Source organism: Pseudomonas sp. LRF_L74 (assembly GCF_965644255.1).
Classification (GTDB): Bacteria; Pseudomonadota; Gammaproteobacteria; order Pseudomonadales; family Pseudomonadaceae; genus Aquipseudomonas.
Map to the genome: position 1 here is coordinate 112,208 of NZ_CBFFRH010000008.1, position 57,671 is coordinate 169,878.

The following is a 57,671-nucleotide window of genomic DNA, read 5'->3' on the forward strand; positions in this document are numbered from 1 at the left end:
CTGGCGATTGCGAGGACTACGCCATCGCCAAGTACTTCAGCCTGCGCGAACTGGGCATACCCAGCGAGAAGCTGCGCATCACTTACGTCAAGGCCCTGCGCCTGAACCAGGCGCACATGGTGCTGACCTATTACCCCAGCCCGTCGGCGGTGCCGTTGGTCCTGGATAACCTGATCGATACCATCGAGCCCGCCAGCGAGCGTACCGACCTGATGCCGGTCTATGCCTTCAATGCCGAAGGCCTCTGGTTGCCAGGCAGCGGTGGTAACAAGCAGGTCGGCGACAGCAAGCGCCTGTCGCGCTGGCAGGACCTGCTACAAAAAATGCGAGCCGAAGGCTTCGATCTGTAGGGAGATCGTTCATGTCACTGTTCAAGCAGCTATTGATCGCCATCTGCGTGCTGATGCTGGTCAATTTCTCCGGCAGCTTCCTGGTCAGCCTGGAGAGCTCACGCGGTCAGCAGGTCGCGCAGTTGCGGGCCCATGCCCAGGATGCGGCAACGGCCCTGGGCCTGTCGTTGAGCCCGCATGTGGGGGACGTGGCGACGGTCGAACTGATGATCAGCTCGATCTTCGACAGCGGTTATTTCCAGAGCATCCGGGTGATCGACCTGGAGAGCGACAAGGTCCTGGCTGAACGTAGCGGCGCCCCGGTCAGCCCCATCGCGCCGGACTGGTTCGCTCGCCTGGTCGACCTGGAGCCGGCCAGCGGCGATGCCATTGTCAGTGATGGCTGGCGCCAGGCCGCGCGGGTCGAGGTAGTGAGTCATCCGTTGTTCGCCATTGGCCGTCTCTGGCAGAGCGCCCTGGGCATGCTGCTCTGGCTGGCCCTCAGCAGTGTGTTGTGCATTTGCCTGGGCGTACTGCTGATCAAGCGCCAGTTGCGCCCGTTGGATTATCTGGTGGAGCAGGCCACGGCCATCTCCCGCCGGGAGTTCCTCAGTGTGCCGAAGATGCCGCGCACGCCGGAGTTCCGGCGTGTGGTCAACGCGATGAACCAGATGGTGGAAAAGCTCAAGGCACTGTTCGCCGAAGAGGCGGCCCGTAGCGAGAAACTGCGCGAGGAGGCCTATTACGACAGCCTGACCGGGCTGTTCAATCGTCGCTATTTCGACCTGCAATTGCAGGCCCGGCTGAGTGGTGAAAATGCCAGCAGTGGCTATTTCCTGTTGATCCGGGTCAACGACCTGGCCGGTTTGAACCAGCGCTTCGGAGGGCAGCATACCGATCGCATTCTCCTGGCGGTGGCCGAGCAACTGAAGCGTTTTGACCGCCAGCATCTGCTGGCGCGCAACCGTGGCGGCGAGTTCGCCATGCTGGTGTTCGGCATCGCCCGCGATGAGGCCGAACAACTGGCCACCGCGCTCGACCAGGCCTTGGCCACGTTGCAGCAGACCGGACTGGTCGAACACCTGCCGGTCGCTCATATCGGCCTCACGGTTTTCACGCCGGGTAATGAGGTTGGCTTGTTGTACCAGGCCCTTGATCAGGCGCTGGCGCAGGCACTGCTCCAGAGTGACCGTAACTGGGCGTTCCACGAACCGAGTGGCGCACCGCTGACGGTCGACGAGCGACAGACCTGGCATCGCTTGCTCGATGGGGCCTTGAGCGAAGGGCGCCTGCAGTTGTACATCCAGCCCGTGGTCGATGCCAGCCAGCCGCAGCGGGTACTGCATCACAAGGTCCTGGCGCGGCTGCTGGACGAGCAAGGGCATTTGCTTCCGGCCGGGCGCTTCCTGCCCTGGGTCGAGCGTTTTGGCTGGGCCGCCCGGCTGGACCTGAGCATGCTTGATAGCGTGTTGCAGCGCCTTGCCACGTTTCCCGGCCAAGTTGCCTTGAGCCTTTCCGGCAGCACCCTGCGCGATTCACAGGCCCTGGCCGCGCTTTACGACAAGTTGCGCCAGTTCCCTGAGTTCGGCCCGCGCCTGGTTCTTGAACTGGAAGAAAATCAGTTGCCAGGCGCCGACGACCTGCAGGTCCTGGCCTCACGCCTCAAAGGCCTGGGCTTCAGCATGGCTTTGCAGCATTTCGGTGGGCGTTTCAGCATGATCGGCAACCTTGCCCGGCTTGGTCTGGCCTACATCAAGGTCGATGGCAGCCATATCCGCGCCATCGACCAGGAAAACGACAAGCGCCTGTTCATCGAGGCCATGCAGCGTGCGGCCAATAGCATCGATGTGCCGTTGATCGCCGAGCGGGTGGAAACCCAGGGTGAGCTGGAGGTGTTGCAGGCCCTGGGTATTCAAGGTGTGAAAGGGCAACTGTTCGGTAGCCCGGAGCCGTGGCAGTGAGCTAGGGGCTGTTGCCGTTTCGGCGCTACCGCGCTGAAACGGCAACAGCCCCTAGCTTGCCGCTAAATCAGATCACTCCACGCTCTTCGATATTGATCAGCCGGTTCAGGCCGCCCAGTGCTTCCCGCGCCTGTGTGCGGTTGAGCAGCTTGGCCTGGGCCGCCGCTGGCAGGTCGGTGATGCGGATGATGCCCTTGGCCATCAATACGGTGATCAGGTCGTCGATGACCCGGATCATTTCCAGGTCGCTCTGCTTGAGCTGCATCAGGCCGTTCTCGACGTTCTGGTTCGAGTACCAGGCCAGCGCCTCCTGGTCATCGGCGGCCAGGGTGCCGTTCATGCCCTCGAACTCGGCCGCTTCCACGCGCAGCAACTGGCCTTGGTCATCTCGTTGGATGTACAGCATTGCGTAACCCTCGTTACGGTGAATGAACTGCGCCCGGATTGCACGAAGCGATCCGGGCGCGCATGGCGACAGTAAAGCGCCTGCGCGGTCGTTTGGCGACCCCGCAGGCATCCGCTATCAGCTGTGGTCGACCTTGACCAGCGGATCGGCGCCGGCGATCAGCGAGTTGACGATCTGCGAGGAGGTCGAGCCGAAGCCGGACAGGTCCACCGCATGGCCGTTGTTTTCCAGCTTGATCGTGACATCGGCGTTGCTGGCATCTGCGTTCAGTGCCCCGGTCGTGCTGATCTGCAAGGTGGAGGAGGCGACATCGACATGGATGTAGTTGAGGATGTTGCCGTCGTTCTCGCCTTGCAGCAGATCACTGAGGTCGATGCGGTCGCCGTTGCCGTTGCTCGGATTGGTCCCGCTGGAGCCCACCACGAAATCGGTGATGGTCGCCGAGCCCGTATCGCCACTCTTCCAGATGAACAGGTTGTTGCCCGCGCCACCGGTCAGGGTGTCGTTGCCTGATCCGCCGATCAGGATGTCGTTGCCATCGCCGCCATTGAGGATGTCGTTGCCCGCGCCACCGATGAGGATGTCATCGCCCTTATCGCCGTTGAGTGTGTCGTTACCAGCGCCGCCTACCAGGTAATCGTTGCCGTCTCCGCCGTTGAGCACGTCGTTGCCGGTACCGCCATCCAGATAGTCGTCGCCGTCCCCTCCATTGAGGACATCGTCACCGGCACCGCCTTCGAGTCGATCATTGCCCGCATCGCCATTGAGGGTATCGTTGCCGCCGTTTCCTTGCAGGACGTCGTTGCCATCGCCACCCGACATGGTGTTGTCCGAGCTGTTGCCGATCATCAAGTCGTCGCCGCTGCCTCCAGAGCGACTGGTGGAGTTATTCACATTGATGAGATCGTCACCGGTGCCGCCGTTGTTGTTAGTGAACGAATTCGTGGTGTAGTCGGCATAGAGCGTCACATTACGGCTCACGGAGCTGGTGCTGCCATTGCTCTCCGTGGACGTAGCCGTAACGGTGATGACGTCGGTGGTATCCAGGCCTGCCGGCACGATGACCTGCAGGTTCTGCAGATTCCAGTTCGAAACGTCCTTGCTGGTCGTGCTGTTGTTTGCAGTGAATGTATTCGTGCCGTCGCTCAGGGTGACCCCGGACAGCAGGCTCGATACCACCACCGTCAGGATCTCCGAACCATCGCCCAGCGAGGCCAGGATAGGCATCGCGACGGTTCGGTAAACCACGTCACTGTTACCGCCACTGGCGACCACGCTGATCGCGTTCGGTGCAACCAGTCTCGGCGCATCGGCAACCGGGGTCACGTTGACGGGCAGGGTGGCGACGCTGCTGGCTTTGGAGCCATTGGCTTCGGTCGCGGTTGTCGTCACGGTCAGGTTCAGCGTACCGCTGAAGTCGCTGGTCGGTAGCAATTTCAGGTTGTTCAGGTTCCAGGTGGTGACGTTCACCGAGGTTCCCGAACTGGTCGACAGGAAGCTGTTGGTTCCATCGCTCAGGGTCGCGCCAGCCGGAATCGCCGAGATCACGATGGACAGCGTTTCGGAGCCGTCGCTGTCGTTGAGCGTCGCGGAAATCTTACCCAGCGAGATGTAGCTGTCCTCTGCGCCGGCGGCCTGGGCCGGGTAGTAGCCACCGTCGCCATTGGTCACCAGGGCACCGATCACGGTACCGTTCGCGGTGATGCTCGAGGTGCCGGTGTAGAGGTGGAAGTTGGTCGTGTTCAGATCGACGGCGGTCTTGCCGTCGACCGACATGTTCAGGTCCAGGGAGCCGATACCGTCGCCGTTGTAGGCGATCACTTCGAGGGTGTAATACCCCGTGGTGGTGACGTTCAGGGTCGTGCCGCTCATGCTGCCGTAGTTGTTGTAACCAACGGCATAGACCGACGTGCCCCCCAGCTTGACCAGCAGGGTGTCGTCGCGGTATCCGCTCACGGTGTAGGAGTGACCTGCTTCCAGATAAACCAGGCCGGTGTAGCGGTAGGCATCATCTTCAGTGATCGAGCTGATCGATACGTCGTTGGCCGTAGTGGTTCTGGTCGCCGTGGTTCCCTCCACGCCGGTCTCCACGGTATTGATGTTGTTGGCGTTGTTCTTGTCCAGGGCCTGGATATGCTCGTAGTACTGCAGCGTCAGGCCTGTGCTCGCCGGCAGCGGGTTGCTGCTTGTGGTACTGCCGGTGATGGTTTGCGAGCTGGTCACCAGCGTTGGCGCATCTGCCACGGCATCCACTTTCAGGGTGATGGTGTCCACATCCGTGCTCTGGCCGTCGCTGGTGGTCACCGTGATGGCTGCCGCACCGCTGTAGTTATTGCTCGGGGTGAAACTGGTGCCGTTCAGGGCGGTATTGATCGCACTCTGGGTGCCGGTCAGGGTCACCGATGCGCTGCCGTTGCCCGTTACGCTGACGCCGCTGACCGAGCCCAGGTTGAGAATGCCGTGGGTGGCGCTCAGGGTCACGCTCAAGGAGCCGTTGCCGATGTCCACGTCGCTGACGGTGATGGCGTTGCCCTTGGCTGTGGAGAACACCAGTGCGGTGTCTTCGTTGGTTGGCTGCTCGGCGCTTGGTATCGAGTTTACGGGCGCATCGTTGGTACCGGTGACGCTGATGGTCAGGGTCGCGGTATCGCTGCCGCCCTTGCCGTCGGAGACGGTGTAGGTGAATACGTCCTGGGCGACGACATCCTTGGCCAGGGCATTGGCATTGCTGGCTACGTAGGTATAGGAGCCATCGGCCCGGAGGGTCAGGGTGCCGTAAGTGCCAGCGAGGGCGCTGCCGACAGTGCCCGAGGTAGTGCCGGTCGCGCTGCTCTCAGGGCCGGTGCGTACCGCGCTGACCGTGAGGCTGTCGCCATCGACGTCGGTGTCCTTGCCGGTGCCGAGGATCACGCCATTGGCTGCGCTGACGGTGAGGGTGGCGTCTTCATTGACGCTGCCTGTGTCATTGGCCGCAACCGGTGCGTCGTTGGTACCGGTGACGTTGATGGTCAGGGTCGCGGTATCGCTGCCACCCTTGCCGTCGGAGACGGTGTAGGTGAACACGTCCTGGGCGACGACATCCTTGGCCAGGGCCTTGGCATTGCTGGCTACGTAGGTATAGGAGCCATCGGCCCGGAGGGTCAGGGTGCCGTAAGTGCCGGCGAGGGTGCTGCCGACGGTGCCCGAGGTAGTGCCGGTAGCACTGCTTTCAGGGCCGGTGCGGACCGCGCTGACCGTGAGGCTGTCGCCATCGACATCGGTGTCCTTGCCGGTGCCGAGGATCACGCCATTGGCTGCGCTGACGGTGATCGTCGCGTCCTGACTCACGTTGCCGGTATCGTTGGCTGCGACCGGCGCATCGTTCACCGCATTGACGTTGACCGTCACGGTCGCGCTGCTGGTTCCTCCGTGACCATCGGAAATGGTGTAGGTGAAGGTGGCCGGGCCGTAGTAGTTCGCCTCCGGTGTGAACAGCACGTTGTTTCCTTGCAGTTGAACCGTACCGTGGGTCGGGTTGCCCACTGCGGTGATGCTCAACTGGTCGCCGTCGGCATCGCTGTCATTGGCCAGCAGTGTCGTGGTCTTGATGGTCAGCGTGGTGTCTTCCTTGGTCACCAGCGCGCTGTTCTCCTGGGTCGGGGAGAAGGCGCCAAGTGTTTGCGCGGTGCCGCCGTTGAAGCTCAAGGTCGGCTGGAATACGGCCTGGCCGCCCTGATCCCAGTAGATGATCTCGATGCTGTGCGCGCCGGACTCCGTAATGGTGAAAGAGCCATTATTGGTGCTGGGGGACTGGATGCCGTCGAACTTGGCGACGATCACGCCGTCGATGGCGATGCTGTAGCCGTCGTCGGCACGCACGGTGAATTGGTAGTCGCCCGCATTCAGTTGCAGCGTACCGGCCAGGCGGACGATGGCATCGCTGCTGTTCTCCGGGGTGGTATTCAACGAACTGGCATCGCTGCCGAGGAATGTGCGCAGGTTATTGTTGCCGCCCAGGTCGCCGTCGTTCAGCGAATAGCTGAGGTTCTTGGCGATGAAGGTCGCATCCGGGGCGTTGTTGGCGATGAAGGTGTTGACCTGACTCAGTGAGGTCAGGTTGGCACCGTCGTTGGCGACCGTCGAGGTGCCGGTCTCGTGGTAGGCATAGTACTGCCCGCTGAGCCCCGTGCCGGTGCCCGGGTCGTTGAGCGCTACCGGATTATGGTTGGCGGTGATGGTGACCACCTGGCTGGCCTGGTTGCCCTGGTTGCCCGCGTCGTCGACCACGCGGACTTGATAGGTGTGTTCGCCAAGGGACAGGGTGCGGCCGTCGACGTAGCTCCAGGTGCCGTTGCTGACGCTGAGTTCGCTCCAGGTGGCGCCGTTGTCGATGCTGATCTGCGCGTGTTCGCTGGAACTCAGCGTGCCAACGGAGCCGCTGACGGTCAGCGTCTGGTCGCGGGTGATGAAATCGCCTGGCGTGCCGGTGTCTTCGGAGATCGCCGTGATGGCGATGGCCGTGGTCGGTGCCTTGGTATCGATGCTATAGCCGGTGCTGGCACCGCTGCCCAGGTTGCCGGCCAGGTCGGTGTAGGTGTTGTCGGCGATGGTAATGGTATTGCTGGTGTTCTCGATATTGCTGGCTGGGGTGAAGGTGCCGGTCCAGGTCTTGCCGCCATCGTTGCTGCTCAGTGTACTGAGGGTGCCATTCTGCACGGTGACATCGCTGTTATCGAAGCGGGTGACCGGCTCGGAGAAGGTGATGGTGACCAGCGAGGTCTCGCCGATCTTCAGGGCGGTATCGGCCATGACGATGGTCGCGGTCGGGGCCTTGGTGTCGATGCTGTAGTTGCTGCCGCTGGCACCTGAGCCCAGGTTACCGACTGTGTCGGTATAGGACTTGTCGACGACCTTGATCAGGTTCTGCGCGCTTTCGACATTGGTATTGGGTGTGAAGAGCGCGGTCCAGGTCTTGCCGCCGTCAACGCTGTTCAAGGTGCCGAGCGTGCCGTTCTGCACGGTGACATCGTTGTTGTCGAAGCCCGTGACCTTCTCCGAGAAGGTGATGGACACTGTCGCGGTTTCACCCGCCTGCAAGGCGCTGTCGGAGAGGGTGATGCCGGTAACGGTCGGCGCCACGGCATCCTTGAGGGTCATGGTGTAGCTGTTGGCGGAGAATGCGCTGGACTGGTCCTGCACCGAGAATTTGAACGAACTGTCGCCACCGCTGCCCGCTGCCGGGGTGAAGGTCAGATTGCCGAGGCTGGCAGCCGGGATCAGCGCCCCCGTTGCCACGGGGGTGCCGTTCAGGGTCAGGCTGCCACCGCTTGGCAGGCTATCGATGCGCACGGCCTTGAGCGAGTCGCCGCTGTCCACGTCAGAGAAGGCGAAGTCGGAGGCGGCGAAGGTCTTGCCGCCGACCCCGACCGAGACGCTATTGTCCTGGCTGGTTGGCGCGTCGTTGACCGGGTTGACCTGGATCTGCACGGTAGCGGGCTGGCTGACCGCGCCGCTGGGGTCTTTCACGGTGTAGGTGAAGGAGGCCGTGCCGTTGAAGTTTTCCGTGGGCGTGAACAGCACATTGCCGTTCACCAGCGTGACCGTTCCGCCCACGCCATTGCTGACGCTGTTGATGGTCAGGGGATCGCCGTCGGCATCGCTGTCATTGACCAGCAGGGTCTTGGCCGCGATGGTCAGGCTGGTGTCTTCGTTGGTGACCAGGTCACCGTTGCTGAAGGCGAGGGCGCTGCCGCCCAGGACGCTATAGGTATTGCCGCCGTCGCTACTGATCTCGACCTTGAGCTGGGCCTGGCCGCCCTGGTCCCAGTAGATGATCTCGATGCTGTGGACGCCGCTCTCGCTGATGGTGAACGTGTCAGAAGTGCGCGTGGTCGGACTCTGGTTGGCGTTGTACTCGGCGACCACCTTGCCGTCGATGAGGATGCTGTAGCCGTCATCAGCGGTGACTTTCAGCTTGTAGCTGGTGCCTTGATCGAGCTTGACCTCGCCCTTTAGCTGGATGATCGCATCGGAGGTCGTACCCAGGCCCAGCGAGCTGGCCTTGATCGATGCCGCGTCGGTGCTGCCGAGGAATTTCGCCAGGTTGCCGCTGGTCCCCAGGTTGTTGCTGATGGCGTTGCCGTAGTTCAGCGAGGTGGCGGTGAAGGTTGCGTTCGGGTTGTGCGTGGCAATGAACTCACGCACCCCGGCCAGGTCGCTCAGGTTGTTGCCATCGAGGGCCGCGCCTTCCTTGTAGCCGTAGTAGTTGCCCTGCAGGCCCGTGATGATGGGACCATCGTTGACCGCGACTGGCGCGTCGTTGACCGGCGTGACGCTAATGGTGACCTTGCCGGTGCTGGTCGCGTTGCTGGCACCGCTGCTGTCGGTGACGGTGTAGGTGAAGTCGCCGACTTTCTGCCCGGCGATATAGTCGGTCGGCGCCTTGTACTGCAGGCCGGTGAGCTGGGCCACGGTCAGGGTCTGGCCATTGCTGACCACCGTGCCGTTGGCGAGCAACACCGTGCCCAGGGTCGGCAGGCCGCTGACCTTGATGGTCAGGGTGTCGGCGATGTCGACGTCGGTTGGGGCGCTGAGCCCCAGGCTGACCAGCGTGCTCGATTGCTCGGTGGCGGTGATGCTGTTGCTGCTGACGACTGGCGCATCGTTGGTGCCGACCAGGGTGATGGTGACATTCTGGCTAGTGGTGCCGCCCTTGCCATCGTCGATCTTGACGGCATAGACCTGGGTAACGGTCTGCCCCGCGGCCAGGTAATCGAGACTGGCGGCGGCTACGCTGAAGTTCCAGGCGACACTGCCATTGCCGGCGGACTCGCTCAGGCTGTACGTCAGGTTGCCCAGCGCGGTGTTGCTGGCGCCGGTCTTCGAGTCGGTGGCCGAGACCAGGCTGATACTGACGCTATGGCTGTCGATGCGGTCGGCGTCGGAGAAACCGATGGTTCCGCTGGTGGTCAGGTTGCCGACGTTCTCGTTGCTCGAGCCGTCGGTGCGTTCGGTCAGGGCGCCGGTTACCTGGTTGCCGCTGCTGGCTATGACCGGGGCGTCGTTGGTGCCGACCAGGGTGATCGTGACGTTCTGAGTGACGCTACCGTTCTTGTTGTCGGCAATGGTGACCTCGTAGACCTGGGTTATGGTCTGGCCGGCTGCCAGATAGTCCAGGGCTCCGGCGGCGACCGTGTAGCTCCAGGCCACCGTTCCGCTGCCGTTGGCCTCGACCAGGGTCGGCGTAAAGCTACCCAGCGCGGTGGTGCTGGCATGGGTGCTGGAATCGGTGGCCGAAACCAGGCGGAAGGTGGCGGTGTGGCTGTCCGTGAGGTCGACGTCACTGAAACGGAGGGTGCCGCTGGCACTCAGGTCGCCGTCATTTTCACCGGTAACGCCATCTGTACGCTCGGTGATCTGGCCGCTGAGGGTCGAAGTGGCGGTGTTGATCACCGGGGCGTCGTTGGTGCCGGTGATGGTGACACTGATGGTTTTCGCGGTGCCATCGACGCTGGTGACGGTGAATGCCTCCACCCGGGTCTGGCCGGCCGCCAGGTATTGCACGGCGCTGTTGTCGACGGCGTAGCTCCAGTGGCCCTCGGCATCGATGCTCAGGTTGCCGAGGTTGGTGCTGATCGGCGTGCCGTTGCCGGCGGTGAAGGCGGATTGCCCCTGGTCGGCATCGCTGACGGTCAGGGTGCCGCTGCTGGTCAGCTGGCCCGCCTGATTGACGCTGCGGTCCTCGGTGACCGCGCCGGTGCTGGTGCCGCTGATCTGCGCCGCGTCGTTGGTGCCGTTGATCGTGATGCTGATGGTCTTTTCCGTACCGTCGAGGCTCTTGACGGTGAATTGCTCGACGCGCTGCTGGCCATCGCCGAGGTATTGGACCTTGGCGTTGTCGACGGAATAGCTCCAGTTGCCGTTGGCATCGATGCTCAGGCTGCCGAGTACGGTGCCGACCGGTGCGCCGTTGCCGGGGCTGAAGGCGGACTCGCCATCGTCGACATCGGCGACCTCCAGCTTGCCGGTGGTGGTGAGCTGGCCGCTGGCGGCATCGTTGTCCTGGGTCACTGCGCCGGTGCTGACACCGCTGATCTGAGCGACATCATTGGTGCCGGTGAGGGTGACGCTGATGTTCTGGGTGGCCGTGCCGTTGTTGCCATCGGAAAGGGTGACCGCATAGATCTGGGTAACGGTCTGCCCGGCGGCCAGATGATCCAGGGCGCCGGCGGCGACGGTGAAGGTCCAGGTGACGACGCCCTGGCTGCTTACGGTCGGGGTGAAGGTGCCGATGTCGCTGACCGCGCCGTTGCGCGAGTCGTTGGCGGAAACCAGGCGGACGGTGGCGGTGTGGCTGTCCGCGAGATCGACGTCACTGAAGCGGAGGGTGCCGCTGGCACTCAGGTCGCCGTCATTTTCACCGGTAACGCCATCTGTACGCTCGGTGATCTGGCCGCTGAGGGTCGAAGTGGCGGTGTTGATCACCGGGGCGTCGTTGGTGCCGGTGATGGTGACACTGATGGTTTTCGCGGTGCCATCGACGCTGGTGACGGTGAATGCCTCCACCCGGGTCTGGCCGGCCGCCAGGTATTGCACGGCGCTGTTGTCGACGGCGTAGCTCCAGTGGCCCTCGGCATCGATGCTCAGGTTGCCGAGGTTGGTGCTGATCGGCGTGCCGTTGCCGGCGGTGAAGGCGGATTGCCCCTGGTCGGCATCGCTGACGGTCAGGGTGCCGCTGCTGGTCAGCTGGCCCGCCTGATTGACGCTGCGGTCCTCGGTGACCGCGCCGGTGCTGGTGCCGCTGATCTGCGCCGCGTCGTTGGTGCCGTTGATCGTGATGCTGATGGTCTTTTCCGTACCGTCGAGGCTCTTGACGGTGAATTGCTCGACGCGCTGCTGGCCATCGCCGAGGTATTGGACCTTGGCGTTGTCGACCGTATAGGTCCAGGCACCGGCTGAATCGATGCTCAGGCTGCCCAGGGTATTGCCTTGCGCTGTCGCCGCTCCGGCGATGAACGCGGATTCGCCGTCGTCGACATCGTCAACCGTCAGTGTGCCACTGGCGCTGAGCACGCTGTCGTTGCTGTCTTCAGTGACCTGGGCGCTGCTGGCGCCACCGATGATGGCGACATCATTGGTGCCGGTCAGGGTCAGGGTGACATTCTTGCTGGTGCTCGCAACGCCGTCGGAGACACTGACCTGATAGACCAGGGTGATGGTTTGCCCGGCCGCGAGGTGGTCCAGCGCACCGGCGGCGACGCTGTAGGTCCAGGTGATCACGCCCTTGCCATCGGTATCACTGCTGATGACCGGCGTCAGCGTGCCGATGCCGGTGACGGCGCCGTTTTTCGAGTCGGTCGCCGAGAGCAGGGTGGAACTGGTGGTGTGCGTGTCGCTCAGGTCGGCATCGGAAAAACCGATCATGCCGCTGGTGGTCAGCTCGCCGGTATTTTCATTGGCGCTGCCATCGGCACGTTCGGTGATGCCATTGGGCGCCATCATGACCGCGTTCGGCAGCGATATCTGGAGCTGATAGGTCGCGCCAGCGGGGACGATGTTCTGGGTGAAGTTGGTGACGACGATGTAGTAGGTGCCCGCGTCGGGGAAGGTATAGACGAGGCGGGAGTCGGTGCCGCTCACGCTGCCAGGATCTCTAGCGGGATTGTCGTCGTTGTAGGCGATGATCTTGCCGGTTGCATCGACCAGGGTGAGTACGGAGTCGAAGCCGCCTTCGTTGGCATAATCGATGTCGAAAACTACCCGGGTATCGCTTTGGGTGACGGTAAAGGCGTAGTAGTCCGCGGCTCCCGCACCCGTGGCATGGACCGATACAAAGGGCGTACCGGCGGCGTCCTGGACGTCTGGATTGGTGCCCGTCACGAAGGTGCCATCCAGGTTGATGGCTGACGGGATGCTGTGGTTGGGCAGGGCCTGGCCTTTCAGTGCCACGCCGTCACTCTCCATCACCGGGGCGTCGTTACGGCCAGCGATGGTCAGGGTCGCGGTGTTGCGGGTCACACCGCCGTTGCCATCGGTGATGTCATAGCTGTACCGCAGCGTGACGCTTTCGCCCCGGCCGAGGTAGTTGTAGGCCGATGGGTCGACGTAGAGGTTGTTGCCGGCTGGGATGAAGACCACGCCACGGGCATCGCCGCTCACCTGCAGGTTGCTGACGCTCAGGCTGTCGCCGTCTACATCGTTGGCGGTGGACAGCAGGTTGACGAAGAAGGCACTGGCGTCCTCGTTGGTCGACTCGATGATCGGTGTGGCCGTCGGTGCGTCGTTGACCGCATCGATATGGATGCTGGCGGTTGCCGTGTTATCGGAAATTGCGCCCTGGTCATCGATGGCCTTGAATTGGAAGCCGGTATTGCCATTCCAGTCGGCGTCCGGAACGAAGTAGACCGGCCCTGATACCGTGGCGCCGACAAGCAGCGCGACACCGCCGGAGGCATTGGCATAGAGAGTGCCATGGGCAGGCAGGGATTCGATGCGGTAGCCGCTCACGCTGCCGTCTACGTCGCTGCCGGCCAAGGTGACCTGAATGCGTTGCGCCGGGTCTTCGCTGCCGCTGGCGCTCACGTTTTCGGCCTTCGGCGCATCGTTCAGCGGTGTCACGCCAAGGCTGACCCGGCCTTCGACCTGGGTGGTGCCGTCGTTGACGGTGTAGGTGAACTCACCCACCGGATCGCCAGGCTTATAGTCGGCCGGGCCGTCATATTTCAAGCCTTGCAGTTGTTCCAGGGTCAGGCTCTGGCCGTTGCTGACCAGCGTGCCATCAGCCAGGGTGACAGTGCCGACAGTGGGCAGGCCGCTGACGTTGATGAGCAGCGTGTCGTGAATGTCGACGTCGGTCGGTGCGGCGATGTTCAGCGGTGTACCGTGGCTGTCCTCGGCGACGGTGACCTGCTTGTCGGTCACCACCGGCGCGTCGTTGCGACCCTCGATGACGATGATTGCGCTGGTCGAGGTGACGCCGCCTTTGCCGTCGCTGATGTCATAGGTGAATTTCAGCTCGACCTGCTCGCCACTGGACAGGTAGTTGTAGTGCGACGGGTCGATCTGCAGCGTGTTGCCACTGAGGCTGACGCCACCGCTGTCCTGCTTGCCGGTTTCCTGGAGGTTTTCGACTTTCAGTACATCGCCCCGGTCGGGATCGCTGGCGTTGCTCAGCAGGTCGAGCACCTGGCGCGGTGCGTCTTCATGGGTGCTGAAATCGATAGCGGCGCTGACCACCGGGCGGTCGTTGACGCCGGTGATGGTCAGGGTCAGGGTGCTGCTCGCCGAGAGGCTGCCATCGCTGACGCTGAACGGAATGCTGATGACCTGCTGGGCGCCCTGGCCGAGGGCCTGGTAGGCGGCAACGCTCGGGTCGAAGGTCCAACTGCCATCGGGCTTCAGGCTGAAACCCGGCGGCGTTGCGCCGCTGAGGCTGAAGGTCAGGCTGTCGCCGTCGATATCGCTGGCGATCAGGTTGCCGCCGATTGCCGGGGCGTCCTCGCTGGTATGCGCTTCGCTCGGGCTTGCCTGGGGCGCGTCGTTTACCGGATTGATGGTCAGGGCGATGCTGTCGCGGTCGCTCAGGGTACCGTCGGTGGTCTCGATGGTCAGTTGGTCCTGGCCGTTGTAGTTGGCTGCGGGCACGTATTTCAGGCCCTGCAGGGCCAGGTTGATGGCGGCCTGGCTGCCTGAGAGGGTGATGCTGGAGCTGCCATTGCCACTGAACGTCACCCCCTGGGTGTTGGGGCCAAGGTTCAGCGCGCCATGCTGCACCGATAGGGTGGTGCTCAGGCGGTCGCCGTCCACGTCGCTGACGGCAATGCTGTTGCCGTTCAGCAGGCTGAAGGTCTTGCTGCCATCCTCGTTCAGGGATTGGCCGCCGGGGACCTGGTTGACCGGGGCATCGTTGACCGGCCGGATGGAGAAATCGAGCGTGCTGGTTGCGCTGAGGTTGCCATCGCTGAGGGTGTAGGTGATCGATGGCACCGGGCCGGCATAGTTGGCGGCCGGTTCGAATACATAGTCGCCGTTGGCCTGGATGGTCAGTTTGCCGGCGAGCAGATTCAGGGTTTCTCCGGCCCTGGCGCTCAACTGCGCAAGCCCCGTGACGTTGAACTGGGTGACACTGAGGGTGTTGCTATCGACGTCGTGGTCGTTGCCCAGCACGTTGCCACGGGCGACGCTGTCTTCGTCCAGGCTGACACGGTCGGCAACACCTACAGGCGCATCGTTGCTGCCGTTGATGGTGACGCTGACGCTGGTTTCGGTACCGTCGGCACTGGTTACCTTGAAGGACTCGCTGAGCGTGTCGCCGACGTTCAGTTCGTTGTAGGCGGAATTGGCGGTGTAGGTCCAGTTGCCGGCCGCATCGATGTTGAAGGTGCCGTACTGGCCGGCAACGTTATTCTGCGCGACGAAGGTGGCTGGGCTGTCGATGTCGCTGATGCTCAAGGTGCCACGGGTGGTCAGCGGTGCGTTGCTTTCGGTCAACTGCACGTCGGCGCTGCCGAGAATCGCCGGGTCGTTAACCCCGGTCACGGTAATGGTCAGGCTACTGCTGGCCTGGGCGCCATGTTCGTCGGTGACCAGGTAGTTGATGGTCAGCGTGGTGGTCTGGTTCTGGGCGAGCGCCTGGTAGGTGCTGCCACTGGCGTCGAGGCTCCAGGTACCGTCAGCCGCCAGGGTGAATCCATCGGGCGCCTTGCCATCGACGGTGTAGGTCAATACGGCGCCGTTGTCCGCATCGCTGCCGGACAGGGCGCCATTGATACGCTGGTCTTCGTTGACGGCAGCGGTACTCGCACTGGCGGTTGGCGTGTCGTTGGCGCCCACCAGGTTGATGGTAATGACCTGGCTGTCACTGGCGCCGGAGGGGTCGCGCACGGTCACCACGAAGTTTTCGCTGGCCTGTTCGCCATCGGCCAGTGCATTGACCGCCGTGGCGTCGACTACATAGCTGTAGCTGCCATCCGGATTGACGGTCAGCTCCCCATAGGCGCCTTTGTTGCTGCCGCTCCAGGTCAGCTCGGTGTCATCGACATCAGTCGCCGTGAGCTGGCCGGTGATCGGCTGGTAGCTATCGTTGGCGCTGGTATCGAGCAGATCGACCGGTGTCACGGTATTGGCTACCGGCGCATCGTTGACCGGCGTGACGCCGACATTGACGACGAGCTGGGAAGACGCGCCGCGACTGTCTGTCACCGTGACCTGGAAGCTGTCCTGGCCGTTGTAGTCCTGGTTGGGGGTGTAGACCCAAGTGCCATCCGGATTGAGCACCAGGGTGCCGTTGCCCGGGTTGGTAGTGACGCTGTAGGTGATCGTGTCTCCGTTGGCGTCGCGCGTGGCAAGGCTGCCTTGGTAGCTCTCGTCTTCGTCTGTGGTGACGTTCAACGAACTGATCGTGTTGCCATTGCCATCGATGAAGCGAGGTGCGGCATTGCTCGCCAACGGGTCGCGGTTTTCTTCCAGGGCGGCGCCGTCGAAGGCCAGCCCCTGGGTCGCGTAGCCAATCTGGGGATCGACGCGCTCGGCTGTGGCGTCGAGCATGACGAACGAACGGCTGCCACCGGCGGCGCCAGTGCCGCCGGTGGCGTCACCGCCAGCCGCCGGCGCTTCGAAGGCCTGGGTCGGGTCCAGGCCGGCGGCGATGGCTTTTTGCAGCTCAGCGGTGCTCGGTGCCTGGGCGGCTTGTTCGGTGCCTTCCGGCTGGGCCACTGCCGCGGTATTCCAGTGCGTATCGCGCCCCAGGTCGACCAGGCGGCCGTCGCTCAACTGCAGCGTAATCATGCCGGCCGCGCCAGTTTCCACCTGATCGCCCTGATAGATCCGATCACCCTCTACCAGCACACGACGGCTACCTTCAGGAGAAACAGCGACGACTTGACCTATTACGCTTTTGACGACTGCGATGACGCTGCTCATCGGTGTTTCTCCTGAGGCTATACGTCCTGGCCGATTCGGGGGCAAGGACAGGCATGGTTAAAAAAGTAGACGCTTCTTATCGGAGGGTGAGATGCCAATTTATTGGCTTTATGCTCGTGAGAGAATTAAAGAGCCAGGCGATTGACAGGGCGAATGACACATTTAACAATTCATGGGTGATGGCAGATTGATATTTGCTCAGCGGCGTGCTTTTTTCAAATTAGTCTTATGCAGCGAATTTGATTAGTTCGTCGGTTAGATTGACGCCATTTCAATGACATGTATTTCCTGCCTTATCTGTCTGATCAATCGGTCCTTTCGGGAGCCATTACCATGCGTCTGCGCTTTGCCTTGTCCCTGCCTTTAGCCCTGGTCGTTTCATCTCATCTGCATGCCCAGACCCTTACCGAAGCCATGCAGAAAGCTCTGGAAAATCATCCGGAAGTTCAAGCGGGTGTAAATGGCCGTCTGGCGGCTGACTATCAACTCAAAGCGGCCAGGGGCGGCTATTTGCCACGCGTCGACGTGCTGGCTGGCTATGGCCGTGAAGGCACCGACAACACGACGAGCCGAGCGGCAGGCTATGACTGGCGTACCCTCGACCGTGGCGAGTCGAGCATTCGGCTGCGCCAGATGATCTTCGATGGCTTCGCCACCTCCAGCGAGGTTGGGCGCCAGCAGGCCACGGTCAACTCCCGCGCCTATTCTCTGCTCGGGACTTCAGAGCGCACGGCACTGACCGTTGCCCAGGTCTACATCGCCTTGGTGCGCGAGCAGGAACTGGTGCGCCTGGCCGAGGAAAACCTCAAGAGCCACGAGCGCATCTACGACCAGATCAGCCTGCGCAGCCAGCGCGGCGTCGGGCGCCTGGCCGACCAGGACCAGGCCGAGGCGCGTCTGGCCCAGGCTCGCAATAATCTGATTACCGAGCAGACCAACCTGGCCGATGCCCGCACCAACTTCTACAGCGCCGTCGGGGTCGATCCCGCCGATCTGGTCGAACCGGCCGGCCTCGCTGGCCAGTTGCCGGAGAGCCTGGAACAGGCCCGCCAGGATCTGCTGGCCAACAGTCCGGTGCTGCGTTCGGCCGAGTCCGACGTGGCCGCGGCCGAGAAACAGTACGATGCAGCCAAGTCCACCTTCTATCCGCGTTTCGATGCCGAGTTGTCGCGCAATGCCGACAACGATCTCGATGGCGAGAATGGCCACTCCAATGAATGGCAGGCCATGGTGCGCATGCAGTACAACCTGTTCTCCGGCGGCAGCGACAAGGCGACCCTGGAAGCCCGTTCCTACGAGGCTGGCCAGGCCCTGGACATTCGCAACAACGCGCTGCGCCAGCTCAACGAGGAGCTTGGCCTGGCCTGGAACGCGCTGAACAATGCCCGGGCCCAATTGCCCATCGCCCAGCAATATGTCGACTACAGTTCTCGTGTGCGCGAGTCGTACCAGAAGCAATTCAGCATCGGTGAGCGTACCCTGCTGGACCTGCTGGACAGCGAGAACGAGCAGTTCACTGCGGCCCGGCGTCTGGCCGATATCCGTTACACCGAGTTGTTCACCCAGTACCGCCTCAAGGCGACCCTGGGCGAGTTGCTCAAGAGCCAGGGCGTGGTGGCGCCGATGGCGGCGGTGGTGCAGTCCGAATTGAAGCCGAGGATAGCGCTGCCGGGTTTGAACTGACTTCCCTGCAACGTGCAAGCAAGAGTGTGACGCGTGGATCAAGAATCGAAGATTGCCAACACCCCTGATGATCCACGCGGTCATCTCGATGACCCGCTGCTGGACAGCCTCCTGGCGCTATGCGTCCACCACCAGAAACCGGCCAGCCGAGCCATGCTCACCAGTGGCCTGCCCTTACCGGGGCAGCGTCTGACTCCCGAGTTGTTGCCGCGCGCGGCGGCGCGGGCAGGGTTGCAGGGGCGCATTCTGCAACGCCGTCTGGAGCAGATCCCCGCCATTGCCATGCCCGCGCTGTTGTTGCTCAAGGAAGGGCGCTGCGCGGTATTGCTCGGTTGGGATGAAAATGGCGGCGCGCGCCTGCTGCTCAGCGAGAGCGACGGTGGCGAGGTGCGGGTCGGTCGTGAGTTGCTGGCCGAGGACTACACGGGCCAGGTGTTCTTCGCCCAGCCTCAGCACAAGTTCGACTTGAGCCACGGCGAGCTCATTCCCCGGGTCAAGCACTGGTTCCGCGACACCCTGCGTCGCTCACGCTGGCTGTACATCGATGCGGTGGCGGCCAGCCTGTTGATCAACCTGATCGGTCTCGGCGCGCCGCTGTTCGTCATGAACGTGTATGACCGCGTGGTGCCGAACCAGGCGGAATCGACCCTGTGGGTCCTGGCGATCGGCATTTCCGGCGCCTATCTGTTCGATCTGTTGCTCAAGACCATGCGTGGCCTGTGCCTCGATCTGGCGGGCAAGAAGACCGACCTGATCATCTCCGCGACGCTGTTCGAACGCATCGTCGGCATGACCATGAAACACCGACCGGCACGCGTCGGCAGCTTCGCCCAGAACATCCATGAGTTCCAGACACTGCGCGATTTCCTCGCCTCGTTGACGATGACCAGCGTCATCGACCTGCCGTTCACCGTGCTCATCCTGCTGGTGATCGGCCTGCTTGGCGGTCATCTGGTCTGGATTCCGGTGTTCGCTTTCATCCTCGCCGCGAGCCTCGGCTGGCTGTTGCAGAAACCACTGGTGGAAACCATGGACCGGACCATGGCGCTGGCCGCCGAGCGCCAGTCCAGCCTGATCGAAACCCTGTCCGGCCTCGATGCGGTCAAGGTCAACAACGCCGAGAGCGAGCGCCAGTACCTGTGGGAGCAGACCATCGGTACCCTCAGTCGCCTCGAGTTGCGGGTGAAAATGCTGTCGAGCCTGTCGCTGAACCTGACCATGGCCATCCAGGCCCTGGCCGGGGTGGTGGTGATCGTCGCCGGGGTGTACCTGATCATCGATGGCAAGCTGAGCATGGGGGGGCTGATCGCCTGCTACATGCTCAACGGTCGCGCGCTTGGTCCGCTGGCCCAGTTGTCCGGGCTGATCACCCGTTATCAGCAGGCGCGCCTGACCATGCATTCGGTCAATCACATGATGGGTTTGCCCCAGGAGCGCGACATCGGCGAGCGACCGCTGTCGCGACGCACCCTGCAAGGCGCGATCGAGATGCGCCAGTTGCATTTCACCTACCCGACCCAGCAGTCGCCCGCGCTCAAGGGCATCAACCTGGTGATCCGGCCCGGTGAAAAAGTCGGCATCGTCGGTCGCAGCGGCTCGGGCAAGAGCTCCCTGGCCAAGCTGATCGTCGGCCTGTACGAGGCGGACGAGGGTAGCCTGCTGGTCGACGGCATCGACATGCGCCAACTGGATGTCAGCGACCTGCGCCATAACGTCGGCTACGTGCCCCAGGACATCCAGTTGCTCAGTGGCACCTTGCGCGACAACCTGGTGTCGGGGGCGCGCTACGTCGAGGATGAGCTGGTGCTGCAGGCCGCCGAGCTGTCCGGGGTCCACGAGTTCGTGCGTTTGCACCCGCAGGGCTACGACCTGCAGGTCGGCGAGCGGGGGCAGAACCTCTCCGGCGGGCAGCGGCAGAACGTGGCCATGGCCCGGGCGCTGTTACTGGACCCGCCGATCCTGCTGCTCGACGAGCCGACCAGTGCGATGGACAACGCCGGTGAAGAGCGCCTCAAGCAACGCCTGACGGCCTTCATCGCCAACAAGACCGTACTGCTGGTGACCCACCGTGCCTCGATGCTGTCGCTGGTCGACCGGCTGCTGATCATCGACAAGGGGCAGATCATCGCCGACGGGCCCAAGGAACTGGTTTTGGAAGCCTTGAAGAAGGGGCAGATCAGTGTTGCGTGACATCCATGGCGGCATTCGCAGTTATTTCAGCGGCCGCGAGAGCATGCGCGAACAGCCGCTTCCCGAGGTCAGCAAGGCCCTGGTCGAGGATGCGCCGCGCATTGTGCGCCTGACCATCTGGGCGCTGCTCGGCTTCGTCCTGTTCATGTTGCTATGGGCGGGCATCGCCCAGATCGACGAGGTGACGCGCGGGGAGGGCAAGGCCATCCCATCGTCGAAGGTGCAGAAGATCCAGAACCTGGAGGGCGGCATCGTTTCCGAGATGTTCGTCCATGAGGGCCAGATCGTGGAAGCGGGCGCCCCTCTGCTGCGCCTGGACCCGACACGTTTCCAGTCCAATGTCGGCGAAACCGAGGCGGACCGCCAGGCCATGGCCTTGCGTGTGGAGCGATTGAGTGCCGAGGTCGAAGGCCGCGATCTGAATATCCCGGATAGACTGCGCCAGTCGGCCTCCAGCCAGGCGGCCAACGAAGAGGAACTGTTCAGCAGCCGCCAGCAGCAACTCCACGATGAAGTCGCGGGGTTGGAAGCGCAGTTGGTGCAGAAACAGCAGGAACTGCGTGAGTTCCAGTCCAAGCAAGGGCAGTACGGCAGCAGCTTGCAACTGCTGCGCAAGGAAATCGCCATCTCTGAGCCATTGGTCGCCCAGGGCGCGATTTCCCAGGTGGAAGTCCTGCGCCTCAGGCGGGCCGAGGTGGAGAGCCAGGGGCAGTTGCAGGCGACCCAACTGGCCATCCCGCGGGCCGAGGCGGCGATCAGGGAAGTGCAGCAGAAAATCAGCGAGACCCGCTCGCGCTTTCGCAGTGAGGCATTGACCCAGCTCAACGAGGCGCGCACCGACCTGAACAAGGCCGAGGCCACGGGCAAGGCCCTGGAGGACCGGGTCAACCGGACCCTGGTCACCTCGCCGGTGCGCGGCATCATCAAGCAGTTGCTGGTCAATACCATCGGTGGCGTGATCCAGCCTGGCAGCGACCTGGTCGAGATCGTTCCCCTGGATGATTCATTGCTGGTGGAGGCGCGCATTCGCCCGCAGGATATCGCCTTCCTCCATCCCGGCCAGAAGGCCATCGTCAAGTTTACCGCCTACGACTACACCATCTATGGCGGACTCGATGCCGAGCTTGAGCAGATCGGCGCCGACACGGTCACCGACGACAAGGGCAACAGTTTCTACGTGATCAAGCTGCGCACCAACAAAAGCCACCTGGGCACGGACGAAAAACCGCTGTTGATCATTCCTGGCATGGTCGCCTCGGTGGACATCATCACCGGCAAGAAGAGCATTCTCAGCTACCTGCTCAAGCCGATCATCCGGGCCAAGGCCGAAGCCCTGCGCGAGCGCTGATCTCGCGCCAGGGCCGGCGCCATGAACAGGCGCTATGCTGTAGCGAGTCCAGCAACGGAGAACGTCATGCTGCGCATTGCCCTGAATGGATATGGCCGTATCGGTCGCGCCCTGCTGCGCGCCTTGTTCGAGCGTGGGCTGGAGAACCAGTTGCGCCTGGAAGCGATCAACGAGGTTGGCGACTTCGCCAGCATCGCCCACCTGACCCGTTTCGATACCACCTTTGGCCGCTTTCTCGGCCAGGTCGACCTGCACGACGATGTGATGCAGGTACGCGGTCAATCCATCCGCCTGTTCAACCAGCGCGATGCCAGCGCGCTGCCGTGGAAGAACCTGGCGGTAGACGTTGTGCTCGAATGCACGGGCAAGATGAAGAAACGTGCCCAGGTCGAACAGCATCTGCTGGCCGGCGCGCCACGGGTACTGTTGTCGCATCCCCTGGATACTGCCGACCTGACGGTGGTCTACGGCGTCAATCACAGCCTGCTCGGTAACCAGCAGGTCGTCTCCAATGCTTCTGCCACGACGCAGTGCCTGGCGCCCCTGGCTTCCGTGCTGCACACCGCGGTGGGCATTCGCCAGGGCATGCTGACCACCATGCATTCCTATACCAGCGAACAGAACCTGGTCGATGGTACTCACGCGGACCCATACCGCGCCCGCGCCGCGCCGCTGTCGATCATCCCGGCCAGGACCGCTACCGCCAAGGCCATCGCCAAGGTCCTGCCGGAGTTGAACGGGCGCCTGGACTGCATTGCGGTGCGGGTCCCGACCACCAATGTCTCGCTGCTCGACCTGACGTTCAACAGCGAATACCCGACCAGTCGCGCGGCGATCAACGACATTCTGCTCAAGGCATCACGGCAACTTCCATTGGGCGTCATGGAGTGCAACGACCTTCCGCTGGTCTCCAGTGACTTCAACGCTTATCCAGTGTCCTGCGTGGTCGACCTCAACCACACCCGGGTACAGGGCGACAACCTGGTCAAGGTGCTGGCCTGGTACGACAACGAATGGGCTTACGCCAACCGCATGCTCGATGTGCTGCTGGCCTGGTTCAAACCATAAACGCCGGGCTCAGTTGTTGCGCGCCCCACCGAAGTAGGCGCAGCCGCGCAGCACCTGGTCATCCAGGCGCAGCTCGGCGCTGAGGTGCTGCACGTCGCCGCTGCTGGCGTCCACACAATGCTGCGGGGCGAGCCACAGGTCGAGCTTGTGGCCGTTGGCCTCGCTGCTCAGGTTGTAGCTGCCGCCCGGCAGCGACTCTTCCAGATAGGGCAGGGCCAGCGGTTCCTGACCGGCGCGCTGCAGGACCAGCCCGGAGCCGGCGACCTTCACACTCCAGCGTGGCGCATCGCCACCCGCCTGGAGAATCAACTTGTCGAAGTTCGCCACGTTGCAGATCGGGCCGTCCTGCTGCAGGCGATAGACCTGGCCCGGCGTGAATTGCCCGTCGCTATCGGCCACCGAACCGGGGCCCAACTGACCGCTGAAGTCGACGAACAGGTTCTGCGCACCGTCGGCGAACAGGCTGTTGGCATCCACGGCCAGCTCATCGCTCTGGTGCACGTTTACGCTGAAACGGCGCTTCTCCTCGCAGGGTTGGAACAGCAACTGATCCCCCTGGCGGCTCAACTCGCCCTGCATACGCTGATCGACAGGGGGCGCACTGTCGCGACCTGTATACACCTGGCAACCAGCGAGCAGGGGCAGAAGAACAATCAGCAGGCGCATGCGGAACATGATGGTCGGGGCTCTCCGGAAGGGATGGCCACGTTACCCAGAGTCACCGCTGATCTCAAGAGCGGGCCGCCGTGGCACCGATGGCGGGGCGATACCCGCAAGGCCGGATGAAAGGCCGCAGGCCCTGGGTTATAGTCATGTTCTCCGTCATACCGCAGGGTCGAGTGTGTGAATGGAAAGACCTCCAGGTTCGGGCCTGTCTTTCGCTAAGCGTATCTATTTCCCCCGGGCCATCGGGCTTGGTGTCGGCTTCTTCTGCGTCGCCGCCGTGTTCTGGAACGAGCCGAAACCGTTATGGGCCTGGTTCCTGCTGGTCGCCAATGGTTTCGTCTGGCCGCACCTGGCATTTCAGTGGGCACGCTTGTCACGCCAGCCATACCGTGCCGAGTACCGCAATCTTCTGTGCGATTCGTTGTGCGGTGGCTTCTGGGTCGCGGCGATGCAGTTCAACGCACTGCCGAGCGTGACTATCCTGTCGATGATGGCGATGAACAATATCGCTGCCGGCGGTTTGCGCTTCTTCCTCGCTGGCAGCCTGAGCCAGGTGCTTGGCGCACTGCTGGGCATGCTGGTTTTCGGTGCCCATTTCAGCCCGCAAACGAGCCCGGCGGAGCTCTACACCTGCCTGCCCATGCTGGTGTTCTATCCCTTGGCGCTGGGCATGGTCAGCTATCGCCTGGCGATCAAGCTGGCCGAGCACAAGCAGGTGCTGCGGGCGGTAAGCCGCACCGACAGCCTTACCCATCTGTTCAACCATGGGCACTGGAAGGACCTGCTGCAGCGAGAGTTCGACCATTGCCGCCGCGACTCACGCAGTGCTTGCGTGGCGCTGATCGATATCGACCATTTCAAGGACATCAACGACCGCCTGGGGCATCTGGTCGGCGACAGCGTACTGCGCCTGCTCAGCGAGCACCTGCAAAGCAACCTGCGCGAAGGCGACCTGGCCGGGCGTTATGGTGGCGACGAGTTCTGCGTGATTCTGCCGCATACCTCGCTCGAACGTGCCGGCGAGATCATGGAGCGCATTCGCCGTAGTCTCGGACAGGTGCAGGCGCAGTCCTTGCCGGCCGTGCGCTTCACCCTGAGTATCGGCCTGGCCGGCTACGACCTGGAGCATTCCAGTGCCAGCCAATGGTTGCAGCTTGCCGACGAGGCGCTCTATCGGGCCAAGACGCAGGGGCGTGATCAGGTCGCCAGCGGCTGCTGACGCCGTTGCCACGCTGTGGCAGGCTTCGCGTTATCCGGCTGCCGCCTGCCCTGAATCACGAAGACAAAGAGCCTGGCGTGAACCGTCGATCAACCTCAATCTCCCTTTCTGCCAGGATGCAGTCATGACCAGCGATATAGAAACTGCGGGCGCCCCGGAGCCCTTTACTGCCGTCGAAGTCCGTGTATTGGGCAGCCTGATCGAAAAACAGGCGACGACCCCGGAAACCTATCCTCTGACCGTCAACGCCCTGGTGCTGGCCTGTAACCAGAAGACCAGCCGCGAGCCGCTGATGAATGTCACCGAAGGCCAGGTTGGACAAGCCTTGCGCAGTCTCGAAGGGCGCGGCCTGACCCACTTGGTGATGGGCGGCCGGGCCGATCGCTGGGAGCAGCGCGCGGAAAAGACGCTCGAACTGGTCAAGCCGCAGTTGGCTTTGATCGGCCTGCTGCTACTGCGCGGACCGCAGACCGCCAATGAACTACTTACGCGCAGTTCGCGCCTGTACACCTTCGACGAGGCGGCCGAGGTGCTTCATCAACTGGAGCGACTGGCCGCTCGCTCATTGGTCATCCAACTGCCGCGCCAGAGCGGCCAGCGTGAGGACCGCTACATGCATACCCTGGGCGACCCGGCCGATCTCGAGGCCCTGCTGGCCAGCCGCGGCCATGGCGACGCGGGTGGTGCGCGCAGCCAGGCCGACGATGCGCGCATCGCTGAACTCGAAGCACGCATCGCGGCGCTGGAAGAGCGTCTCGCCCGTATCGAAGCCGGCACTTGAGCCCTTGCCGGCTTCAACACGGGCTGTTTCAGGACGGCAAGCTCGCTTACAGTGTGTGTCCGTTACTACCGTGACCAGGTGTTTGAGGAAGTCCGATGTCGAAGAAAGCGTCCGATGAGTATGCAGGCCGTGCCGAGGGCGGGGCGGTGAGCTGGCAACTGGGGCAGATCGTCGAGCAACTGCGTGAGGCTCGTAATGAATGGCGCAGCAACAGTGGCCGCTCACGTGAGCTGGGCGGTCGTGAGTTGCCATCGCCGCAGGCGATCGCCGAGATTCTCGATGACCTGCGCAGCGCCTTGTTCCCCATGCGTCTCGGCCCTAGTGACCTACGCGAGGAAAGCGAGGATTTCTACGTCGGCCACACTCTGGATCGTGCGTTGAATCGCTTGCTCGGCCAGGTGCGTCTGGAAATCCGCCATACCGCCCGGCAACTGGGCAAGCCGGGCACCGATAGCGAGGATCAGGCGATTCGGATCGTCCGCGACTTCGCCGCCGCGCTGCCGACCATACGCCGTCTGCTCGACAGCGATGTGACCGCGGCCTACCAGGGCGACCCGGCGGCGCGCAGCGTCGACGAAGTGCTGCTGTGCTATCCGGGAATCCTGGCGGTCATCCACCATCGCCTGGCCCATCACCTCTATCGCGCCGGCCTGCCGCTCCTGGCGCGTATCAGTGCCGAACTGGCGCATTCCTCCACCGGCATCGACATACACCCGGGCGCGCAGATCGGCGAGAGCTTCTTCATCGACCACGGCACCGGGGTGGTCATCGGCGAGACCGCGATCATCGGCAATCGCGTGCGTATCTATCAGGCGGTGACCCTGGGCGCCAAGCGCTTCACCGCCGACGAGACCGGCCTGCTGCACAAAGGCGAACCGCGCCATCCGATCGTCGAGGACGACGTGGTGATCTATGCCGGTGCAACCATCCTCGGGCGTATCACCATCGGTGCGGGATCGACCATTGGTGGCAACGTCTGGCTGACCCGCAGCGTGCCCGCCGACAGCAGTATCAGCCAGGCGACCTCACGCAGTTCTGGCGATTGCATGGGTTGATGGTTGTTTCAGAGAGGCTTTGCCTGCCGGGGGCGTGGAAATTCCCGGCGACTCCGTTCGTTTGTCCCGGATGCGTGATTTTTTTCGCGTAATGCGACTGTCACATGGAATCTTCAGGCTGCCTGCATGGTCTCTGTTTCAGTCTGAATCGTCACATGCAAGGAGAATCAACCGATGGATGACTATGTCGAAGAGCTGCTCGAATACCGTGCGATCGAGCAGGATCATGTCGAACCGGCCGAAGATGCGACCGAACTCTAGTTCGGCGCCTGCCGGCGCTGCTGGCGGCGAAATTCCCCTGGCGTCGATCCGCTCCACCGCTTGAAGGCCCGCTGGAACGCCTCGGCCGAGGCGAACCCCAGCAGGTAAGCCATCTCGCCGAATGCCAGTTCGGTATCCCTGATATAAGCCATTGCCAGGTCCCGACGGGTTTCGTTGAGGATCGCACGGTACTGCGTGCCTTCCTCCGCCAACCGGCGCCTTAGTGTCCAGGCCGGCATTTGCAGGCGTGTGGCGATGTCCTCCAGATCCGGTTCGCGACCGTGTAGCAGCGGGCCCAGCAGTTGGGTGATGCGCTCGCGCAGGCTGCGGGTGCGCGTACGCAGCTCCAGTTCCCGTTCGCACAGCCCCAGCAACTGCTGCCAGGTGCTGGGGCAGTGTTCGCGCACGGGCAGGGCGAGCGTGGCGTGGTCGAGGCGTAGTTGATTGCACGCGGCGGAAAACTCCACCGTGCAAGCGAAGCTCTGTTCATGGCGGCTGGCATGTGCCGGCGCGGGGTATTCGATCTGAACCTTGAGCGGCGCGAATCGTTCGCCGCTCACCTGGCGCAGATAGTGATGCCAGCCCGCGAGTACGGAGTCGACGACGAAACGGTTGTAGGCGTTGTATGGGCTGATCGAATAGAAGCGCAGCCAGGCACCGTCACGGTCTTCATGAAAGCTGGACTGGCCGCGATAGTTCTGCGCGTAGAGCGGCTCGAAACGCGTCAGTGCGCGTGCCGCCTCACGCAGGTTGGGCGCTTGCGCCGCAGTGACGCCAGCCAGCCCGAGGTGGGCGAGGCGGCCATGCCGAGCCATTTCCAGCCCCAGGGCCGGGTCGCCACTGAGCTGGATGGCGGCGTGGCCAAGGCGCATGAAGCGAGGAATGGAAAGGCGGCCCTGGGCTTCGCCCAGGCGCTGTTCGTCCAGGCCGAATTGAGCGAGCAACGCAGTGGCGTCCTGGCCACCGCTGGCCAGCGCCGCTGCCAGTCCATGGACGAAACCGACGGACAAATCTCCGAGCCGTACGCGTGGCCGGCTCATCCTTCGCCGAGCCAGCGATTGTGCAGATAGGTGGCCGGCGCGCCCTTGGCCTGGCGTGCCGTGGGCGCGGTCAGTTCCAGGCGCAGGCCGCCGGCTTCAACGGCCCACAATTGGCCACGCAACAGGGTGGCGCCGCTGGCGGCTCGTTCGAGACTGGTGAGTTGCAGGGTACTGATCGGGCCGCTGCGCAGGACTGTCAGATGCGCGTCACCGAGCTGTTCCTCCTGCACCGCCTGAGCATCGCTGGCGGCCGGCCAGGGCTGGCTGTAGGCCGGCTGCAGCGGCATGCCGTCGGCGTCGAAGGTCAGGCTGAAATTGTACAGATTGCCGTAGCCGGTCTTCAGGCGCGGGCCCTCCATGCGTGGTTCCGGCAGCAGGATGCTGCCGGCGTGCAGGGTGATGCGGTAGTCGCGGGCCAGTTCGCCGAACAACCGCAGGTAGTCATCGGCGGCCTGCTGGGCCTTCATGCGCAGCAGCAGTTCGGGCAGTGACAAGCCCTTGTCGGCGAGCAGCCAGGTACGGGTCAGCGCCACAGGGTTGTTGAGGCTGAACAGATGGCGCGCTTCATCGAACGAGCGGGCACTGTAAAGCTGGGGTTTCTCGCCTCCAAGCATCAGCCAGGTGCCGATCTGGTCAGGCAGGGCGACGACGGTCCTGGGGGTCAACAGGCCGGTCTCGCGGGCCTTGTCCAACGCGGCCGCGAGTTTCAGGCGCAGGCGTTCGGGGCTCTGATAGTCGGCCGGATAGAGGGCCGGGTCGAGGCTGAGCAGGTTGGCCTGGCCGTTCGCAGTGCCGTGATCGCTGTCGATGGCACTACTCAGGTCCGAGAGGAAGTGGCTGGTGGACGTCTCGCGTATCCATACGGCATAGGCGCCACTCACACAGAGAAGCAGGGCGATGAGTGGGATGATCAGCAGTTTTCGCATGGTTCCGAGGTGTTCCGGGTTTGCGCACAGGGTAGGGAAGTCGACCGGCAAAGCCAAGTTCCGCTGCTCGATTGGATCAGTAACTTGTCAATTTCGATCATTGAGCGAGCTCGGGTCTCTCACTATCGTGCATTCAATAACCGACCGCGCTCCATAGAGACCGCGGCATTCCGTGAAATATGCAGCCTGTTCTGGAGACTATCCATGAGCGTTCCCTATCCGCACCTGCTCGCCCCGCTGGAGCTGGGCTTCACCACCTTGCGCAACCGCACCCTGATGGGCTCCATGCATACCGGGCTGGAAGAGAAACCCGGTGGTTTCGAGCGCATGGCGGCCTACTTTGCCGAGCGGGCTCGCGGTGGTGTCGGCCTGATGGTCACCGGCGGTATCGGTCCGAACGAGGAAGGCGGGGTGTATGCCGGCGCGGTCAAGCTGACCAGCGCCGAAGAGGCCGACAAGCACCGCATCGTCACCCGGGCGGTGCATGAGGCGGGCGGCAAGATCTGCATGCAGATTCTTCACGCCGGTCGCTACGCCTACAGCCCCAAGTCGGTGGCGCCCAGCGCGATCCAGGCGCCGATCAACCCGTTCAAGCCCAGGGAACTGGACGAGGAGGGCATCGAGAAGCAGATCCAGGACTTCGTCACCTGCTCCACGCTGGCGCAGCAGGCCGAGTACGACGGCGTCGAGATCATGGGCTCCGAAGGCTACTTCATCAACCAGTTCCTGGCGGCCCACAGCAACCATCGCACTGACCGCTGGGGCGGCAGCTACGAGAACCGCATGCGCCTGCCGCTGGAGATCGTGCGCCGCGTGCGTGCGGCGGTGGGACCGAACTTCATCATCATCTATCGCCTGTCGATGCTCGATCTGGTCGAGGGCGGCAGCACTTGGGAAGAGATCGTCGCCCTGGCCAAGGCCATCGAAGCCGCCGGCGCGACCCTGATCAACACCGGTATCGGCTGGCATGAGGCGCGCATCCCGACCATCGCCACCAAGGTGCCGCGCGCGGCGTTCACCAAGGTCACCGCCAAGCTGCGCGGCGAGGTGAACATTCCGCTGATCACCACCAACCGCATCAACACCCCGGAAGTCGCCGAGCAGGTACTGGCCGAGGGCGATGCCGACATGGTTTCCATGGCGCGTCCGTTCCTCGCCGACCCGGATTTCGTCAACAAGGCGGCGGCCGGGCGGGGCGACGAGATCAACACCTGCATCGGCTGCAACCAGGCCTGCCTGGATCACACCTTCGGCGGCAAGCTGACCACCTGCCTGGTCAACCCGCGGGCGTGCCATGAGACCGAGCTGAACTATACCAAGGCGGCACAGGCGAAGAAGATCGCCGTGGTCGGCGCCGGCCCTGCCGGCCTGGCGGCTGCCAGCGTGGCCGCAGAGCGCGGCCACGGGGTGACCCTGTTCGAGGCGGCGCCGGAGATCGGCGGCCAGTTCAACGTGGCCAAGCGGGTGCCGGGCAAGGAGGAGTTCCACGAGACGCTGCGTTACTTCGCCAACAAATTAAAAAGCACCGGTGTGGACCTGCGCCTGAACACGCGGGTGAGTGTCGACGACCTGGTCGCGGGCGGCTTCGACGAAATCCTCCTGGCCACCGGCATCGTGCCGCGCACGCCGGCGATTGCGGGTATCGACCACGCCAAGGTGATCACCTACCTGGACGCCATCCTGCAACGCAAGCCGGTGGGCCAGAAGGTGGCGGTGATCGGTGCCGGCGGCATCGGCTTCGACGTTGCCGAGTTCATCACCCATGCCGGTCCCTCTACCAGCCTGGATCGCGAGGCGTTCTGGAAGGAGTGGGGCATCGACACGGACCTGCAAGCGCGCGGCGGAATCGCCGGAATCAAGGCCGAGGTGCACCCGGCGGCGCGCCAGGTATTCCTGCTGCAGCGCAAGACCAGCAAGGTCGGCGACGGCCTGGGCAAGACCACTGGCTGGATCCATCGCGCGGGCCTGAAGAACAAGCAGGTGCAGATGCTCAATGCCGTCGAGTACCTCAAGGTGGATGACGACGGCCTGCACATTCGCGTCGCCGATGGCGAGCCGCAGGTGCTGGCGGTGGACACGGTGATCGTCTGCGCCGGCCAGGACCCGCTGCGTGAATTGCAGGACGGGTTGCTGGCCGCGGGGCAGAACGTGCACCTGATCGGCGGTGCCGACGTGGCTGCCGAGCTGGATGCCAAACGTGCGATCAATCAGGGATCGCGGTTGGCTGCGCAGATTTGATGGTGATGCCTCGGGCGGGCCGCTTGGAGGCAGGAGCGGACGTACACGCGATTGCCTTTCTTGCACGGTGTGTTTAGCCGTCATTCCCGCGAAGGCGGGAACCCAGAAGCGCTTTTTTATTTGGATTCCCGCCTTCGCGGGAATGACGATTGAGTGAGGACCGAGTCGAACGCAATTGCCTCTAAGCCGTCATTCAGAGTGAAACCTCTATAGCCCTACGAGGCCCTCCGCTTTTTCGTCCGGCGTTCGGCCCTCAGCGTCTCTAACGGGCGTCTACTACCAAGGAAGTAGGCCATCCATGCCATGGGCCCATACCGTCTGGCGCGGAGCGTTGACTAAGATCGGTGCATGACCTGCTCCGCGTCCGGGAGCGGGCCCGGACCAACAAGAGAGGCCTCGCACATGATCTACGCAAACCCAGGCTCTGCCGGCGCCATCGTCACGTTCAAGCCGCGCTACGGCAACTACATCGGCGGCGAGTTCGTCGCACCGGTCAAGGGTGAATACTTCACCAACACCTCGCCGGTCACCGGCGAAGTGATCGCCGAATTCCCCCGTTCCGGCGCTGAGGACATCGAGAAAGCCCTGGACGCCGCCCACGCCGCCGCCGATGCCTGGGGCAAGACCTCGGTGCAGGACCGCGCGTTGGTGCTGCTGAAGATCGCCGACCGCATCGAAGCCAACCTCGAACTGCTCGCTGTCACCGAAACCTGGGACAACGGCAAGGCCGTGCGCGAGACCCTGAATGCCGACGTGCCGCTGGCCGCCGACCATTTCCGCTACTTCGCCGGCTGCATCCGCGCCCAGGAAGGCAGCGCCGCCGAGATCAACGAACACACCGCCGCCTACCACTTCCACGAGCCACTGGGCGTGGTCGGGCAGGTCATCCCGTGGAACTTCCCGCTGCTGATGGCCGCCTGGAAACTCGCTCCGGCCCTGGCCGCTGGCAACGCCATCGTGCTCAAGCCAGCCGAGCAGACGCCGCTGTCGATCACAGTGCTGATGGAAATCATCGGCGACCTGCTGCCGCCAGGCGTGCTCAACGTCGTCCAGGGCTTCGGCCGCGAGGCCGGCGAGGCGCTGGCGACCAGCACGCGCATCGCCAAGATCGCCTTCACCGGCTCGACCCCGATCGGCTCGCACATCATGAAGTGCGCCGCCGCCAACATCATCCCGAGCACCGTGGAGCTGGGCGGCAAGTCGCCGAACATCTTCTTCGAAGACATCATGCAGGCCGAGCCGCAGTTCATCGAAAAGGCCGCCGAAGGCCTGGTCCTGGCGTTCTTCAACCAGGGCGAAGTGTGCACTTGCCCGTCGCGCGCGGTGGTGCAGGAGTCGATCTACGAATCCTTCCTCGAAGTGGTGATGAAGAAGATCAAGGCGATCAAGCGCGGCAACCCGCTGGACACCGAGACCATGGTCGGTGCCCAGGCCTCGCAGCAGCAGTTCGACAAGATCCTCTCGTACATGGACATTGCCCAGCAGGAAGGCGCGCAGATCCTCACTGGCGGCGGCGTCGAGAAGCTGGAAGGCGACCTGGCCACCGGTTACTACGTGCAGCCGACCCTGATCAAGGGCAACAACAAGATGCGCGTGTTCCAGGAAGAAATCTTCGGCCCGGTGGTCGGCATCACCACCTTCAAGGACGAAGCCGAGGCCCTGGCCATCGCCAACGACACCGAGTTCGGCCTGGGCGCCGGCGTGTGGACCCGCGACATCAACCGCGCCTACCGCATGGGCCGCGGGATCAAGGCCGGGCGCGTATGGACCAACTGCTACCACCTGTACCCGGCGCACGCCGCGTTCGGTGGCTACAAGAAATCCGGCGTCGGCCGCGAAACCCACAAGATGATGCTCGACCACTACCAGCAGACCAAGAACCTACTGGTCAGCTACGACATCAATCCGCTGGGTTTCTTCTGATTCAAAGCATTTGGCCGGTCTTCTGTGGGAGGCTGGCCATCCGATAGACATCTTTATCGGTGCACCTTCAGCAGGTGTGATTCGTCAGGTTCGGCGAGTGATATCGAAACGCGGCTTTGGCCGCGTTTTTTTATCGGGGCAGGGCAGGTATCGCGTACAGAAATTGATGAGGGTTGTGGTCAGGAAGTGACGGTCGCTGCATCATCGTGCATTGCACAGATGAGGCTTCAGGATGGCGCTCGAATTAAGGCAAGCCCGTGTTACCGATCTTCCATCCATCTACCGGGGCGAACAGGACTATATCCGGTGCTGGGAGCCAGATCATGAGGGGTCATGGCGCTTGCAACTGGAGCGGCACCTTACCCGCTGGACCGAGAATTTCGAGCGGCTGACGGTCGCTGTCGTTGATGGCCAGTTCGCCGGATATGCGTTGTGGACAGCGCAGCAGTCCTGCGCGGAGCTTTGTACGATCAATGTCACTCAGGGTTTCAGGCGCAAAGGCGTTGGCCGCGCTTTGCTCGATGCATATATGACCAGCGCACGACGCCAGGGCTTCAACCATCTGAGCTTGAGCGTACGTGCTGATAATCCGGCAAGATTCCTCTATGAAGAAGCCGGTTTCTTCCGCAACGGAGTCGATGCCCATGGGTATCTTCGATACGCGCGTCAATGTTGATCGCACTCCATCGGTGAGCTTTGCCTGCGATGGCGCGTCCATGCGCCGCCTGGAACACTTAGAACGTGTACTTCGCGGTCAGTGTCAGGTCGCGCGGCGTACCGTAGGTATCGCCGCCATAGAGCACTGAGTTGGAGATGGACGAGTAGTACTTGCGATCGAAGATGTTATTGGCGTTGAGCTGCAGGTCCAGGTTCTGATTCACCCGGTAGCCAGCCATCAGGTCGGCAATCGCGTAGGCACCTTGCTTGAGCCTGTAATTACTACCATCGAGCAGCTCGATATCGTTGTACATGCGACTTTGCCAGTAGACGCTGCCACCGACGCGCAGTTTTTCCAGTGGGCCCTGGAAGCGGTAAGAGGTAGACAGCTTGAACATGTGTTCCGGCGTGTCGGTATCGAAACGCTGGTTCTCGTTCTGCGGGTTCGCGTCATCCTTGATGGTGTGCGCACGTGCATAGGTATAGCCGGCGCCGATCTGCCAGTTCTCGGTCAGCGCACCTTGCAGTTCCATATCGATACCTTGGCTACGTACCTCTCCCGAGGCCTCGTAGCAAGATGTCTGCGGGCAATTCGCCACGGTTACCTCGACTGCGCGGTTTTCCTGATCGACGCGGAACAGCGCAAGACTCGCATTCAGCGCGCCATCGAAGTACTCGCCCTTGATACCGATCTCGTAGTTCTTGCCGACGATAGGTTTGACCGGGGTGCCGGTGACGTCCTTGGAACTCTGTGGCGTAAAGATATCGCTGTAGCTGAGGTAGACCGAATGATGATCGTCCAGGTCGTAAATCAGGCCGGAATAGCGGGTGACATTGCGAGTGACTTTGTAGTCGCCGTCACCATCGCGGTTATCGTAGTCATACCAGTCGAGACGCCCGCCCAGTATCAGCTTCAGCGGGTCAGCAAGATTCAGGCGCGTGGTCAGGTAGATGCCATCCTGGGTGGTCACTTCGCGGCTGTTGCCGGTATGAATGAAGTTCGGTTTACCCGCATTGAGTGGCCAGTTGGTGTCATACGGGGAATAGTCATGGCTCGTCATGTCATAAATGCGCTCACTGGCACCCACCACCAGTTCATGCGTGCGCCCAAAGGCATCGAAGGGCCCGCTGGCGAAGGCGTCCAGGCCGGCCTGGTTTTCGTCATGGGTCGACTGGTAGACCGTCCGCGCCAGGCTGGCATCGGTAGCCCAGCGTGACTGGTAGGAGCCTGAGAACAGCGCGTTCTGTTCGGAGTAACTGGCGTTGATCTGAAGTTTCCAGTCGTTGGCCAGGCCTTGGCGGACCTCGGCGAATACGGTGTTGATTTCCTGTTTCTTGTCTTCCCAATCGGTGCCGGGGTTGTAAGAGCGAGGCAAGTCAAGGTGATGACCGTCCAGGCCTACCATCGACGAGCCCCAGAAGTAGTTGGTCCTGTCCTTCTGATGCGAAAACCCGATGCTCAGGCTCGTGTCTTCGCTCAGGTCCGCCTCGGTGATCGCATAGAACAGGCCGTGATCTTCTTCCACGTCATCGATGAAGCTGTTTGCATCGTCGTAGGACGCCACCACTCGACCGCGCAAGGTGCCGCTTTCATTGAGCGGGCTGGAGGCGTCGATCTCGCCACGGTAGTTGTCCCAACGACCCACCGAACCAGTCAGAGTGACTTTCTGCTCCGCCAGCGGACGTTTGCGAACCAGGTTGATTGCCGCCGAAGGATTGCCCGCGCCTGTCACGAGGCCCGTGGCCCCTCGTACCACTTCGACGCGATCGAACATGGCCAGGTTGGGTTGGGCGCCAACCACCCAGCCGGTGTAGCCGCTGGGAATACCGTCGTACATGAGGTTGTCGATATCGAAGCCACGAGATGAATACGCCTGTCGGCCGGGGCCGTTGGAGTAGTCGAGGAACAGCCCGGGCGTGGATCTGACCACATCATTGATGCTGGTCATGGCCTCGTCGTCCATGCGTTGGCGGGTGATGACAGTGGTGGCTTGCGGTGTCTCGCGCATTGTCAGCGGCAGCTTGGTTGCGGTTGCCATGTCGCCGGTGGTGTAGGAACTGGTGCCTTCGGTGACACTGCTCATCTGGCTGTTGATGATTTCGGTTGCGCCTAACTCGATGGTCGCAGGCTGAGAGTTGTCCGGGTCGCTGGCATTGTCATCGGCCAGGGCCGTGGCTGGAGCCAAAGTCGCCATGCAGATGGCCATCGCCAGAAGATTGCGTGAGGGGTTGCAGTAACGCAGTGGAATTAGGTGCGACATACGAGAGCTCCCGACTGACTGATATAAATATTGCTTATGAGAATTATTAACAAATAGTCTGTCAGGATTTTTCGTAACAAAAAAGATCAGCGTGGAAAAAATGATGAGCTGCGCGCGCCTGAGCCTGTTTGCCTGCCTGATATGCCAAGAGTTCTTGCCTGGTGATCCTGCTCAGTGCGCTGCATGACGCACCTGTCGCAATCCACCGGTGACCTGTCCCACCTCTGCAACACTTGCCTTCGCCACAACCTACCGCGCTGATACCTGGCAGGTTCACGAATCCCCTCTACTACGCGCCTTGCCGACCTGAAACGCAGCGCTGGCACAGCGGTTGCTCCATGCCTTTGGACTGCGGCGCGATGCCGTGGCCCTAATAAGAATCGGAGAATCGACGATGAACCAGACTGGCCTGATGCGGCGTCACGGTGGGCGGATGCCGCCAGTGATCGCCTCGATGAAAACCCTGTTCGCCGCCGTTGCCCTTGGCGTCGCCTGCTCGTCGATGGCCCAGGCCGCCGCCGTGGATGGCAAGCGCATCGCCAACGCCGACAGCGAACCGGGCAACTGGATGACCACCGGGCGTACCTACGACGAGCAGCGCTACAGCCCGCTGAAGAAGATCGATGACAAGAACGTCGGCGGCCTGGGCCTGGCCTGGAGCTACAAGCTCGACATCGACCGCGGCGTCGAGGCCACGCCGATCATCGTCGACGGCGTGATGTACACCACCGGGCCGTTCTCCATCGTCTACGCCCTGGATGCGCGCAACGGCAAGCTGCTGTGGAAGTACGACCCGCAGTCGGACCGCTCGCGCGCCGGCGAGGCCTGTTGCGATGCGGTCAACCGTGGCGTGGCGGTGTGGAACGGCAAGGTCTACGTCGGCGTGCTCGACGGTCGCCTGGAGGCCATCGATGCCAAGACCGGCAAGCGCGTCTGGTCGGTCGATACCCGCACCGATCCGTCGCGCAGCATCACCATCACCGGCGCGCCGCGTATCGTCAAAGGCAAGGTGATCATCGGCAACGGCGGTGCCGAGTTCGGTGTGCGCGGCTACATCACCGCCTATGACGCCGAGACCGGCAAGCAGGACTGGCGCTTCTTCACCGTGCCCGGCGACCCCAAGGAAATGCCCAAGGGCAAGGGCATGGAGATTGCCGCCAAGACCTGGTTCGGCGACAACTATGTCAAGCAGGGCGGTGGCGGCACGGTGTGGGACTCGATGTCCTACGACCACGAGCTGAACCTGCTGTACATCGGCGTCGGCAACGGCTCGTCGTGGAACCCGCGGATTCGCAGCGAAGGCAAGGGCGACAACCTGTTCCTGTCGTCCATCGTCGCCATCAATCCGGACAACGGCGAGTACGTCTGGCACTACCAGACCACCCCCGGCGACGCCTGGGACTACACCGCCACCCAGCACATCATGCTGGTCGACCTCGAGCTGGAAGGTAAAAAGCGCAAGGTGCTGATGCAGGCGCCGAAGAACGGCTTCTTCTACGTCATCGACCGCGCCACCGGCGAGCTGCTGTCGGCGAAGAACATCATCCCGATCAACTGGGCCACAGGCGTGGACCTGAAGACCGGCCGGCCGATCCGCGACGAGAAAGTGGCGGAATACTGGAAAGACCCGGAGAAAAAGGCACGGATCATCCAGCCGGCGTTCTGGGGCGCCCACGACTGGCAGCCGATGTCCTACAACCCGAGTACCGGCCTGGTCTACATCCCGGCGCACATCATGTCGGCCTACTACCAGGACGTCGATGGCGCGCCGCCGCGCTCCACGTTCAAGAGCATCTACCAGCTCGACGTCAATACCGGAATGATGCCTGAGGACCCGGAGGGCCTGCGCAAGATCGCCGACACCTGGACCGGCAAGCTGATCGCCTGGGACCCGGTCAAGCAGAAGGCGGCCTGGGAAGTGCCATACAGCACCATCTTCAACGGCGGCACCCTGAGTACCGCCGGCAACCTGGTGTTCGAAGGCACCGCCGACGGCCGCGTGGTGGCCTATGCCGCCGACAACGGCAAGAAACTGTGGGAGTCGCCAGCCAATACCGGGGTGATGGCCGCGCCGGTGACCTATGAGGTGGATGGCGAGCAGTACGTGACCTTCATGGCCGGCTGGGGCGGGGCGTTTTCCACCTTCGCCGGGGCGCTGTCGTTGCGCGCCGGGGTCAAGCCCAATGCCCAGGTACTGACCTACAAGCTCGGCGGCACCGCCAAGCTGCCGGACCTCAAGTACAGGTTCGCCGAGCGCAAGCCCGAGCCGCCGAAGCTGACCGGCACCACGGCGCAGATCGACCAGGGCCGCGAACTGTTCAACTCAAGCTGCTCGCAATGCCATGGCATCAACGCCATCAGCGGCGGCGTGGTGCCGGACCTGCGCACCATGAGCAAGGAAAACCACGAGCGCTTCCTCGGCATCATCTACGGCGGGCGCATTCCTGACGGCATGCCGTCGTTCCAGGGCCATCTCGACCTGCAACAGGCCGAGGCGGTGCACCAGTACCTGATCAAGCGCGCCTACGACCTGCAGGAGCAGCAGGGCGAAGCCAAGAAAACCGCGAGCAATTGACCTTTCGGCGCCCGCTGTTAGGGCGCCTCATTTTAAGAACCTATTCAGGGTCTCGCGAGCTAGAGATAAACGGGGGCGAAAACGCCTGAGGCAGCGGAGTTTACGTGCTGTAAATGAGCATGCCGAAGGTGTTTTCAACGCCGTTTAGCCGACGCGCAGCAGATCGTGAACAGGTTCTTGGACAGGAGAGACAGGATGAGCGACATAATCACCTACCAGAACTACATCGACAGCGCCTTCAGCGGCAGCGACGAGCTGATCGAGGTGCTCAACCCGGCCAACGCCGAACTGCTCGCACGCATTCCCAGCGCGGGCGCCGAGCAGGTCGAGCGCGCCATCGCCGCGGCGCGCAAGGCACAGAAGGGCTGGGCCGCCAGGCCGGCCATCGAGCGCGCCGGTTACCTGCGCAAGATCGCCAGCAAGGTGCGCGACAACGCCGAGCGTCTGGCGAAGATCATCACCCGCGAGCAAGGCAAGGTGCCGGGTCTGGCGCTGGTGGAAGTCAATTTCACCGCCGATTACCTCGACTACATGGCCGAGTGGGCGCGCCGCCTGGAAGGCGAGGTGCTGACCAGCGACCGCGCCAACGAACACATTTTTCTGCTGCGCAAGCCCTTGGGCGTGGTGGCTGGCATCCTGCCGTGGAACTTCCCGTTCTTCCTCATCGCGCGCAAGATGGCGCCGGCGCTGCTGACCGGCAACACCATCGTGATCAAGCCCAGCGAAGAGACGCCGATCAACTGCTTCGAGTTCGCCAAGCTGGTGGCCGAGACCGACCTGCCCAAGGGCGTGTTCAACGTGGTCGGCGGCACCGGCGCCAAGGCCGGCCAGGCGCTGACCAGCAGTGCCGGGGTGGACCTGATCAGCTTCACCGGCAGCGTCGGCACCGGCTCGCGGATCATGGCCGCCGCCGCGCCGCACATCACCAAGCTGAACCTGGAATTGGGCGGCAAGGCGCCGGCCATCGTGTTGGCCGATGCCGACCTGGAACTGGCGGTGAATGCGATCAAGGCCTCGCGGGTGATCAACACCGGGCAGGTGTGCAACTGCGCCGAGCGCGTCTATGTCGAGCGCAAGGTCGCCGAGCAGTTCATCGACAAGATCGCCAGCGCCATGGCGACCACGCGTTACGGCGACCCCTCGGTCGAGGCCGATCTGGACATGGGCCCGCTGATCAACCAGGCCGGCCTCGACAAGGTCGCACAGATGGTCAAGACCGCTATCGGCAACGGCGCACAGCTGGTCACCGGCGGCGCGGTGGCGGACAAGGGCAAGGGCTTCCATTACCAGCCGACCGTGCTGGCCGGCTGCAAGGCGGACATGGAGATCATGCGCAAGGAGATCTTCGGCCCGGTGCTGCCGATCCAGATCGTCGACAGCCTCGACGAGGCCATCGCCCTGGCCAACGACAGCGAGTACGGTCTGACTTCGTCGATCTACACCCGCAACCTCAGCTCTGCACTCAAGGCCAGTCGCGAGCTGGATTTCGGCGAGACCTACATCAACCGCGAGAACTTCGAGGCGATGCAGGGCTTCCATGCCGGCACCCGCAAGTCGGGCATCGGTGGCGCCGACGGCAAGCACGGCCTGTACGAATACACCCGTACCCAGGTGGTATACGTGCAGGAACAAAGCTGAAGGCCGGGATGGGCCAGGGGCTGTCGACTCGGCGCGGTCGTGACGAAACGTCAACAGACCCTGGAGACGAAGCGGGCACCGACTCTAGTCCGGGCCGTGTGCCCGGTACTCGGAAGGGGTGACGCCAAGCTCGCGGCGGAACATCTCGCTGAAACTGGCGGGCTGGTAGCCCAGTTCATGGGCGATACGGTTGACGGCGCGGCCCTCGATCAAGGCCGCCGCCGCTATCGCCAGTTGTACCTGGCGGCGCCATTCGGCGAAGCCCATGCCCAGTTCGCGTTGCAGCAGGCGCGCCAGGGTGCGCACGCTGGCCCCGGTGCCTTGCGCATGTTGGTCGAAGGAGGTTGCCAGGCTCGGGTTGGCCATCACCGCCTGGCACAGTTGCAGCAGACGCCGGTCGTTGCCGTCCGGTAGCGGCACGCGCAGCCGTGAACGGCGGGCGCGGCGTAGCTCCAGCACGCCCAGCTCGACCAGGGCACGGTAGTAGGGGGCTTCCTGCTGGCGCTCCTGTTCGACCAGGGCGAGGATCAGTTCGCGCAGCAATGGCCTGACCTCGAACACCTGGACATCGGTCTTCAGCGATTGCGCCAGTTCCGGGCTCAGATAAATGTTACGCATCTCCAGCTCGGAGACCACGCGAATGCCGTGGGCAACGCCGGGCGGCAGCCAGACTCCGCGCTGTGGCGGCACGACCAGGGCCTCGTGCGGGGTTTCCACCCACATGATCCCGGACATCGCATACAGCAGTTGCCCCCACTCATGCTGGTGCGGCTCGATGAACAGGCCACGCGGGTAGCTGCGGGCCAGGGCGCGCAGGGGCAGGGCGCTGGCGTTCAGGTCGGGTGGCGTCGCACGGGCCATGCAAGGCAGTCGGTTGGCTGGGGAAAGCCGATGGTAGCGGTGCCGCCGGCAGGTGAAAAGGCAAGGTGCATGCAGGCTCCGGTCGCGGTGTACAATGCGCGCCGTTTCGACCGCGACCCGCGTATTACCCGTTGCCCATCACGAAGGAGCATCGGCGCCATTCCGCCAGGCCACGAACCTGGCGGGTCCGACCACAGGTGAAGTCCGTTCATGACCCGCGAAGCACTGCACACCGGCACCCTCAACCGGGGCCTGAAGAATCGCCACATCCAGCTCATCGCCCTCGGTGGCGCCATCGGCACCGGCCTGTTCCTCGGCTCGGCCGGGGTGATCCAGAGCGCCGGCCCGTCGATGATCCTCGGCTATGCCATCGGCGGTTTCATCGCCTTCCTGATCATGCGCCAGCTCGGTGAGATGATCGTCGAGGAGCCGGTCGCCGGTTCCTTCAGCCATTTCGCCCATGGCTACTGGGGACGTTTCGCCGGCTTCTTCTCCGGCTGGAACTACTGGGTGCTGTACGTCCTGGTGGGCATGGCCGAGCTGACCGCGGTCGGCAAGTACGTGCAGTACTGGTGGCCGGAAATCCCCACCTGGGCCACGGCGGCGGCGTTTTTCGTATTGATCAATCTGATCAACCTGGCCAACGTCAAGGCGTTCGGCGAGGCCGAGTTCTGGTTCGCCATCATCAAGGTGACGGCGGTGATCGGCATGATCATCCTCGGCCTCTATCTGCTCCTCAGCGGTACGGGTGGCAGCCAGGCATCGGTCAGCAACCTGTGGAGCCATGGCGGTTTCTTCCCCCATGGCGTGCAGGGGCTGGTGATGATGATGGCGATCATCATGTTTTCCTTCGGCGGCCTCGAATTGGTGGGCATCACCGCCGCCGAGGCGAGCGAACCGAGGACGGTGATCCCCAAGGCCATCAACCAGGTGGTCTGGCGCATCCTGATCTTCTACGTCGGCGCCCTGAGCATCCTGCTTTCGCTGTACCCGTGGGATGAGCTGGTGAGCAGCCTGAATGCCGCAGGCGATCCCTATGGCAGCAGCCCGTTCGTGAAGATTTTCGCGCTGATCGGCAGTGATACCGCGGCCCATATCCTCAACTTCGTGGTGCTGACGGCGGCGCTGTCGGTCTACAACAGCGGTGTGTATTGCAACAGCCGCATGCTCTACGGCCTGGCCGAGCAGGGCGATGCACCGAGGGCGCTGCTCAAGGTCGACCGGCGTGGCGTGCCGGTACTGGCCATAGGCGTATCGGCGCTGGTCACGGCGTTGTGCGTGCTGGTCAACTACGTGTTGCCCAAGGATGCGCTGGAGTTGCTGATGTCCCTGGTGGTCGCCGCGCTGGTGATCAACTGGGCGATGATCAGCCTGATCCACCTGCGTTTTCGCAAGGCCATGCGGGGCAAGGGGATCGAGCCTGGCTTCAAGGCGTTCTGGTACCCGTTCAGCAACTACCTGTGCCTGGCGTTCGTCGCGTTCATCCTGGTGGTCATGGCGATGATCGACGGCATTCGTGCCTCGGTGTATGCGATTCCGCTGTGGATGCTGCTGCTCTGGGTCTGCTACCGACTGCGCCTGTCGGCGACCGCGAAAGCCTGAATCAGGTCTGGAAGCGCAGGACGGCACTCTGCATGTTCTGCGCCACCTGTTCCAGGCTCTGCGCCGACGCCGCCAACTGATTCACCGCACGGCTGTTGTGCTGGGCCATCTGGGCGATCTGCTCGACGCGCTGGGCGACCTCGTTGCTGGCCTTGCTCTGTTCGCCGATGGTGTGGGAAATCTCCTCGACCACCTGGGCCGCACGTTGCGCGCCGCCGCGAATCTCGCTGATCGACTCGCCGGCCTCACGGGCCAGGCCGACCCCGTCGCTGACCCGTTGCACGCCGGTCTGCATGCTGTCGACGGCCTGGCTGGTGCTGGCGCGAATGCGCTCGATCATGGCGGTGATTTCCTGGGTCGATTGCGCTGTGCGTGCCGCCAGCCCGCGTACTTCGTCGGCGACCACGGCGAAGCCACGGCCTGCTTCGCCGGCCCTGGCCGCTTCGATGGCCGCGTTGAGGGCGAGCAGGTTGGTCTGTTCGGCGATGCTTTTGATCACTTGGATGATCGAGTGGATTTCCTCGGATGAATGGCCCAGTTCGGTGATGGTCGTCGAGGACTGGTTGACCGCGTCGGCAATGCGATTCATGCCGTCGACCACGCTGAGAATGACCTGGCCACCGCTGCCGGCCAGTTGCTCGGATTGCGCCGAAATGCCTTGGGCATCGCAGGCGTGGCTGGCTATCTGGGCGATGTTCTGGATCATCTGCTCCATGGCCGCGGCCATGTTGGAGGCGCTGTCGGCTTGTTCGTTGGAGTCTTGCAGGATGCCTTGGGAGGTCGCGTTCAGGTCTTGCACGGTGTGTTGCAGCAACTCGCCCTGCTGGCGAATGCTATCGATCATCTGCTGCAGATTGCCCTGCATGTCGGCCAACGCCCCGAGCAACTGGCCGGCTTCGTCGTTGCCATGCGCCTGGATGGCGGTTCGCAGGTTGCCCGCGGCGATTGCCTGTGCGGTCTTCACCGAGTGCTCCAGTGGGCGCAGCACGCTGCGCATCAGGTGCCAGGTGATCAAGCCCAGCAGCACGCATACCAGCAGGATGCCGATCACCAGCAGCCATGCGGCCAGGCTCACCGATGCCTGGCTGGCGCTGCGCACCTGGGCGGCATGGTTTTCGATCAGGCCGCTAAGGGCTTCGTTCCTTTCTTCCAGCTCGGCAAAGCTCTTCTGGAACGCTGCCATTTCCGCGCGTGCCGCCTGGCTGTCGCTCAAGGCCAGTTCGGCCACCCGCGTGGCCTGGTCGATATAGGTGGCCAGGGCCGGCTGGGATTGTGTGATGGCCTGATGGATTTCAGTCGCCAGGGGCAGCTTGGCATTGGCATCCATGGCCCGCTGGAACCATGCCGCATGATCATGCAGGTCGCTGCGTATCTGATCGGTCGCCGCCTTGTCCCCGGGCTGTGCCGCGAAGGCGGCAAGCACGTCGGCGCGCAGGGCGTCATGCATCATGTCGCCTTCCAGATGGTTGCGCAGGGCGGTGACGCTCAGTTCGTTCTCCGCAAGGGCGCCCGCCAGCCGGGTCTGCCCCCAGAAACCGACCGCGCCCAATGCCGCGGCGGCCACCACGCTGAGCAGACCACTGGCGATCATCTTCTGGCGAATGTTCATGGTGGCGACCTGCACGCGACGGGAGAGTTGGCTCTAAGCATAGGGTCTGTTGGCGTTTTGTCGCGACAACGCAGCTTGCGCCGAAACGTCAACAGACCCTAACAGCCTGTCGACATTCGCTGCGGGCGCCGTGGCGGCAGTTGGAGCATGCTCAAGCATTTAGCGCCAGGCGGGCGTGTGCTCGAACCTGTATCGCGGGTTATGCATCGATCGGTTGTGGTCAGTTACCCGCTGCCAGCACTCCGATGGCCCGTGCCTTTTGCGCGGGATCGGCAATGGCGCGGATGGCCTGGGCCTGGTGCAACAGATTGTCGCGCTGGGTGTCGTCCAGGTCGGCGAGTGCCTGGCAGGCACGGATGTCGTTGCCGGCCAGGGTCAGCACCAGCATTTCCTGCTTGAAGTGATGCGGCTCGGCCAGCGGCGAGGCGGTGACGCTGGCTATTTCGCGACTGGCCTTGGTGCCTTGGCCGGCCAGGGCGAGGGCCAGGGCATGGTTGCTGCGCACGTCGAGGTTGCCCGGCTCTTTCTGCATGGCCAGTTCGTAGGATTGCAGTGCCTGGTTGAACTGGCCGTTGAGCACCTGGGCCGTGCCAAGGCGGTTGTAGGCGACCCGGTCTTTCAACACCGGTGCGGCCATGGCCAACAAGCGTTCGGCGCGCTGGACCTGACCGAGGCGCAGTTCCGCCGAGCCGAGGCCGAGCAGTGCCTGGGGATCGTTCTCGCGTTTGCTCAGTGCCTTGCGAAACGCCTTGGCTGCGCCTTGGCTGTCGCCTGCGCCAAGCCTGGCGTTGCCCAGGGCAATCAAGACCTCGGGCGATGCCTCGCTGGCGTTGGCGGCACGTTCGTACAGCGCGGCGGCCGAAACGGGGTCGCCACCTTGCTGGACCTGGGCCGCGAGGGTCATCAAGCGCTGCTGGTCCTGCTCCAGAGGCGCTTTCGACGCGCAACCGAACAAACACAGGCAGAGCAATCCGAGGCAAGGGCTGGGGCGAGGCAAGGTCGATCTCCCGTGATCATGAACGCCCGATTGGGCCAGACCCAGATGACACTTCGGTTACAGCCACCACGCCCGGACAACCCTGGCGGGCAGAGCGTGCGCTCGATCACTGCACGGGCATACGCGCTTCCTTTGCAACGAACCTGTCATCTAGTGCCGTGATACTTCGTTCGGTATCGAGATGCTTACAGCGCATCTCGCTCCAGCGTTTCGGCAGCAGGATGCCGCCGATGTCGTCGCTCGTACCAGGATGGACCTTATCTGCAAGGAGGTGCGCTGCGCGTGCCTCACGGAAAGGCACATGCATTCGTACCGCCACGACAGCCACCCCTCTCTGCGCCATCTGCTCATGGTGCTGCTTGCCTGCATGAGCTGCGACGCCTTCGCCGAAGACTGGCGCGAGCGGCCCTATGCCTACCGGGTCATCGACCAGGACGTGCGCGGCGTGCTCAGCGAATTCGGCCGCAACCTCGATATGCCGGTGATCGTTTCGCGCCAGGTCGAAGGCAGGGTGCATGGCGACATCGGTGCGGCGACAGCCGGCGAATTCCTTGCCCGCGTGGCCAGCAGCAACGCGCTGCTCTGGTACCGCGATGGTTCGGCCCTGGTCATCGACCGCGAGGCGGATATCGGCAGCCGCAGCTATGACGTGCGCGCACTCGACGCGGGCAGCGTACGGCACGCCATGGCCGATCTCGCCGCCGACGCCAGCCCGCAGATCACCAGCCGCTTCAATGGCGACGGCCTGCTCACGGCATCCGGGCCGCCGGGTTATCTCGACCGCGTGCAGCAGCGCCTCGACGCCTTGCGTCCCGTTGCGCGTAGCGCTGGCCCGGAGCGGAGCGAATCCGGCGTACGCGTGTTCCGCGGTGGTGCCCAGACGGAAGTGGTCAGCGACAGGCGCTGACTCCAGATCCCGTGCCAATGGCACATCAACCGAGAAGGAGACACTCATGTCCATCAACCCAGTCGACAGCAGTGCCGTTACCGACGGCTCCGACGCATCGGTCAACGAACAGAGCTTCAACGATGCCATCGAGAACGCGGAGGGCGAGCTGTCCGATGCCGACTTCGAAGAGCAATTGATCACCGGGGCGATCACCGTGGGCGGGCAGATGATCATCATGCCGCGCGCCAACGACATCCTCAACGAAGCCATGTCGGACGAATAATCCGCCGAGGACGCCACTATGACGCCAACCATCGGAGTCGCCACCGCTGCAGTACCAGGGCAGGAGTTGGCGTCACAGAGCCTGTTCGAACACATGGCGCGCCAGGCCCAGGGCATGCCCCAGGGCACCAGCCCCGGCCAGTTGAGCGAGGGCGTGCTGAACAACCTCGATGGCTACCTCAATCGCGCCCGTCAGTTCGCTGACAAGGCCAACGATTTCAGCGCTCGGCCATCGCCGCTGGCGCTGGACGGCCAGACCGCTGCCAGTGTCAAGGACCCTGCACCGACGTTGCAGGAAAAGCACCTGGAACAGGTCGTTGGCTCCCTGAGCATGATGTTCGACCACGCCATCGAAACGCAGATGGTGGTGCGCGGTGCGACGCAGATCTCCGGCGCCGCCAATACCCTGCTGCGTGGTCAGTGACCATGGCCCCTCGTCATCCCCTGCGCCTGTTGCTGATCGTCCTGCTGGCCGTGCTGATCCAGGGCTGCGACAGCGAACTCTACAGCGGCCTGCAGCAGCGCGAGGCCAACCGTATCGTCTCCACGCTGCTGGCCCAGGGTATTTCCGCCGACCGGGTGATGCAGAAGGACGGCACCCTGACCGTGACGGTCGACAAGAGCCGCTTCGCCGAAGCCATGGACCTGCTGGAGGCGGCCGGCCTGCCGGAGCAGAAATTCTCCAACCTGGGCGATGTGTTCAGGAGCAACGGCCTGGTGTCGTCGCCGCTGCAGGAAAAGGCGCAGATGATCTACGCCCTCAGCGAGGAGCTGTCGCACACCTTGTCCCAGGTCGATGGCGTGCTGTCGGCCCGCGTACACGTGGTACTGCCCGACAACGACCTGCTCAAGCGCAACGCGGTGCCGTCGTCGGCCTCGGTATTCATCCGCTATGAGCCGCGCCTGGATATCAATCGCCTGATTCCCCAGGCCAAGACCCTGGTCGCCAACGGCATTTCCGGCCTGGGCTACGACCGCGTCTCGGTGATCCCCATCGAGGCGCCGGCCCAGGCGAGCGTGGAGCAGGCGCCGCTGAGTCGCTTCCTCGGCATGACGTTGCAGGAGAGCAGCCTCGGTATGGCGCGCCTGCTGTTCGGTGGCCTGCTGCTGGCCGTGCTGGCCCTGGCTGGAGCCCTGGGCTGCCTGCTTTACCGCCGTCCTGCCGCGCCACGCACCTACTCGCTGGCGGTGCAGGAGGGATGATCAGTAGCGTCACGGAAAAATGGCCGCTGCCAGCGCATGAGACCTTGGCGCTGATTCATCCGCAATGGATCGTCGAGTGCTTCCTGCCGGCGAAACTGTCGACTGATGAAGTGCAGGTATTGCTCCAGCAATCGCGTTTCCATGAGCGCCTGCTGGGGGCGTTGCAGCAGCATCACGGCTTGGACGCGCTGGACGGCCTGAGACGTGCGGAGCCGGCAGCGGCCGCGTTCTTCATGGCTTCCCGTGAGCGCCGCGAAGGGCTGGCGCGTGCCTGTGGCGCGGTGGCCCATGCCGCCTCGTTCACCCATGCGTTGCAGGCAGCCCAGGTACGCGCCCTGCGTGAGCGCTTCGCTGCCGGCAACGTCGAACTGGCGGTGCGCCACCGGGCGCTGGCCCTCGATCGCGCGCCCATCGACGATCCGCTGGTTTTGCAGGCCGCCATCGACCGCGATGGTGTGGCCTGCATCGACGCCTGGTTGCAGGCCTTGCCCGCCAGCGTCGCCGGCTGGTTGCGCCTGCGCGGCGAGCCGACCTCGGTAGCAGCCGCGCCGAACGAGGATATGAGCCAGGGCGGGCCGCGCATCGTTCGCGCCCTGGCAGTGGACGTATTGACCCCAGAGGAACAGGCATGAACCCAGAACTGCCCAATCGCCCGGCCGGGCCAATCATCCGTGCCGAGCACGTCGAGTGCTGGAGCGATGGCTATGCCTTCCTGGAGGCGGCGCACCGCGAAGCCGCGCGCATCCGCGAGGAGGCGGAAGAGGAGGCCCAGGCGCGCTTCGACGAGGCTCACTCCGAAGGCTTGAAGATGGGCCGCTATGCCGCCGCCGAGCTGCTGGCCCGCGCTCGCGCCAGGCTGGATGCCTATATCAGTGGCCTGGAAGGGCAGATGGCGGAACTGGCTATCGTCCTGGTGCGGCACCTGGTGCTGGAACAGCCGCCGGCCGAGGTCATCGCCGGCCTGGCTGCCCGTGCGCTGGACGAATATCGCGACAAACAGGGCCTCAGCCTGCACGTTGCTCCTGAGTGGGCGCAGCCGGTGCAGGCACGCCTGGAAGCGGCATTGCCTGCCGGCGACGTACCGCGTGTGGTTTCCGACCCGCAACTGGAAGGCATCCAGGCCACCCTGGTCGGCCCGTTCGCGGTGGTCGATCTCGACCTGGAAAGCCAGCTCGAGCTGCTGCTCGGCACCCTCAAGAGCGCTGCCGAAAGAGCGGCGGCATGAGTCGCGGCATGTTTCTTTCCCAGCTCGAGGACCTCATGCCACGCCTGCGCGAGCGGGCCGAGACGGCGCAATCACGCCAGGAGCATGGGCGTGTACGCCGGGTCAGCGGGGTGATGGTGCACGCCAGCGTGCCGATGGCGAGGATCGGCGAGCTGTGCCATCTGCGCGATCCGTTGAGCGGGCGCAGCGTCCCGGCGGAAGTGGTGGGGTTCGCTGACGACGACGCGCTCCTCACGCCCATCGGAGATCTGCAGGGCATCTCCACCCGCTGCGAGGTGCTGACCACTGGCTCGGTGCTCAGCGTGCCCATCGGCGAGGCGCTGCTGGGCATGACCATCGACCCGCTGGGCCATGTGCTCGATGGCACGGCCGAGCAGCGTGCGTTGCTGGCTTCGTTGCCGCGCTATCCGGTGCACCGCGAGCCGCCGGCGGCGTTCAGCCGGCAGTTGATCGAAGAGCCGATGCAGCTCGGTATTCGGGCCATCGATGGCCTGCTGACCATCGCCCGTGGCCAGCGCGTCGGTCTGTTCGGCGAGCCGGGGGCGGGCAAGTCGTCGTTGCTGTCGAGCATGGTCAAGGGCAGCGATGCCGAGGTGATCGTCCTCGCCCTGATCGGCGAGCGGGGCCGCGAGGTGCGCGAGTTGCTGGAGCGGCATCTCGACCCGGCCGCGCGCAAGCGTACGGTTACGGTGGTGGCGACCTCCGACCGCCCGGCGATGGAGCGGGTCAAGGCGGCCTATGTCGCCACCAGCGTCGCCGAGTACTTCCGTGACCAGGGATGCCAGGTCCTGCTGTTGATGGACAGCGTCACCCGCTTCGCCCGTGCCCAGCGCGAGATCGGCCTGGCCGCTGGCGAGCCGGCTACCCGGCGCGGTTTCCCGCCATCGCTGTTCGCCGAACTGCCGCGCTTGCTGGAGCGTGCCGGGCCTGGCGAGCAGGGCACGATCACGGGGCTGTACACGGTGCTCACCGAGGGTGACGGCAGCTTCGACCCAGTGGCCGAGGAGGTGATGTCGATCCTCGATGGCCACATCCTGCTCAGCGCGCGCCTTGCCCAGCGCAACCATTTCCCCGCCATCGACGTGCTGCGCAGTCGCAGCCGCCTGATGGACACCGTGACCCCGCCGCGGCAACGGCAGAGCGCCGGGCAATTGCGCGATGCCTTGGCCCGTTACGAGGAAGTCGAGTTGCTGCTGCAGGTCGGTGAGTACAGCAAGGGCAACGATGCCGAGACCGATGCGGCGATTGCCCGCCACGCGGCCTTGCAACGCTTCCTGCGCCAGGGCCCGGACGAGCGTTCGAGCATGAGCGAGACCTTGCAGGCCATGCTGGAGATCATGCAATGAAGCGCCTGGCGCGCCTGCATGAGCTGGCGGCCAAGCGCGAGCGCCTGGCCCTGGCGGCCTTGGGCCGGGACGTGCGGGCATGCGACACGGTCCGGCAAAGCATGTGCGACCTGGATGAGCGTGCCAGCAAGCGGTACGCCGAAATCGACCACGAGCAGGAGCAGGCCTGGCAGTGTTTCGTGAGCGGCACCATCGACTACGCCCGGGTCATCGACCAGCAGACCCGTGAGGCAGCCCAGGCGCTGGAGCTGGAGACCCTGCAGGCGCAGCGTGACGAGGCGGGCACGCGGCTCGAACAGGCCGAGCGCCAGCGCCAGGTTTCCCGGCAGGCCTACGCCCGGGCCCGACGTCGGCTGACGGGCTTGCAAACCCTCGCTGAACGCCATCGGCAACAGGCTGACATCAGGAGCCAATTACTCGCCGAAGAAGACCAGCCCCAGCCTCCCATGTCCTGGAAAGACCTGCATTGAACGCCTCGATCAGCCGTCTCGCCTCACTCACCGACGAATTACCCGAGTATTCGACCGCCCAGGCCGCCGCGCTGAACCGCTTGCGCCGTGCCTACGCGCCAATGCGCGTGGACCTCGCCGGACACCCGTTGCCGGTTCGCCTCGATGCTGGCAGCGTGGTGCCTGCAAGCGGTGCTGCGCTGGCTTTGCCATTGCAGGTCGATGGATGCCCCGCACAGTTGCACCTGGACAGCGCCGCCTGCGCCTTGCTGCGTGGCGATGGCATGGACTGGAGCATGGCCCCGGCGCACTTGCGCGGGCTGCTGCTGGAGGCCGTTGCGCTCGACGCTGTGCAGACCCTCGAGGCGCGCCTCGGCAGTGTGATTGGTTTTCCCTGTACCTCGACGCTGGAAGCGATAGGCGATCCTGTCACCCTCGGCTTCGTCATCGGCGAGCGCGAGGCCATGGGCTGGATCGTCCTGGGCGGCGATCTCGCGCGGCGCGGCGCGATCTTCGACGAGTTGCCGCTGCAACCCCGGGCCCTGGCCGGACTGCCTTTGAGCGCGAGCCTGCAGGCGGGCTGGCAGCGCTTGAACCTGGCCGATCTGCGCAGCCTGCGGGCCGGCGATGTGCTGATGCTCGAGCGCGACTATCGACTCAACATCCATGACCGTCTCAGTGCCACTTGCCATGCTCCGGATGGCCGGCGGGTGCGCCTGAGCGCTGACTTCATTCGTTCATACAGCAGTGAGGAGCCCGCCATGTCGGCGCGTGACAGTTTCGACGATCTTCCCGTGCGCCTGGTCTGCGAGGTCGGCCGCGTGGAAATCCCCCTGGGCGAGTTGCGCAGCATGGGCGAAGGCAGCGTGCTCGACATCGGTGGCGAGCTGGCCAACCCGGTGCGGCTGATGGCCAACGGTCATTGCGTCGGTCGCGGCGAACTGGTCAAGCTTGGCAGCGGCCTGGGCGTGCGGGTGACGAGCTTCGCCGATGAGTGAACAGTCCAACCTGATCGAAATCATCCTCGTCGTTTCCACCATCGGCCTGATTCCCCTGGCCGTGGTGACCCTGACCGGGTTCCTGAAGATATCCGTGGTGCTGTTCCTCATCCGCAACGCCCTGGGTATCCAGCAGACCCCGCCGAACCTGGTGCTCTATGGCATCGCCCTGATCCTCGCGGTGTATGTCACCACGCCGTTGGCCGGCGAGATGATGCGTCAGTTCGAGGCGCGGCCATTGCGCTTGCAGAGTGTCGACGATGTGCGCGAGGTGGCCGGCGCCCTGCGTGGACCGTTGCAGGCGCACCTGTCGCGCTATGCCGAGGAAAAGGAGCGGGCGTTCTTCATGCAGGCCACGGAAAGCGTCTGGTCGGAGGAGGCGAGGGCGGATTTGCGCGACGACGACCTGGTGGTGCTGATCCCGGCCTTCGTCAGCTCGGAGCTGACCCGCGCCTTCGAGATCGGCTTTTTGCTCTATATCCCGTTCCTGATCATCGACCTGATCGTCTCCAACGTGCTCATGGCCATGGGCATGATGATGGTCTCGCCGACGCTGATCTCCATTCCCTTGAAGATCTTCCTGTTCGTCGTCGTCGACGGCTGGTCGCGGCTGATGCACGGGCTGATCATGAGTTACGGAGGCTGACGTGGGCGAGGGGCGTTTTCTCTCCCTGATGCAGGATGCCTTGCTCACCGTGCTGCTGCTTTCCGCGCCGGCGCTGGGGGTGGCCATCGTGATCGGGCTGGGGGTCGGCCTGTTGCAGGCGCTGACCCAGATCCAGGACCAGACCCTGCCGCAGGCGGTCAAGCTGGTCGCGGTGTTGCTGGTGCTGATCGTGGTCGGGCCGATGCTGGCCGGTCAGGTGGTCGACCTGACTGGCGAGATGCTCGACAACTTCGCCGCCTGGACACGTTGAGCGCAGCGTGGATTTCGAAGCCGCCAACGCCTTCTTCGAGTTCGCCTACCCGCTGCTCAGTGCCTTTGGCCTGGCCGTGGCACGCGCCCTGGGGCTGGTGCTCATCACCCCGGCGTTCAACCGTCTCGGGCTGTCCGGCATGCTGCGCTCGGCGGTGGCGGTGGTCATCTCGATTCCAGTGGCGCCGCTGGCGTTCGCCGCCCTCGGCCAGATGGAGCAGCCACCCGGCGCGCTGACCTACGCCGGACTGCTGATCAAGGAACTGGTGATCGGCGTGATCGTCGGCCTGCTGTTCGGCATCCCGTTCTGGGCCGCCGAGGTGGCGGGCGAGTTGATCGACCTGCAGCGCGGTTCGACCATGGCGCAACTGCTCGACCCGCTGCAGATCGGCGAATCGAGCGTGATGTCGACCTTTCTCAGCGTGATCCTCATCGCCCTGTTCTTCATGAGCGGGGGCTTCCTGGCCATGCTCGACGGTTTTTACCAGAGCTACAGGCTATGGCCGGCACAAGACTTCGCGCCGGTGCTGGCCCAGCAGTCGGTGTTGCAGATGCTGCACATCCTCGATCGCATCATGTACATCGGCGTGATGATGATCGCGCCGTTGGTGGTCGCCTTGCTGGTCGCCGACCTGATGCTCGCCTACCTGTCACGCATGGCGCCGCAACTGCACGTGTTCGACTTGTCGATGCCGGTGAAGAACCTGCTGTTCGCGGTGCTGTTGACCCTCTACGCGGCCTTCCTGCTGCCCTACATGTTCAGCCAGTTGGGCGACTTGCCGCAGGCGTTCCAGCAGATGGTCGGGATGCTGGCTGGTTGAAGGGGAACCGGCGGCTGCGCGAGCCGCTTCCACGGCCGCAGGCTTTCGGCTATCTTTGCCGCCCCGCCTCGGAGCTTCGAATGCCGCGCCCTGCCTGGACCCTGCATGCCTACCACTTGATCGAGCCTGACGAACAACTCGACCTGTTCGCCTGCCGTGAGGTACGCATTCATCTGGTAGCCCGTCAGCTCGAGCTCAATGGGCATGCCGATCGTACGCTGTGCGGCGGTTTGCTGCCTGCCTGGCCAATGATGCGCAGCATCGACAGCAGTGACTTGCGCGACCGCCGTCTCTGTCCGGCCTGCAAGGCCGCGCTGGTTGCCCAGCGTCAGGGGGAGCGGCCGCTCTGGCCTGACGCCTGACATCTCCCGGCGCTTGGTCATGCCGTGTACAATCGCTGCTCCCACACCTTGCCAAGGATTCACCTGGATGTTGCCGCGCGTTTCCGCTGTCGCTCGCTTTCTGTCGCTGACCAGTCTCTTCGCGGCAGGCCCCGTTGCCGCGCTGGAGTTCCCGCTGCCGCCGCCGGGCGAAGACATCGTCGGCCAGGTCCAGGTGGTCAAGGCCAAGTACGAAGACACCTTCGCCGACCTGGGCGAGGCCAGTGACCTGGGCTACCTGGAAATGGTCGCCGCCAACCCCGGCGTCGATCCCTGGCTGCCAGGTGCCGGTACCGAGGTCATCCTGCCGACGCGTTTCATCCTGCCGCCCGGCCCGCGCGAAGGCATCGTGATCAATATCGCCGAGTACCGCCTGTACTATTTCCCGAAAGGCAAGGACGTGGTCTACACCTATCCGCTGGGAATCGGTCGCGAAGGCTGGGGGTCGCCCGTCGCTCATACCACCATCACCGCCAAGACGCCCAATCCGGGCTGGACGCCGCCGGCTTCCATTCGTGCCGAACATGCGGCCGATGGCGATCCGCTGCCGGCCTACGTGCCGCCAGGTCCGGACAATCCGCTGGGGCCGTTCAAGTTCACCCTGGGCACACCGGGCTACCTGATCCATGGCTCGAACAAGAAGTTCGGCATCGGCATGCGCGTCAGCCATGGCTGCTTCCGCATGCTCAACGACAACGTCCTGGAACTGTCCAAGCTGGTCCCGGTCGGCACCTCGGTGCGCATCCTCAACCAGCCCTACAAGTTCGGCGTGAGCAACGGCAAGGTCTACCTCGAAGCGCATACGCCGCTGAACGACAATGGCGATCCGTCCCTGGCGGACAAGCACACCGAGGTCATCAATACGCTGCTCAAGCGCGAGGACATGGCCGATCAGTCGCAACTGGACTGGGATATCGTGCGTGAAGTGATCGCCTCGGAAGACGGCATGCCGGTCGAGATCGCGGGCGCTCTTCCACAACAAGGCCAGCAGCCCGGTGCTGTCGCCAATGGTGCTGACGCAATCGCCCAGTGATTGCCGTTGACATGAAAAAACCGGCCATTTGGCCGGTTTTTTCATTGCGGGCCTCAGCGAATCAGACTGAGAAACTCGCTGCGGGTGGCTGCGTTGTCGCGGAATTCGCCCAGCATGACCGAGGTCACCATGGAGGAATTCTGCTTCTCCACGCCGCGCATCATCATGCACATGTGCTGGGCCTCGATGACCACGGCGACACCGGCTGCGCCAGTGACCTGCCGCACGGCTTCGGCGATCTGGCGGCTGAGGCTTTCCTGGATCTGCAGGCGGCGGGCGAACATGTCGACGATACGGGCGACCTTGGACAGTCCCAGTACCTTGCCCGCTGGCAGGTAGGCGACATGCGCCTTGCCGATGAATGGCAGCAGGTGGTGTTCGCAGAGCGAATACAGCTCGATGTTCTTGACCAGAACCATTTCACTGTTGTCGGAGCTGAACAGGGCGCCATTGACGATTTCTTCCAGGCTCTGTTCGTAGCCGCGGCACAGGTACTGCATGGCTTTGGCCGCGCGTTTCGGCGTATCGACCAGGCCTTCACGGGTAACGTCCTCGCCAAGCTGGCCGAGGATCTCGGTGTAATGTTGCGCTATTTTCTGAGTGCTGGATTCCATGGGGCTTCCGGGGAATATGAAAGATCGGCGCGCCATTCAAGGCTTTGTCGAGCCACCGGGCTCGTTCCTGCCGCCAGGGGCGGAGCAATGAGTTGCACGCTACAGCTGGGTCGATGGGGCCATGTCAGCCGACATCATACCCTTCATCAGGCACGGGGTCGCGACCGCGGGCGCCCGGCAAGTGTAACGGAAGCCGTACGGGCGCGTCCCGTGGCTTGTTGCAGAGGGGATTTAGCGCTGCGTTTGCCTGCCGTGAGGCACATTGCGAAAAGCAATCATAACGGCTGGGTGACTTCTGTTTTCCGAGCCACTAGAATGCATGCCCTTGATTCTGGGCCGGAACGGCCGGCTAACGTCTGTGCAACGAGGAATATCCATGCAAGTTTCTGTTGAAAGCACCTCCGCTCTTGAGCGCCGCATGACCATCGGTGTGCCGGCTGAGCGCATCGAGAACGAAGTGACCAAGCGTCTGCAGCAGACTGCCCGTCGTGTCAAGGTTCCCGGTTTCCGCCCTGGTAAAGTGCCGATGAGCGTCATCCGCCAGCGCTACGAGGACAGCGCTCGCCAGGAAGCCCTGGGCGACCTGATCCAGTCTTCCTTCTATGAAGCCGTGGTCGAGCAGAAGCTGAACCCGGCTGGCCAGCCCGCCGTCGAGCCGAAAGTGTTCGAAAAGGGCAAGGACCTGGAATACATCGCCACCTTCGAAGTCTTCCCCGAGTTCGAAGTGACTGGCCTGGACGGTATCGCCATCGAGCGTCTGCAAGCCGATGTCGCCGACAGCGACATCGACAACATGCTCGACATCCTGCGCAAGCAGAACACCCGTTTCGAGGCTGCCGAGCGTGCCGCCGAGAATGGCGACCAGTTGAACATCGATTTCGTCGGCAAGATCGACGGCGAGGCCTTCGCCGGCGGTTCCGCCAAGGGTACCCAGCTGGTACTGGGCTCCGGCCGCATGATCCCTGGCTTCGAAGATGCCCTGGTCGGCGTCAAGGCTGGCGAAGAGCGCGTCATCACCCCGACCTTCCCCGAGGACTACCAGAACCTCGACCTGGCCGGCAAAACTGCCGAGTTCACCATCACCGTGAACAGCGTTTCCGCGCCGGTCCTGCCTGAGCTGACCGACGAGTTCTTCGCCCAATTCGGCATCAAGGAAGGCGGCATCGACGGCTTCCGCGCCGAAGTGCGCAAGAACATGGAGCGTGAGCTGCGCCAGGCCATCAAGGCCAAGATCAAGAACCAGGTGATGGAAGGCCTGCTCGGCGCCAACCCGATCGACGCCCCCAAGGCGCTGATCGCCAGCGAAGTCGACAGTCTGCGCGTACAGGCCGTGCAGCAGTTCGGTGGCAACATCAAGCCCGATCAACTGCCGGCCGACCTGTTCGAAGAGCAGGCCAAGCGTCGCGTGGTGCTCGGCCTGATCGTCGCCGAAGTGGTCAAGCAATTCGAGCTGAAGCCCGATGATGCCCGCGTTCGCGAACTGATCGAGGAAATGGCTTCGGCTTACCAGGAGCCCGAGCAGGTCGTGGCCTGGTACTACAATAACGACCAGCAACTGAACGAAGTGCGTTCGGTTGTGCTGGAAGAACAAGTTGTAGATACTGTCCTGCAGAAGGCCAAGGTGACCGACAAGTCGGTCTCCTACGAGGAAGCCGTAAAGCCGGCAGAGGCCGCCAAGGCTGAGTAATCTCCAGCCTTATCGAGCACACCATAAGCCAGCCTCCGCGCTGGCTTATGCGTCTTTGAGACATGAAATGTTAGGGAGTGATCGCTAGACATGTCGCGCTATCCATTTATGCAGCAAATGCCTGATATCCAAGCAGCCGGCGGCCTGGTGCCAATGGTTGTCGAGCAATCGGCCCGCGGTGAGCGTGCCTATGACATCTACTCCCGCCTGCTCAAGGAGCGAGTCATCTTCCTGGTCGGCCAGGTCGAGGACTACATGGCCAATCTGGTCGTGGCTCAGTTGTTGTTCCTCGAAGCGGAAAACCCCGAGAAGGACATCCATCTCTACATCAACTCGCCGGGCGGCTCGGTGACTGCCGGGATGGCGATCTACGACACCATGCAGTTCATCAAGGCCGACGTATCCACCACCTGCATCGGCCAGGCCTGCAGCATGGGCGCGTTCCTGCTGGCTGGTGGCGAGAAGGGCAAGCGTTTCTGCCTGCCGAACTCGCGCGTGATGATCCACCAGCCGCTGGGCGGCTTCCAGGGGCAGGCTTCGGACATCGACATTCATGCCCGCGAGATCCTATTCATTCGCGAGCGCCTGAACCAGTTGCTGGCATATCACACCGGGCAGAGCATCGAGACCATCGA

41 protein-coding genes (2 of these 41 running past the window's edge) are annotated in these 57,671 nt (G+C 63.5%); 31 read left to right on the top strand and 10 right to left on the bottom strand.

Translation table 11 applies throughout. From position 1 onward, the window contains the following. Positions 1-350, top strand: the 3' portion of a protein-coding gene (gene lapG / locus ACSZPK_RS20290; protein ID WP_437883335.1) for a cysteine protease LapG. 331 nt of this gene lie to the left of the window's left edge; the window shows 350 of its 681 coding nt (coding positions 332-681); its start codon lies off the left edge, out of view; it ends in the stop codon at positions 348-350. Positions 351-361: 11 nt separating this feature from the next. Continuing rightward, the gene (locus ACSZPK_RS20295; protein ID WP_437883336.1) at positions 362-2,290 is read left to right on the top strand and encodes an EAL domain-containing protein; all 1,929 of its coding nucleotides are present in this window, start codon (positions 362-364) and stop codon (positions 2,288-2,290) included. A gap of 67 nt (positions 2,291-2,357) precedes the next feature. Here the strand turns inward: ACSZPK_RS20295 and ACSZPK_RS20300 are convergent, their stop codons facing one another. Further along, the gene (locus ACSZPK_RS20300) at positions 2,358-2,696 is read right to left on the bottom strand and encodes a tryptophan synthase subunit beta (RefSeq protein ID WP_437883337.1); all 339 of its coding nucleotides are present in this window, start codon (positions 2,694-2,696) and stop codon (positions 2,358-2,360) included. 117 nt (positions 2,697-2,813) lie between these two features. Beyond that, complete coding sequence (locus tag ACSZPK_RS20305; RefSeq protein ID WP_437883338.1) at positions 2,814-16,595, bottom strand: retention module-containing protein; 13,782 nt, start codon at positions 16,593-16,595, stop codon at positions 2,814-2,816. 333 nt (positions 16,596-16,928) lie between these two features. On the opposite strand from ACSZPK_RS20305, the gene ACSZPK_RS20310 reads away from it, so the two are divergent. The 4 genes from ACSZPK_RS20310 to ACSZPK_RS20325 all read left to right on the top strand — a co-directional run bounded on the left by ACSZPK_RS20310 (position 16,929) and on the right by ACSZPK_RS20325 (position 22,884). Next, positions 16,929-18,278, top strand: coding sequence for a TolC family outer membrane protein (locus tag ACSZPK_RS20310; protein WP_437883339.1), 1,350 nt, complete (start codon positions 16,929-16,931; stop codon positions 18,276-18,278). A gap of 33 nt (positions 18,279-18,311) precedes the next feature. Continuing rightward, positions 18,312-20,468, top strand: a complete 2,157-nt coding sequence (locus ACSZPK_RS20315; protein WP_437883340.1) for a type I secretion system permease/ATPase — start codon at positions 18,312-18,314, stop codon at positions 20,466-20,468. A gap of 43 nt (positions 20,469-20,511) precedes the next feature. Continuing rightward, on the top strand, positions 20,512-21,816 hold the full coding sequence (locus ACSZPK_RS20320) for an HlyD family type I secretion periplasmic adaptor subunit (protein ID WP_437883455.1): 1,305 nt from the start codon (positions 20,512-20,514) through the stop codon (positions 21,814-21,816). Between the two features lie 66 nt (positions 21,817-21,882). Then, positions 21,883-22,884, top strand: coding sequence for a type I glyceraldehyde-3-phosphate dehydrogenase (locus tag ACSZPK_RS20325; RefSeq protein WP_437883341.1), 1,002 nt, complete (start codon positions 21,883-21,885; stop codon positions 22,882-22,884). 9 nt (positions 22,885-22,893) lie between these two features. On the opposite strand, the gene ACSZPK_RS20330 is transcribed toward ACSZPK_RS20325, so the two are convergent. Then, positions 22,894-23,550, bottom strand: a complete 657-nt coding sequence (locus tag ACSZPK_RS20330; RefSeq protein ID WP_437883342.1) for a COG3650 family protein — start codon at positions 23,548-23,550, stop codon at positions 22,894-22,896. A 181-nt stretch (positions 23,551-23,731) separates the two neighbouring features. On the opposite strand from ACSZPK_RS20330, the gene ACSZPK_RS20335 reads away from it, so the two are divergent. The 3 genes from ACSZPK_RS20335 (at position 23,732) to epsC (ending at position 26,605) form a co-directional block, all read left to right on the top strand. After that, complete coding sequence (locus ACSZPK_RS20335) at positions 23,732-24,769, top strand: diguanylate cyclase (protein ID WP_437883343.1); 1,038 nt, start codon at positions 23,732-23,734, stop codon at positions 24,767-24,769. A 124-nt stretch (positions 24,770-24,893) separates the two neighbouring features. Continuing rightward, positions 24,894-25,550 (top strand): YceH family protein, encoded by a 657-nt coding sequence (locus ACSZPK_RS20340; RefSeq protein ID WP_437883344.1) that lies wholly within the window; start codon positions 24,894-24,896, stop codon positions 25,548-25,550. Between the two features lie 95 nt (positions 25,551-25,645). After that, the gene (gene epsC, locus ACSZPK_RS20345; protein WP_437883345.1) at positions 25,646-26,605 is read left to right on the top strand and encodes a serine O-acetyltransferase EpsC; all 960 of its coding nucleotides are present in this window, start codon (positions 25,646-25,648) and stop codon (positions 26,603-26,605) included. Between the two features lie 257 nt (positions 26,606-26,862). Here epsC and ACSZPK_RS20350 read toward each other — a convergent pair whose 3' ends face one another. Both ACSZPK_RS20350 and ACSZPK_RS20355 read right to left on the bottom strand, forming a co-directional pair. Further along, positions 26,863-27,906 carry an AraC family transcriptional regulator gene (locus ACSZPK_RS20350; protein ID WP_437883346.1) on the bottom strand — a complete coding sequence of 348 codons (1,044 nt, stop codon included), beginning with the start codon at positions 27,904-27,906 and terminating at the stop codon, positions 26,863-26,865. After that, a complete protein-coding gene (locus ACSZPK_RS20355) occupies positions 27,903-28,832 on the bottom strand; it encodes a hydrolase (protein ID WP_437883347.1) in 930 nt (309 codons plus the stop codon). The genes ACSZPK_RS20350 and ACSZPK_RS20355 overlap by 4 nt, the downstream gene beginning before the upstream one ends. A gap of 204 nt (positions 28,833-29,036) precedes the next feature. Between ACSZPK_RS20355 and ACSZPK_RS20360 the strand changes: the two genes are divergently transcribed. The 3 genes from ACSZPK_RS20360 to ACSZPK_RS20370 all read left to right on the top strand — a co-directional run bounded on the left by ACSZPK_RS20360 (position 29,037) and on the right by ACSZPK_RS20370 (position 33,669). After that, positions 29,037-31,070 (top strand): FAD-dependent oxidoreductase, encoded by a 2,034-nt coding sequence (locus ACSZPK_RS20360; RefSeq protein ID WP_437883348.1) that lies wholly within the window; start codon positions 29,037-29,039, stop codon positions 31,068-31,070. A gap of 402 nt (positions 31,071-31,472) precedes the next feature. Further along, complete coding sequence (gene exaC / locus ACSZPK_RS20365) at positions 31,473-32,993, top strand: acetaldehyde dehydrogenase ExaC (protein ID WP_437883349.1); 1,521 nt, start codon at positions 31,473-31,475, stop codon at positions 32,991-32,993. Positions 32,994-33,225: 232 nt separating this feature from the next. Continuing rightward, complete coding sequence (locus tag ACSZPK_RS20370) at positions 33,226-33,669, top strand: N-acetyltransferase family protein (protein WP_437883350.1); 444 nt, start codon at positions 33,226-33,228, stop codon at positions 33,667-33,669. A 58-nt stretch (positions 33,670-33,727) separates the two neighbouring features. On the opposite strand, the gene ACSZPK_RS20375 is transcribed toward ACSZPK_RS20370, so the two are convergent. Continuing rightward, on the bottom strand, positions 33,728-35,857 hold the full coding sequence (locus ACSZPK_RS20375) for a TonB-dependent siderophore receptor (protein WP_437883456.1): 2,130 nt from the start codon (positions 35,855-35,857) through the stop codon (positions 33,728-33,730). 448 nt (positions 35,858-36,305) lie between these two features. Between ACSZPK_RS20375 and ACSZPK_RS20380 the strand changes: the two genes are divergently transcribed. Beyond that, complete coding sequence (locus tag ACSZPK_RS20380) at positions 36,306-38,486, top strand: PQQ-dependent dehydrogenase, methanol/ethanol family (protein WP_437883351.1); 2,181 nt, start codon at positions 36,306-36,308, stop codon at positions 38,484-38,486. A gap of 195 nt (positions 38,487-38,681) precedes the next feature. After that, positions 38,682-40,124, top strand: a complete 1,443-nt coding sequence (gene aldA, locus ACSZPK_RS20385; protein WP_437883352.1) for an aldehyde dehydrogenase — start codon at positions 38,682-38,684, stop codon at positions 40,122-40,124. 84 nt (positions 40,125-40,208) lie between these two features. Here the strand turns inward: aldA and ACSZPK_RS20390 are convergent, their stop codons facing one another. Beyond that, positions 40,209-40,985 (bottom strand): AraC family transcriptional regulator, encoded by a 777-nt coding sequence (locus tag ACSZPK_RS20390; RefSeq protein WP_437883353.1) that lies wholly within the window; start codon positions 40,983-40,985, stop codon positions 40,209-40,211. A 210-nt stretch (positions 40,986-41,195) separates the two neighbouring features. Here ACSZPK_RS20390 and ACSZPK_RS20395 point away from each other — a divergent pair, with 210 nt between their 5' ends. Next, positions 41,196-42,587, top strand: a complete 1,392-nt coding sequence (locus tag ACSZPK_RS20395; RefSeq protein ID WP_437883354.1) for an amino acid permease — start codon at positions 41,196-41,198, stop codon at positions 42,585-42,587. Between the two features lies 1 nt (position 42,588). Here the strand turns inward: ACSZPK_RS20395 and ACSZPK_RS20400 are convergent, their stop codons facing one another. Together ACSZPK_RS20400 and ACSZPK_RS20405 are read right to left on the bottom strand one after the other, a co-directional pair. Next, a complete protein-coding gene (locus ACSZPK_RS20400) occupies positions 42,589-44,196 on the bottom strand; it encodes a methyl-accepting chemotaxis protein (RefSeq protein WP_437883355.1) in 1,608 nt (535 codons plus the stop codon). A 220-nt stretch (positions 44,197-44,416) separates the two neighbouring features. After that, positions 44,417-45,193 (bottom strand): tetratricopeptide repeat protein, encoded by a 777-nt coding sequence (locus tag ACSZPK_RS20405; RefSeq protein WP_437883356.1) that lies wholly within the window; start codon positions 45,191-45,193, stop codon positions 44,417-44,419. A gap of 301 nt (positions 45,194-45,494) precedes the next feature. Between ACSZPK_RS20405 and ACSZPK_RS20410 the strand changes: the two genes are divergently transcribed. The 14 genes from ACSZPK_RS20410 (at position 45,495) to ACSZPK_RS20475 (ending at position 54,735) form a co-directional block, all read left to right on the top strand. After that, positions 45,495-46,100 carry a type III secretion protein gene (locus tag ACSZPK_RS20410; protein WP_437883357.1) on the top strand — a complete coding sequence of 202 codons (606 nt, stop codon included), beginning with the start codon at positions 45,495-45,497 and terminating at the stop codon, positions 46,098-46,100. Between the two features lie 46 nt (positions 46,101-46,146). Next, positions 46,147-46,365, top strand: a complete 219-nt coding sequence (locus ACSZPK_RS20415) for a hypothetical protein (RefSeq protein ID WP_437883359.1) — start codon at positions 46,147-46,149, stop codon at positions 46,363-46,365. An 18-nt stretch (positions 46,366-46,383) separates the two neighbouring features. Then, complete coding sequence (locus ACSZPK_RS20420) at positions 46,384-46,788, top strand: hypothetical protein (protein WP_437883360.1); 405 nt, start codon at positions 46,384-46,386, stop codon at positions 46,786-46,788. A gap of 2 nt (positions 46,789-46,790) precedes the next feature. Then, a complete protein-coding gene (sctJ, locus tag ACSZPK_RS20425; protein WP_437883361.1) occupies positions 46,791-47,567 on the top strand; it encodes a type III secretion system inner membrane ring lipoprotein SctJ in 777 nt (258 codons plus the stop codon). After that, entirely contained in the window at positions 47,564-48,199 is a 636-nt protein-coding gene (locus ACSZPK_RS20430; protein WP_437883362.1) for a hypothetical protein, read from the top strand. The genes sctJ and ACSZPK_RS20430 overlap by 4 nt, the downstream gene beginning before the upstream one ends. Beyond that, entirely contained in the window at positions 48,196-48,792 is a 597-nt protein-coding gene (locus tag ACSZPK_RS20435) for a hypothetical protein (protein WP_437883363.1), read from the top strand. The genes ACSZPK_RS20430 and ACSZPK_RS20435 overlap by 4 nt, the downstream gene beginning before the upstream one ends. Continuing rightward, positions 48,789-50,138: a FliI/YscN family ATPase gene (locus ACSZPK_RS20440; protein WP_437883364.1), complete on the top strand. Its 1,350-nt coding sequence runs from the start codon at positions 48,789-48,791 to the stop codon at positions 50,136-50,138. The genes ACSZPK_RS20435 and ACSZPK_RS20440 overlap by 4 nt, the downstream gene beginning before the upstream one ends. Continuing rightward, positions 50,135-50,608 carry a hypothetical protein gene (locus ACSZPK_RS20445; protein WP_437883365.1) on the top strand — a complete coding sequence of 158 codons (474 nt, stop codon included), beginning with the start codon at positions 50,135-50,137 and terminating at the stop codon, positions 50,606-50,608. Before ACSZPK_RS20440 ends, ACSZPK_RS20445 begins: the two co-directional genes overlap by 4 nt. Next, on the top strand, positions 50,605-51,585 hold the full coding sequence (gene sctQ / locus ACSZPK_RS20450; RefSeq protein ID WP_437883366.1) for a type III secretion system cytoplasmic ring protein SctQ: 981 nt from the start codon (positions 50,605-50,607) through the stop codon (positions 51,583-51,585). Before ACSZPK_RS20445 ends, sctQ begins: the two co-directional genes overlap by 4 nt. Continuing rightward, positions 51,578-52,231: a type III secretion system export apparatus subunit SctR gene (gene sctR, locus ACSZPK_RS20455; RefSeq protein WP_437883367.1), complete on the top strand. Its 654-nt coding sequence runs from the start codon at positions 51,578-51,580 to the stop codon at positions 52,229-52,231. The genes sctQ and sctR overlap by 8 nt, the downstream gene beginning before the upstream one ends. A 1-nt stretch (position 52,232) precedes the next feature. Then, positions 52,233-52,502 carry a type III secretion system export apparatus subunit SctS gene (sctS, locus tag ACSZPK_RS20460; protein ID WP_437883368.1) on the top strand — a complete coding sequence of 90 codons (270 nt, stop codon included), beginning with the start codon at positions 52,233-52,235 and terminating at the stop codon, positions 52,500-52,502. A gap of 7 nt (positions 52,503-52,509) precedes the next feature. After that, the gene (gene sctT / locus ACSZPK_RS20465) at positions 52,510-53,322 is read left to right on the top strand and encodes a type III secretion system export apparatus subunit SctT (protein ID WP_437883369.1); all 813 of its coding nucleotides are present in this window, start codon (positions 52,510-52,512) and stop codon (positions 53,320-53,322) included. Between the two features lie 80 nt (positions 53,323-53,402). Continuing rightward, positions 53,403-53,684, top strand: coding sequence for a hypothetical protein (locus tag ACSZPK_RS20470; protein ID WP_437883371.1), 282 nt, complete (start codon positions 53,403-53,405; stop codon positions 53,682-53,684). A gap of 67 nt (positions 53,685-53,751) precedes the next feature. Next, a complete protein-coding gene (locus ACSZPK_RS20475; protein WP_437883372.1) occupies positions 53,752-54,735 on the top strand; it encodes a L,D-transpeptidase family protein in 984 nt (327 codons plus the stop codon). A gap of 53 nt (positions 54,736-54,788) precedes the next feature. On the opposite strand, the gene folE is transcribed toward ACSZPK_RS20475, so the two are convergent. Then, positions 54,789-55,349, bottom strand: a complete 561-nt coding sequence (folE, locus tag ACSZPK_RS20480) for a GTP cyclohydrolase I FolE (protein ID WP_437883374.1) — start codon at positions 55,347-55,349, stop codon at positions 54,789-54,791. Positions 55,350-55,725: 376 nt separating this feature from the next. On the opposite strand from folE, the gene tig reads away from it, so the two are divergent. Both tig and clpP read left to right on the top strand, forming a co-directional pair. Next, positions 55,726-57,036: a trigger factor gene (gene tig, locus ACSZPK_RS20485; RefSeq protein ID WP_437883375.1), complete on the top strand. Its 1,311-nt coding sequence runs from the start codon at positions 55,726-55,728 to the stop codon at positions 57,034-57,036. A 90-nt stretch (positions 57,037-57,126) separates the two neighbouring features. Continuing rightward, positions 57,127-57,671: the 5' portion of an ATP-dependent Clp endopeptidase proteolytic subunit ClpP gene (clpP, locus tag ACSZPK_RS20490; RefSeq protein WP_437883376.1), read on the top strand. It continues 97 nt past the right edge of the window; only the first 545 of its 642 coding nucleotides appear in the window; it begins with the start codon at positions 57,127-57,129; its stop codon lies off the right edge, out of view.

Bases quoted from the DNA above. Each gene is read 5' to 3' on its own strand.
- ACSZPK_RS20420 (WP_437883360.1), top strand. From the start codon at position 46,384: ATGACGCCAACCATCGGAGTCGCCACCGCTGCAGTACCAGGGCAGGAG.
- ACSZPK_RS20435 (WP_437883363.1), top strand. From the start codon at position 48,196: ATGAACCCAGAACTGCCCAATCGCCCGGCCGGGCCAATCATCCGTGCC.
- sctR (WP_437883367.1), top strand. From the start codon at position 51,578: ATGAGTGAACAGTCCAACCTGATCGAAATCATCCTCGTCGTTTCCACC.
- ACSZPK_RS20410 (WP_437883357.1), top strand. From the start codon at position 45,495: ATGCATTCGTACCGCCACGACAGCCACCCCTCTCTGCGCCATCTGCTC.
- ACSZPK_RS20395 (WP_437883354.1), top strand. From the start codon at position 41,196: ATGACCCGCGAAGCACTGCACACCGGCACCCTCAACCGGGGCCTGAAG.
- ACSZPK_RS20355 (WP_437883347.1), bottom strand. From the start codon at position 28,832: ATGCGAAAACTGCTGATCATCCCACTCATCGCCCTGCTTCTCTGTGTG.
- ACSZPK_RS20400 (WP_437883355.1), bottom strand. From the start codon at position 44,196: ATGAACATTCGCCAGAAGATGATCGCCAGTGGTCTGCTCAGCGTGGTG.
- ACSZPK_RS20470 (WP_437883371.1), top strand. From the start codon at position 53,403: ATGCCGCGCCCTGCCTGGACCCTGCATGCCTACCACTTGATCGAGCCT.
- ACSZPK_RS20330 (WP_437883342.1), bottom strand. From the start codon at position 23,550: ATGCGCCTGCTGATTGTTCTTCTGCCCCTGCTCGCTGGTTGCCAGGTG.
- ACSZPK_RS20295 (WP_437883336.1), top strand. From the start codon at position 362: ATGTCACTGTTCAAGCAGCTATTGATCGCCATCTGCGTGCTGATGCTG.
- ACSZPK_RS20445 (WP_437883365.1), top strand. From the start codon at position 50,135: ATGAAGCGCCTGGCGCGCCTGCATGAGCTGGCGGCCAAGCGCGAGCGC.
- aldA (WP_437883352.1), top strand. From the start codon at position 38,682: ATGAGCGACATAATCACCTACCAGAACTACATCGACAGCGCCTTCAGC.
- ACSZPK_RS20340 (WP_437883344.1), top strand. From the start codon at position 24,894: ATGACCAGCGATATAGAAACTGCGGGCGCCCCGGAGCCCTTTACTGCC.
- ACSZPK_RS20350 (WP_437883346.1), bottom strand. From the start codon at position 27,906: ATGAGCCGGCCACGCGTACGGCTCGGAGATTTGTCCGTCGGTTTCGTC.
- ACSZPK_RS20300 (WP_437883337.1), bottom strand. From the start codon at position 2,696: ATGCTGTACATCCAACGAGATGACCAAGGCCAGTTGCTGCGCGTGGAA.
- ACSZPK_RS20440 (WP_437883364.1), top strand. From the start codon at position 48,789: ATGAGTCGCGGCATGTTTCTTTCCCAGCTCGAGGACCTCATGCCACGC.
- ACSZPK_RS20375 (WP_437883456.1), bottom strand. From the start codon at position 35,857: ATGGCCATCTGCATGGCGACTTTGGCTCCAGCCACGGCCCTGGCCGAT.
- ACSZPK_RS20335 (WP_437883343.1), top strand. From the start codon at position 23,732: ATGGAAAGACCTCCAGGTTCGGGCCTGTCTTTCGCTAAGCGTATCTAT.
- ACSZPK_RS20415 (WP_437883359.1), top strand. From the start codon at position 46,147: ATGTCCATCAACCCAGTCGACAGCAGTGCCGTTACCGACGGCTCCGAC.
- epsC (WP_437883345.1), top strand. From the start codon at position 25,646: ATGTCGAAGAAAGCGTCCGATGAGTATGCAGGCCGTGCCGAGGGCGGG.
- ACSZPK_RS20305 (WP_437883338.1), bottom strand. From the start codon at position 16,595: ATGAGCAGCGTCATCGCAGTCGTCAAAAGCGTAATAGGTCAAGTCGTC.
- ACSZPK_RS20360 (WP_437883348.1), top strand. From the start codon at position 29,037: ATGAGCGTTCCCTATCCGCACCTGCTCGCCCCGCTGGAGCTGGGCTTC.
- ACSZPK_RS20320 (WP_437883455.1), top strand. From the start codon at position 20,512: ATGCGCGAACAGCCGCTTCCCGAGGTCAGCAAGGCCCTGGTCGAGGAT.
- ACSZPK_RS20390 (WP_437883353.1), bottom strand. From the start codon at position 40,985: ATGGCCCGTGCGACGCCACCCGACCTGAACGCCAGCGCCCTGCCCCTG.
- exaC (WP_437883349.1), top strand. From the start codon at position 31,473: ATGATCTACGCAAACCCAGGCTCTGCCGGCGCCATCGTCACGTTCAAG.
- sctJ (WP_437883361.1), top strand. From the start codon at position 46,791: ATGGCCCCTCGTCATCCCCTGCGCCTGTTGCTGATCGTCCTGCTGGCC.
- ACSZPK_RS20370 (WP_437883350.1), top strand. From the start codon at position 33,226: ATGGCGCTCGAATTAAGGCAAGCCCGTGTTACCGATCTTCCATCCATC.
- folE (WP_437883374.1), bottom strand. From the start codon at position 55,349: ATGGAATCCAGCACTCAGAAAATAGCGCAACATTACACCGAGATCCTC.
- ACSZPK_RS20430 (WP_437883362.1), top strand. From the start codon at position 47,564: ATGATCAGTAGCGTCACGGAAAAATGGCCGCTGCCAGCGCATGAGACC.
- ACSZPK_RS20325 (WP_437883341.1), top strand. From the start codon at position 21,883: ATGCTGCGCATTGCCCTGAATGGATATGGCCGTATCGGTCGCGCCCTG.
- ACSZPK_RS20475 (WP_437883372.1), top strand. From the start codon at position 53,752: ATGTTGCCGCGCGTTTCCGCTGTCGCTCGCTTTCTGTCGCTGACCAGT.
- ACSZPK_RS20310 (WP_437883339.1), top strand. From the start codon at position 16,929: ATGCGTCTGCGCTTTGCCTTGTCCCTGCCTTTAGCCCTGGTCGTTTCA.
- tig (WP_437883375.1), top strand. From the start codon at position 55,726: ATGCAAGTTTCTGTTGAAAGCACCTCCGCTCTTGAGCGCCGCATGACC.
- ACSZPK_RS20380 (WP_437883351.1), top strand. From the start codon at position 36,306: ATGAACCAGACTGGCCTGATGCGGCGTCACGGTGGGCGGATGCCGCCA.